General features: G+C 71.2%; 44 protein-coding genes and 2 pseudogenes. 22 read left to right on the forward strand and 24 right to left on the reverse strand.

Annotated features, from left to right (window positions below):
• The 3 genes from ACWCQK_RS36165 to ACWCQK_RS36175 all read left to right on the forward strand — a co-directional run.
• The coding region (locus tag ACWCQK_RS36165) for a transposase (protein WP_451162573.1) at positions 1-142 on the forward strand (142 nt) is incomplete at its 5' end.
• 114 nt (positions 143-256) lie between these two features.
• Positions 257-925 (forward strand): class I SAM-dependent DNA methyltransferase, encoded by a 669-nt coding sequence (locus ACWCQK_RS36170; protein WP_451162492.1) that lies wholly within the window; start codon positions 257-259, stop codon positions 923-925.
• 281 nt (positions 926-1,206) lie between these two features.
• Positions 1,207-2,004: a hypothetical protein gene (locus tag ACWCQK_RS36175; RefSeq protein WP_451162494.1), complete on the forward strand. Its 798-nt coding sequence runs from the start codon at positions 1,207-1,209 to the stop codon at positions 2,002-2,004.
• A gap of 153 nt (positions 2,005-2,157) precedes the next feature.
• Here the strand turns inward: ACWCQK_RS36175 and ACWCQK_RS36180 are convergent, their stop codons facing one another.
• Genes ACWCQK_RS36180 through asnB form a run of 3 tightly spaced genes read right to left on the reverse strand, consistent with a single transcriptional unit; the run spans position 2,158 to position 6,787 of the window.
• The gene (locus ACWCQK_RS36180; RefSeq protein WP_451162496.1) at positions 2,158-3,402 is read right to left on the reverse strand and encodes an MFS transporter; all 1,245 of its coding nucleotides are present in this window, start codon (positions 3,400-3,402) and stop codon (positions 2,158-2,160) included.
• Positions 3,399-4,622, reverse strand: coding sequence for a diiron oxygenase (locus ACWCQK_RS36185; protein ID WP_451162498.1), 1,224 nt, complete (start codon positions 4,620-4,622; stop codon positions 3,399-3,401). The genes ACWCQK_RS36180 and ACWCQK_RS36185 overlap by 4 nt, the downstream gene beginning before the upstream one ends.
• A complete protein-coding gene (gene asnB / locus ACWCQK_RS36190; RefSeq protein ID WP_451162500.1) occupies positions 4,619-6,787 on the reverse strand; it encodes an asparagine synthase (glutamine-hydrolyzing) in 2,169 nt (722 codons plus the stop codon). Before asnB ends, ACWCQK_RS36185 begins: the two co-directional genes overlap by 4 nt.
• 1,150 nt (positions 6,788-7,937) lie before the next feature.
• On the opposite strand from asnB, the gene ACWCQK_RS36195 reads away from it, so the two are divergent.
• Together ACWCQK_RS36195 and ACWCQK_RS36200 are read left to right on the forward strand one after the other, a co-directional pair.
• Positions 7,938-8,723 (forward strand): hypothetical protein, encoded by a 786-nt coding sequence (locus ACWCQK_RS36195; protein ID WP_451162502.1) that lies wholly within the window; start codon positions 7,938-7,940, stop codon positions 8,721-8,723.
• The gene (locus tag ACWCQK_RS36200) at positions 8,720-9,052 is read left to right on the forward strand and encodes a PqqD family protein (protein WP_451162504.1); all 333 of its coding nucleotides are present in this window, start codon (positions 8,720-8,722) and stop codon (positions 9,050-9,052) included. The genes ACWCQK_RS36195 and ACWCQK_RS36200 overlap by 4 nt, the downstream gene beginning before the upstream one ends.
• 179 nt (positions 9,053-9,231) lie before the next feature.
• Here the strand turns inward: ACWCQK_RS36200 and ACWCQK_RS36205 are convergent, their stop codons facing one another.
• Together ACWCQK_RS36205 and ACWCQK_RS36210 are read right to left on the reverse strand one after the other, a co-directional pair.
• The gene (locus ACWCQK_RS36205; RefSeq protein WP_451162506.1) at positions 9,232-9,894 is read right to left on the reverse strand and encodes a hypothetical protein; all 663 of its coding nucleotides are present in this window, start codon (positions 9,892-9,894) and stop codon (positions 9,232-9,234) included.
• Between the two features lie 249 nt (positions 9,895-10,143).
• Positions 10,144-11,040 (reverse strand): DUF4097 family beta strand repeat-containing protein, encoded by an 897-nt coding sequence (locus ACWCQK_RS36210; RefSeq protein WP_451162508.1) that lies wholly within the window; start codon positions 11,038-11,040, stop codon positions 10,144-10,146.
• 915 nt (positions 11,041-11,955) lie between these two features.
• Between ACWCQK_RS36210 and ACWCQK_RS36215 the strand changes: the two genes are divergently transcribed.
• Positions 11,956-12,756, forward strand: coding sequence for an AfsR/SARP family transcriptional regulator (locus ACWCQK_RS36215; protein WP_451162510.1), 801 nt, complete (start codon positions 11,956-11,958; stop codon positions 12,754-12,756).
• On the opposite strand, the gene ACWCQK_RS36220 is transcribed toward ACWCQK_RS36215, so the two are convergent.
• From ACWCQK_RS36220 to ACWCQK_RS36240, 5 genes are all read right to left on the reverse strand, one after another.
• Positions 12,746-14,287 carry a tryptophan halogenase family protein gene (locus tag ACWCQK_RS36220; RefSeq protein WP_451162512.1) on the reverse strand — a complete coding sequence of 514 codons (1,542 nt, stop codon included), beginning with the start codon at positions 14,285-14,287 and terminating at the stop codon, positions 12,746-12,748. The two genes, ACWCQK_RS36215 and ACWCQK_RS36220, sit on opposite strands and share 11 nt — an antisense overlap.
• Before the next feature lie 841 nt (positions 14,288-15,128).
• Positions 15,129-18,077 carry a BTAD domain-containing putative transcriptional regulator gene (locus tag ACWCQK_RS36225; RefSeq protein WP_451162514.1) on the reverse strand — a complete coding sequence of 983 codons (2,949 nt, stop codon included), beginning with the start codon at positions 18,075-18,077 and terminating at the stop codon, positions 15,129-15,131.
• Between the two features lie 435 nt (positions 18,078-18,512).
• Positions 18,513-18,686 (reverse strand): hypothetical protein, encoded by a 174-nt coding sequence (locus ACWCQK_RS36230; protein ID WP_451162516.1) that lies wholly within the window; start codon positions 18,684-18,686, stop codon positions 18,513-18,515.
• A gap of 708 nt (positions 18,687-19,394) precedes the next feature.
• Positions 19,395-20,171: a hypothetical protein gene (locus ACWCQK_RS36235; protein WP_451162518.1), complete on the reverse strand. Its 777-nt coding sequence runs from the start codon at positions 20,169-20,171 to the stop codon at positions 19,395-19,397.
• 217 nt (positions 20,172-20,388) lie between these two features.
• Complete coding sequence (locus ACWCQK_RS36240; protein ID WP_451162575.1) at positions 20,389-20,982, reverse strand: HD domain-containing protein; 594 nt, start codon at positions 20,980-20,982, stop codon at positions 20,389-20,391.
• Between the two features lie 472 nt (positions 20,983-21,454).
• Between ACWCQK_RS36240 and ACWCQK_RS36245 the strand changes: the two genes are divergently transcribed.
• Positions 21,455-21,592 (forward strand): hypothetical protein, encoded by a 138-nt coding sequence (locus ACWCQK_RS36245; RefSeq protein ID WP_451162520.1) that lies wholly within the window; start codon positions 21,455-21,457, stop codon positions 21,590-21,592.
• Between the two features lie 415 nt (positions 21,593-22,007).
• Here the strand turns inward: ACWCQK_RS36245 and ACWCQK_RS36250 are convergent, their stop codons facing one another.
• Positions 22,008-22,175, reverse strand: a complete 168-nt coding sequence (locus ACWCQK_RS36250) for a hypothetical protein (protein ID WP_451162522.1) — start codon at positions 22,173-22,175, stop codon at positions 22,008-22,010.
• A 369-nt stretch (positions 22,176-22,544) separates the two neighbouring features.
• Between ACWCQK_RS36250 and ACWCQK_RS36255 the strand changes: the two are divergent.
• The 3 genes and pseudogenes from ACWCQK_RS36255 to ACWCQK_RS36265 all read left to right on the forward strand — a co-directional run.
• Positions 22,545-22,829 (forward strand): annotated as a pseudogene (locus ACWCQK_RS36255) (transposase); the annotation flags it as partial.
• Positions 22,830-22,871: 42 nt separating this feature from the next.
• Positions 22,872-23,165, forward strand: a complete 294-nt coding sequence (locus tag ACWCQK_RS36260) for a hypothetical protein (RefSeq protein WP_451162524.1) — start codon at positions 22,872-22,874, stop codon at positions 23,163-23,165.
• A 676-nt stretch (positions 23,166-23,841) separates the two neighbouring features.
• Positions 23,842-24,321: a hypothetical protein gene (locus ACWCQK_RS36265; RefSeq protein WP_451162526.1), complete on the forward strand. Its 480-nt coding sequence runs from the start codon at positions 23,842-23,844 to the stop codon at positions 24,319-24,321.
• 43 nt (positions 24,322-24,364) lie between these two features.
• Here the strand turns inward: ACWCQK_RS36265 and ACWCQK_RS36270 are convergent, their stop codons facing one another.
• Complete coding sequence (locus ACWCQK_RS36270; protein WP_451162528.1) at positions 24,365-25,327, reverse strand: phosphotransferase; 963 nt, start codon at positions 25,325-25,327, stop codon at positions 24,365-24,367.
• Positions 25,328-25,975: 648 nt separating this feature from the next.
• On the opposite strand from ACWCQK_RS36270, the gene ACWCQK_RS36275 reads away from it, so the two are divergent.
• Positions 25,976-26,653, forward strand: a complete 678-nt coding sequence (locus tag ACWCQK_RS36275; protein WP_451162529.1) for a TMEM175 family protein — start codon at positions 25,976-25,978, stop codon at positions 26,651-26,653.
• Positions 26,654-26,938: 285 nt separating this feature from the next.
• Entirely contained in the window at positions 26,939-27,163 is a 225-nt protein-coding gene (locus tag ACWCQK_RS36280) for a hypothetical protein (protein ID WP_451162531.1), read from the forward strand.
• Between the two features lie 706 nt (positions 27,164-27,869).
• Here ACWCQK_RS36280 and ACWCQK_RS36285 read toward each other — a convergent pair.
• Positions 27,870-28,037 (reverse strand): hypothetical protein, encoded by a 168-nt coding sequence (locus tag ACWCQK_RS36285; RefSeq protein ID WP_451162533.1) that lies wholly within the window; start codon positions 28,035-28,037, stop codon positions 27,870-27,872.
• Positions 28,038-28,509: 472 nt separating this feature from the next.
• A complete protein-coding gene (locus ACWCQK_RS36290; protein ID WP_451162535.1) occupies positions 28,510-29,028 on the reverse strand; it encodes a winged helix-turn-helix transcriptional regulator in 519 nt (172 codons plus the stop codon).
• Between the two features lie 99 nt (positions 29,029-29,127).
• On the opposite strand from ACWCQK_RS36290, the gene ACWCQK_RS36295 reads away from it, so the two are divergent.
• The 3 genes from ACWCQK_RS36295 to ACWCQK_RS36305 all read left to right on the forward strand — a co-directional run bounded on the left by ACWCQK_RS36295 (position 29,128) and on the right by ACWCQK_RS36305 (position 31,345).
• Positions 29,128-29,913, forward strand: a complete 786-nt coding sequence (locus ACWCQK_RS36295; RefSeq protein WP_451162537.1) for an SDR family oxidoreductase — start codon at positions 29,128-29,130, stop codon at positions 29,911-29,913.
• A 25-nt stretch (positions 29,914-29,938) separates the two neighbouring features.
• The gene (locus tag ACWCQK_RS36300) at positions 29,939-30,298 is read left to right on the forward strand and encodes a nuclear transport factor 2 family protein (RefSeq protein ID WP_451162539.1); all 360 of its coding nucleotides are present in this window, start codon (positions 29,939-29,941) and stop codon (positions 30,296-30,298) included.
• A gap of 591 nt (positions 30,299-30,889) precedes the next feature.
• A complete protein-coding gene (locus ACWCQK_RS36305; protein ID WP_451162541.1) occupies positions 30,890-31,345 on the forward strand; it encodes a hypothetical protein in 456 nt (151 codons plus the stop codon).
• 158 nt (positions 31,346-31,503) lie between these two features.
• Here the strand turns inward: ACWCQK_RS36305 and ACWCQK_RS36310 are convergent, their stop codons facing one another.
• Both ACWCQK_RS36310 and ACWCQK_RS36315 read right to left on the reverse strand, forming a co-directional pair.
• Positions 31,504-31,896: a VOC family protein gene (locus ACWCQK_RS36310; RefSeq protein ID WP_451162543.1), complete on the reverse strand. Its 393-nt coding sequence runs from the start codon at positions 31,894-31,896 to the stop codon at positions 31,504-31,506.
• 125 nt (positions 31,897-32,021) lie between these two features.
• Positions 32,022-33,005, reverse strand: a complete 984-nt coding sequence (locus ACWCQK_RS36315) for an aldo/keto reductase (RefSeq protein WP_451162545.1) — start codon at positions 33,003-33,005, stop codon at positions 32,022-32,024.
• A gap of 122 nt (positions 33,006-33,127) precedes the next feature.
• On the opposite strand from ACWCQK_RS36315, the gene ACWCQK_RS36320 reads away from it, so the two are divergent.
• The 3 genes from ACWCQK_RS36320 to ACWCQK_RS36330 all read left to right on the forward strand — a co-directional run bounded on the left by ACWCQK_RS36320 (position 33,128) and on the right by ACWCQK_RS36330 (position 35,970).
• Positions 33,128-33,706, forward strand: a complete 579-nt coding sequence (locus ACWCQK_RS36320; protein WP_451162547.1) for a TetR/AcrR family transcriptional regulator — start codon at positions 33,128-33,130, stop codon at positions 33,704-33,706.
• A 627-nt stretch (positions 33,707-34,333) separates the two neighbouring features.
• Positions 34,334-34,657, forward strand: a complete 324-nt coding sequence (locus ACWCQK_RS36325) for a 2Fe-2S iron-sulfur cluster-binding protein (protein WP_451162549.1) — start codon at positions 34,334-34,336, stop codon at positions 34,655-34,657.
• A gap of 71 nt (positions 34,658-34,728) precedes the next feature.
• Positions 34,729-35,970, forward strand: coding sequence for an NAD(P)/FAD-dependent oxidoreductase (locus tag ACWCQK_RS36330; protein ID WP_451162551.1), 1,242 nt, complete (start codon positions 34,729-34,731; stop codon positions 35,968-35,970).
• A gap of 131 nt (positions 35,971-36,101) precedes the next feature.
• Here ACWCQK_RS36330 and ACWCQK_RS36335 read toward each other — a convergent pair whose 3' ends face one another.
• Positions 36,102-36,533, reverse strand: coding sequence for a DUF4259 domain-containing protein (locus ACWCQK_RS36335; protein ID WP_451162552.1), 432 nt, complete (start codon positions 36,531-36,533; stop codon positions 36,102-36,104).
• Between the two features lie 400 nt (positions 36,534-36,933).
• Here ACWCQK_RS36335 and ACWCQK_RS36340 point away from each other — a divergent pair, with 400 nt between their 5' ends.
• Positions 36,934-37,344, forward strand: a complete 411-nt coding sequence (locus ACWCQK_RS36340) for a DUF6193 family natural product biosynthesis protein (RefSeq protein WP_451162577.1) — start codon at positions 36,934-36,936, stop codon at positions 37,342-37,344.
• Between the two features lie 32 nt (positions 37,345-37,376).
• On the opposite strand, the gene ACWCQK_RS36345 is transcribed toward ACWCQK_RS36340, so the two are convergent.
• Both ACWCQK_RS36345 and ACWCQK_RS36350 read right to left on the reverse strand, forming a co-directional pair.
• Positions 37,377-38,099: a hypothetical protein gene (locus ACWCQK_RS36345; protein ID WP_451162554.1), complete on the reverse strand. Its 723-nt coding sequence runs from the start codon at positions 38,097-38,099 to the stop codon at positions 37,377-37,379.
• 200 nt (positions 38,100-38,299) lie between these two features.
• Complete coding sequence (locus ACWCQK_RS36350) at positions 38,300-38,830, reverse strand: hypothetical protein (protein ID WP_451162556.1); 531 nt, start codon at positions 38,828-38,830, stop codon at positions 38,300-38,302.
• A 290-nt stretch (positions 38,831-39,120) separates the two neighbouring features.
• On the opposite strand from ACWCQK_RS36350, the gene ACWCQK_RS36355 reads away from it, so the two are divergent.
• Positions 39,121-39,636: a hypothetical protein gene (locus ACWCQK_RS36355; protein WP_451162558.1), complete on the forward strand. Its 516-nt coding sequence runs from the start codon at positions 39,121-39,123 to the stop codon at positions 39,634-39,636.
• Positions 39,637-39,678: 42 nt separating this feature from the next.
• Here ACWCQK_RS36355 and ACWCQK_RS36360 read toward each other — a convergent pair whose 3' ends face one another.
• The 3 genes from ACWCQK_RS36360 to ACWCQK_RS36370 all read right to left on the reverse strand — a co-directional run bounded on the left by ACWCQK_RS36360 (position 39,679) and on the right by ACWCQK_RS36370 (position 42,317).
• Positions 39,679-40,146, reverse strand: coding sequence for a hypothetical protein (locus ACWCQK_RS36360; RefSeq protein ID WP_451162560.1), 468 nt, complete (start codon positions 40,144-40,146; stop codon positions 39,679-39,681).
• A gap of 87 nt (positions 40,147-40,233) precedes the next feature.
• Positions 40,234-41,297 (reverse strand): IS630 family transposase gene (locus ACWCQK_RS36365; protein WP_451162562.1). Its coding sequence is split into 2 segments (ribosomal slippage): positions 40,234-40,850 and positions 40,850-41,297, totalling 1,065 coding nucleotides; the frame shifts between segments, so codons are not numbered across the junction.
• 522 nt (positions 41,298-41,819) lie between these two features.
• Complete coding sequence (locus tag ACWCQK_RS36370) at positions 41,820-42,317, reverse strand: DUF1877 family protein (protein ID WP_451162564.1); 498 nt, start codon at positions 42,315-42,317, stop codon at positions 41,820-41,822.
• A 164-nt stretch (positions 42,318-42,481) separates the two neighbouring features.
• Here ACWCQK_RS36370 and ACWCQK_RS36375 point away from each other — a divergent pair, with 164 nt between their 5' ends.
• Positions 42,482-43,297: an IS5 family transposase gene (locus ACWCQK_RS36375; RefSeq protein ID WP_451162566.1), complete on the forward strand. Its 816-nt coding sequence runs from the start codon at positions 42,482-42,484 to the stop codon at positions 43,295-43,297.
• A 60-nt stretch (positions 43,298-43,357) separates the two neighbouring features.
• A pseudogene (locus ACWCQK_RS36380) lies at positions 43,358-43,568 on the forward strand (transposase); the annotation flags it as partial.
• 15 nt (positions 43,569-43,583) lie between these two features.
• Here the strand turns inward: ACWCQK_RS36380 and ACWCQK_RS36385 are convergent.
• The gene (locus ACWCQK_RS36385) at positions 43,584-44,558 is read right to left on the reverse strand and encodes a GNAT family N-acetyltransferase (RefSeq protein WP_451162568.1); all 975 of its coding nucleotides are present in this window, start codon (positions 44,556-44,558) and stop codon (positions 43,584-43,586) included.
• Between the two features lie 47 nt (positions 44,559-44,605).
• A complete protein-coding gene (locus ACWCQK_RS36390) occupies positions 44,606-45,115 on the reverse strand; it encodes a DUF6083 domain-containing protein (protein WP_451162571.1) in 510 nt (169 codons plus the stop codon).
• Positions 45,116-45,447 lie beyond the last annotated feature (332 nt).

Raw genomic sequence — 45,447 nt, forward strand, 5'->3', positions numbered from 1 at the left:
GCGAGCCGAGTACACCGGCCGGATCAACCGGACCGGCATGGGCTCGGTGTTCTGGTCCCGCTCCTACTTCGCGGGGTCCTGCGGCGGCGCACCACTGACCGTGATCCGCCAGTACATCGAAGGCCAGAAGCGGCCCCTCTGACCGTCACGACGAAGACGAAGAGAACTCCGCCACTGCGCGGCTCCGCGCCAAGGATGCTTTTCCCTCCCCGGCTGAAGCCGGGGATACCCACGCAAGATCAGGGATGGTTGGCCGATGCGCGCACACCGTACGGACCGGCCTGCCGATCTCGATGTGGTCCGTGAGTCCTATGACCAGGTGGCCGACAACTACGCCAACATGGTGGTGACGACGGGCATGGGTGACATCCGTCGCCAGCCCTGGCTCAAGGCGTCGATCGACGCGTTCGCCGACAGCGTGGGTGAGCTCGGGCCCGTCCTCGACGTCGGCTGCGGACCCGGCACGGTGACCGGCTACCTCGCCGAACGTGGACTCGACGTCTCCGGGGTCGATCTCTCTCCCCGCATGATCGAGAACGCCCGTCGTCTCCATCCGCGTTGCCGCTTCAGCGTCGCCTCCGCCACCGAGCTCGACCTGGGTGAAGCCTCGCTCGGCGGTGTGCTCGGGTGGTGGTCGCTGTTCAACCTCCCCCGCGATGTCCTTCCTCAGGTCCTCGCTCATTTCGCGCACGCCCTGAAGCCCGGCGGGTACTTCATCACCGGCACACACGTCGGCGACGAGGACGCGGTGCGCACCGAGGCCTACGGAGGTGTGCGGGTGCGCTGGACCACGCACAAGTGGCAGCCGGAGCAGCTCGTGGACCTGATCGAGCAGGCCGGGCTGCAGCCGGTGGCCGAACTCCGGCTCCCCGCGGATGAGTGGAGCGGACCGGGCGTCATCGTCATGGCCAAGCGCCCCGGCTGAGAAGCAGGGCGCCGAAGGCGGCACATGTCGCGTGCCGGGGCCCGTCGCTCTGCGCCTGCGGCGGGTTGCACCGGCTGCTCCCCCTCTCCCCCGGGCCGAGCCCGTCGCAGGCGGCGCGGCAGGGACGGAAGATCCGGGGTGTGCAGGTCTGTCCCGTACCTGAGAGAGGGGTGGGGAATTCCGAGGTTCTGGCCGCGATTCCGTGAACAACTCGGAAGGGATGCCTGCGGCTCCGTCGGCGGCCAGCCGGATCGAGATCGTGTACTGGTTGACTCTGCGTCGTGACCGAGATGATCGAAATACCAGATGCAGAGGGTGACTGGGAGCCCGCGACGGAGCTCCAAGCAAGTGGGCGCAATCCGGTGCGGCAGGCGTCTATGTTCCAGAGCGCAACCTGGCCGTTGAGCTCGCTGGCCCTGCTCTCAGTAGACCTGGAGGCGGTGGCGCGCCGGCTGAAGCTGACCCTTGAGACCTCGTGGGACGGGCACGGCAGTGTGCGGGCGGCGTTCTTCGTGCTGGACGGGACGGACTTCGTCGTCACCCACCACGAGGGGGACGCTCCGGGAACCCACGTGTGGACCCGCAAGGGTGGCCCTCTCGATCCGGCCGCCCGCGCGGGCGGTCTCCTCGCGGCTCTCGGCGTGGGGCCGGAGGCGGTCTCGTACTCCACCTGGGGGGCTGGCACCGACCTGTCGCACGTGCCCGCTGCCTGGGGGCGCGGCCGGGGCAAGCCGACACGGTCGCACCAGGACATCTGGACCAACTTCAAGAGGCGCCCGGGGATGTTCGTCGGCCGTGTCACTTTCGGGGCGGTGGTCGCGTTCCTCAATGGCTACGACATCGCCTCCGACAAAGCCCTGCTGGACGGGTTGAGGGACTGGCTCGCAGTCAAGCTGGGATACGGCTGGAACCTGGTGTATTGGGCCTTGGCCGAGAAGCTGATCTTTCCCGACGGCCGCCCCGAGGAGCCCTGGTCACCCGAGATTGAGCAGCACGCCGTGGCTGGCTTGATCGGCCTGATCGACGAGTACTTCAATACCCTCGCCAGTGGTCCGGAGGAACGCCCCGAGACGGTCTGATCGAGTGCCCTGGACTCATCCCCGGGTGAGGATCCTGATTCCTCGATCGAGCGGAGGACCACGTGCAGGTCATCCCGCAGGGAAACGATCCTGCATGCATACCGCTGACCTGGGATTTCACGGAACTCCGGTCAGAGCCAATTCCGAAGAGCCCTATGCGAGGTCGCGCAGGTCTCGGACGCGGCTGGTGAGCAGGACGGCCGGGGCGGTGAAGGCGCACGCGCACACCAGCCACAGGGCGGGGCGCAGTCCGGCGGTGGCGGCGACCAGTCCGCTGAGCGCGGCGCCGACCGGGGAGGCGCCCCAGGACACGAAGCGGACGGTGGCCATCACCCGTGCCAGCAGGTGCGGGGGTGACTGGGTCTGGCGGTGGGTGCGGGTGACGATGCTGCCGATGACGACGCCCGCGCCGAAGCCGGCGTTGCCGGCGGCGAAGAAGCAGGCGCTCGCCAGGTTCGTGGTCAGCGGCATGGCCAGGGCGAGGACGGCGCCGGCCAGTGAGGCGCCGAGCAGGGTGCGGGCGGTGCCGTGGCGGGCGGCGAGGCGGGCCGCGGCCAGGGAGCCGGCGAGCGCGCCGATCCCCTCGGCGGCGATGAGGACGCCGACCAGCAGCGGTGACAGGTGGGCCTCGCGCACCAGGTAGGTGGGGGTCAGGGCGATGAGGGCGCCGGCGACGAAGTTGGTGGCGGTCGCCCACCACATGCAGGGTGCCATGACGGGGTGGCGGGTTACGAACTGCCATCCCTCGCGGATCTGCCGGGTCATGCCCACGTGTTCGCCGGCGGGTTTCGGGGCCGTCGGCGGCAGGTCGGGCAGGGTGCGCAGGGTCAGGGCGGAGGCGAGGTAGCTGGCGGCGTCGGCGCACAGGGCGCCCACCGGTCCGGTCAGCTGGACCAGCAGGCCGCCGAGGGAGGGGCCGCCGGTCTGGGTGACGGCGAGGGTCGCCGACATCAGGCCGTTGCGGGCGGTGAGGTCTTTCTTGTCGATGACGGCGGGCAGGAAGGTGGCGTTGCCGACGTCGAAGACCACCGTTGCCAGGCCGACGCTCAGGGCGGCGGCGACGAGGTGGGTGTAGGTGAGGTGTCCCAGCCACCAGGCCAGTGGCAGGGAGGCGAGGGCGGTCATGCGGATGAGGTCGCAGGCGACCTGCAGGGCGCGCAGCCGGTGGCGCTGGACGATGACGCCGGCGGGCAGTCCGAGGATGAGCCATCCGGCCTGTCCGGCTGCGGCGAGCAGGGCGACCTGGGCGGCGGAGGCGTGCAGGACGCTCACCGCGACCAGTGGCAGGGCGACCAGGGTGACGGCGGAGCCGGCGCCGCTGACGGCGCTGGCCGCCCAGAACCGCCAGAACAGGGCGGATGCCGGCGGGGCTGCGGGCGGGGTGATCACATCGGTCATGTCCGTGGGCTCCTCGGTGCGTTCGTCTCCCGCGTGCCGGGCAGGTGCAGCAGGGCGCCCGTGCTGGAAGCGTCGGGGCCGGCCGGGGCGTCGGGGGCGGTGGTGGGGGTGGTGGGGGTGAGCAGGCCGGCCTGGAGGAAGGCGTGCCGGGTGCGGCTGTCGTCGAGGGCTCCGACTTCGGTGAAGTAGCGCACGGCGGGGGCCGCCGACTGTGCGATCGCGGCCTGCAGTTCGGGTGCGGGCCAGGATTCGGTGACGACCTGGACGATCTCGTCGTCGGACAGGCCGGCCGCGGCCAGGCGCAGCGCCGTCTGGGTGTGGTCGGGGGTGAGGAATGCCTCGATGATCGCGGGGATGTGGGGTCCGACGGCGCGCCGCTCGCGCGGGCTGAGTGCCGGCCACAGGTGTCTGAGGACGGAGCGGAAGTAGACGTGGTGGCGTCCCTCGTCCTCGGCGTGGTCGCGGATCAGGTCGCGTACGGGCTGCGGCAGGCGTTCGTCGCGCGGCAGGTCGGAGAGGATGCCGGAGATCAGGGTCTCGCTGACGATCGCGAAGACCAGGGCTTCAAGTCCCGCGACCTCGCACGGGAGCAGGGCGGCGATCTCGTCCAGGCGGCGGATGAACACCGGCAGGCCGGCCGCCGCGTGCGGCACCTGGGTGACGTGTTCGAGTTCCTGGACGAAGTCGTAGGAGAACTGGGCGTGCCACGCCTCGTCGGTGACGATCTTGAAGGCGTCGGCCTGCATCTGCCGTGGCAGCAGCAGGCCGGAGGTGCCGCGGGCGATCTTCGAGGCGACCGGGATGACGGCGAGGTTCTCCAGTTCGGTGGTGAAGTCGAGGTAGTCGTAGAGGCGGTGCAGCAGCAGGGTGCGCACGGCGGCCGTTCCGCGGGCGGCGACCAGGGGGTGGGTGACCACGGGGTACAGCTCGGGCGGGAAGTAGAGGCCGGCCGCCTCGCTCAGGTGGCGCCGCGGTTTGCGGCGTACGGCGGCCAGGTCGTCCCAGCGGCCGAAGCGGCTGGCGTAGGTGGCGGCCACGGGCCGGGCGGGTGCGGTGCCCGGCACCAGCCGGGCGCGGGCCAGCTGCTGGTAGGGGCCGGCCGCCTGTCCGGGCGGGGCGCCGGGGCGGGCTCCGGTGGCGGGCAGGGCGGGGGGCTGGGGGGCGGTGTCGGGGACGGCGAAGAGGTGGTGGGGGCTGCCGGCGGGCAGCGGGGTGCTCATGCCGCCCATCCGATGAGGTGCTGGGTGAGGAGTTCGTCGAGTTCGCCGCGGACGTCGTCCAGGCGGGTGCCGGCCGCGGTCAGCGCGCCGTGCAGCGACGGCGTGTCCGGGAGGTGGCGCAGCAGGCGCAGGATCGGTGTGCCGTCCTCGAATTCGTACTCGATCTGGCCTTCGCGCAGCAGGAACCAGGTGGTGCCGGTGTCGGTGAGCAGCATCGTGTTCTCGGCCAGGCGCAGGGCGCGGGCGGAATCGAGGGGGCGGTCCAGGGTGAACAGGGGTGCGGCGTGTGCGGCGGGGCCGGGGCGGGCGTTCAGGACGGTGCCGGGTGAGAGGTCTTCCAGCCGGGGCGGTTTCGCCGCCATCTCGGCGAGCAGGCCGAGGTTGACGGCCCGCAGCAGGATCTCGACCTGCGGGGAGTCGGTGTCGCCGTCGCCCAGGGCGTCGAGGCGGCGGTGGATGGCGCCGGCGTCGAGGAAGGTGTCCGCGCCGGGCGCCGACAGTGCGCGGTTCACGAGGTGGCGGTCGTCGGCGTGCAGCAGGCGGGCGAGCATGCGGTAGGCGTGGCGGGTGCCGGTGCCGTAGAAGAAGGGGCCTTTGGGGCGCTGGGCGATGCGGGCGGGCATGCGGGGGGCCATCGCCTCGCGCAGGATCCGCTTGTCCCACAGCAGGTGGGGGCGCAGCCGTTGCGGGATGCTCGCGCAGAGTTCGACCAGCCGGTGGTCGAGGAAGGGGACGCGGGCCTCGATGCCGCTGCCGGCGGCGGTGCGGTCCTCGTGCCAGACGTTGTACTGCTGCACCTTGCGGTATTCGGACTCCACATAGGAGCGGTAGAGGTCATGGCCGGCGCCGGCGCCGCTGTCGTGCAGGGCGGCCGGCGAGATGAGCGGTTCGTCGCCGTCGGAGAACCAGCGGGCCAGGGCGGGATCGTGTTCCAGGCGGGTGTGGTGGTCGAGGTAGGCGAGGCTGTCCAGGAAGGACTGCCAGTCGCCCTCGCCGAGCAGGTCGCGTGAGTAGCCGCCGTTGAACTCGTCGCTGGCGGCGCCCAGCAGCATGCCGCGCAGCTGCGGGCGCTCGCGGCGGGCGTAGCGGTGCAGTTCGTGTTTGTAGTAGGCCTCGGGTCCGCACAGCGGTGTCTCGGTCAGCCACAGCAGGCGCAGCCATTCCTGCGGCGTGGGTGTGTGTTCGCGCGGGAAGAGGACCTGGTGGTTGGGGACGCCGAACTCGCCGGCGATCCACTGGGCGTTCTCGGCGTCGCCGTTGGCGTGGGTGCCGCCGGTCAGGGCGGTGAAGGTGTGCAGGTGGTCCAGGCGGCCCGCGGCCAGCGCGAGGACGGCGCCGGAGTCGATGCCGCCGGAGAGGAACAGTCCCAGTTCGGTGTCGGCGGTGGCGCATTCGGCGACGGAGGCTTCCAGCAGTTCGCCGTAGCGGGCGGTCAGCGTCGCGGCGTCGCTGTGTTCGTCGCTCTCGGCGGGCAGCTGCCAGTAGGGGTGTTCGGTGGTGGCGCCGTCGCGCAGGTCGATGCGCATGACGGTGGCGGCGGGGACGCTGTCGATGTCCTCGAACCAGGTGCACATCCGCGGCGGTGCGAAGCGCGGTGAGGCCGGCAGCATCGCCACCGACAGCGAGCGCGCCCAGTCCAGGCCGCGGGGGGTGTCCGGGTCGGCGAACAGGCCCTTGATCTCCGACGACAGCACGATCCGCTGTGCGTCGCGGTGGTAGTAGAGGGGTTTGATGCCGAACCGGTCGCGGGCCAGGACCAGTTGCCGGCGGGCGCGGTCCCACAGGATGACGGCGAACATGCCGCGCACGTCGCGCAGGAAGTCCAGTCCGTGGCGCCGGTAGAGGTGCAGCAGCACCTCGCAGTCCGAGCCGGTGCGCATCCGGGTGCCCGAGGGCAGGCCGGCGGCGAGTTCCCGGTGGTTGTAGATCTCGCCGTTGGCGATGAGGACGAGGCTGCCGTCGTCGCTGACCAGTGGCTGGCGGCCGCTTTCCAGGCCGACCAGGGCGAGCCGGGTGAAGGCCATGCCGACGGGCCCGTCCCGCATCACCTCCCGGTCGTCGGGACCGCGGTGGTCCAGGATCTGCGCCATCTCATGGAGCACCGGGTCCGCCTGCGGGCCCGCGTCCTGCCCGTCGAGCCGTGCCACGCACGCAATGCCACACATAGAATCTCCTCAGCCAGCCGGCTCGTTCGCAAGACGTGGACAAAAAAGCAAATGCGGGTGGGCGATCCCCGTCGGAAGAGGACCGCCCACCCGCAGGGGGAATCAGGTGAGGGACTTCAGGACGGAGCCCTGCTTGACGTTCTTCGCCGACGGCTTCGTGTACTTCTTCATGGGATGTCTCCTTCGTTTGACGAAATGTCAGGCGTGTTTTCCGGGTGGATGGTGCGGGGGCCTGTGAGAAGGCCGGTCGTGGGGTCCGCGGTGAAATCCGGGACGGAATCCGAGGCGGGTTCCGGATCGGTGTCCGGGAGGAGTTTCCAAACGGTTTCCGGGACGGGTTTCGCAGCGGGTCCGGGAACGGGGTCGGGGCCGGGTGTCGGGGGCGGGTGTCGGGGCCGGCGGCCGGGGCTGTTGCCGGGCCGGGGGCCGGTTACGGGGGTGGCCGCGGGTGTCGCGGCGGGATCAGGGGTGTGGGATCCGGGACGGGTGGTGCCGGGGGCCCGGGGGTGCGGGTCGCGGGGTTCCGGCGGGCGCCGGGTGTGGGTGGGCCGGGCCGTCAGGGGTGTTCTGGGCGGGGTGCGGGCCGGGGTTCGCCGGCCGCGTCCCGCGGGTGTCCGGAGCCGGGTGACGGCTGTCGCGTCCGAGCCGTGCCCGGTCGGGCGAGGGGTGCGGTCACCTCGGGGTCTCCGGGTGCCGTCACCGCCTGCCGGTGCCGGGTGCCTGTGCCGGCCCCCGGACCAGCCGGGGGGCGCGGCAGCTCAGCACCGTCGCACGACGTGCGTCACGGTGGCGGATCAGGTGTTGCCCTTGAGGACGGCGGTCTGCTTGACGCTCTTCGCCGACGGCTTCGTGTACTTCTTCACGGGGAATCTCCTTCGTCTGGTGTTGCTTTCCGGTGAGCACCGGCTGTGATGAGAAAACTAGTGACCCGTCTTTTCGATCCGTTATCGATCGGGATTCGCCCGCCGCACCGCACAGTTGCCGCCCGGTGACGTGCACATACACGCCCGGCAGGCCGTCTTCATAAGGGGGGCGGGGGCGGGCGGAAGGTTCCGATCAGCGCGGGCGGCTGAGTACGATCGCCGCAATCCGCGCGCCCGGCGCCGCGAAAGGGACACCACACCCATGCCGAAACGGGAGAGGTCCGCCGATGCAGCAGGTCACCACCGACGAATGGCTCGAGCCCCTGCGTGAGCGGGAATTGATACCCGACGGCTGCCTGGCGGCACTGGTCGTCGGATCGTCCGCCCGGGGATGGAACAACACGCGCAGCGACCACGACGTGTACGTCATCACCTCCCGCGGGTGGGACACCCCCACCAGCCGGCCGATCCCGGTGCCGCTGGACCCGCCCGGCGTGTGCAGCGAGACCTTCCACCAGGACGGCCGGCGCTGGGAGGTGACGTACTGGCTGGACGGGCAGATCGAGCAGCTGCTGTCGAAGGTGTCCTGGGCGCAGTACGAACGCGCGCCGGCCGGGGAGGTGCTGACACCGCGCGAGGAGGTGTCGCTGGGGCGGATCGGCAACTGCCTGACCCTGCTGGGCGAGGACTGGATCACCGAGCGGCGCCGGCGCCTGGCGGACTCCGCCTTCCAGTCGCTGCTGGTGGTGCGGTCGCTGAACCTCGCCGACGACGCCGCCGAGGACGCGCTGGGCCAGCTGGAGTCCGGCAACACGCACAGCGCGACCCTCTCCGCGCGGCGTGCCTTCGGCCACGCGGTGGACGCGCTGCTGGAGAGCCACGGCGAGTTCGGCAGCCACATGCCCAAGTGGCGGCCCAACCGGCTGCGGATCGTGGCACCGCAGTTCCTGCCCTTCGAGCGGTACTGGGCGCTGGAGACCATGCGCGGCTACGACGACACCGACCCCAAGCCCTGGATCAGAGAGGTCCTCGCCCTGTGCCAGGACATCTGCCTGCGAGTGGAGACCCCGTGAACGACACCACCCCCGCCACCGCCCCCGACACAACCCCGGCTATGCCCCCCGCGATGGCCCCCGACGACGTGCCCCGCCGTGTGCTCGGCATCCGGGTCCGGCGCTCGGGTGAGGACGTGCTCCTCGGCTACGAGGACAGCGCCCTGCTCCTGGACGGCGCCGCGGCCCTCGTCTACACCGCCGCCGACGGCACCCGCAGCGTCGCGGATGTCGCACGGGTACTGGTGGACACCTACGGCATCGACCCGCGCGAAGCCCTCGACGACGTCACCGAGTTCCTCGCCGACCTCACCGCCCGCAAAGTCATCGAGTGGCATACGGCCGCATGAAGCCCGGCCCCGGGTGCCTGCGTTCCCGGCTCGGCCGCGCGGCGGACACCGTGCATCGCCCGCAGGCCGAGCCCCCGAACGGCTCCGGCCCGCCCACAGACGCCCGCGGCGTCACGCAACGGCCGCGGGCACGGCGTGACATGGCGTGGGGTGGGGCGGGGTGGGGTGGGGTTGCCGCTCTACGGCTCGGCGGTGCCGCCGGCAGCGTCGATCTCGTAGATGCGCTCCTGAAGCCGTTCACCGGCCCAGTCCAGCCCGACGCCCAGGTCGAACCAGCGCCGGTCCCTGCGGACTTCGGGCGGCGAGAGGTTCACCGCCGCCCAGGAGAACACCCCCGAAAGGACGGAACGCCCGTGCTGCGCGGTGCGCACGGACAACGCGAACGGCGCGGCGAGTGCCGCGCGGGTGACCAGCATGAGCTCTTCGTCGCCGGAATGCCGGCGCCCGCCCGTGAGGAACCGGGGCGTTTCGAGGATCTTCACCCACTCGACCACCGCGTCCGCCACCTGGGCGCGCAAGGACTCCTCGATGCCCTTGCGGACGGCGGCCGCGGGATCGTCGCCGAGCCAGCCGAGCCAGTGATCAGGACCGGTGAGCTTGCCGAAGTCGTCCTGGGGCACCCCGTGACGGGGATTCTCCTGGTACTCACCTGTCAGTTTCCCGCTGCTGTCCACCAGCCACGCGCCGCGGACCGCCTCGGGAGGTACGTAGCCGTTCGGGTCGCCGACATAGGCCGGGTCGATCTCGGCGACGCTGCCGCCGGGATTCGCGGCAGCCTCGGCCAGCAGCGCCGGCTCGTCCGGTATCCCCTTGCGCCGGCTTCGCGCGCCGAACAGCCCCACGTTCCCACCCCCACCGCCGGCCGCCCCGTCGACCGTGATGGTGCCACACCGCTCAGGACCGCCTGAGACAAAGGTGCGGCCGCGGCGGACGGGCGGCGCAATCCCGGGCGGGCAGGGCCGCTCCGCCTCCGGGCAACGGGGCGGCAATCCCCCCCCCCGGCCGATGGGGTGTGTCCGCCGCCCGTCCGCGGGCTCTGGCTGCCGCGGGGCCGCGCGGTGTGTCCCTTGCGCAGTGTGTCCCTTGCGGGTTCAGGAGCTCTGTTCGCCGCCGGTTTTCGGGGTTTCCTCGCCGGGGGCGAGGGCGGCGCGGCGGATGACGATGTCGCCGCTGTCGGTGCGGGCGTACACCTCGACGGCCGGCCCGCCGCAGTCGGCGCTCATGCCGCCGAGCAGTTCGAGGGAGCGGTAGACCGTTCCGCTGCGGGAGTCGAGGTCCAGGCGGGTGCCGGCGCCGCCGGTGATGGCGACGTCGAGGGCGCCGGAGACGGTCTCCAGCACCAGCGGCCCCTGCCGGGCCTCGTCGATACGGATGTCGCCCTGCGTGGTGCGCACGTCGAGCGCCCCGTGCGCACGCCCCACACGGACCTGTCCGCTGAGCGCCGACACGGACGTCTCGCCGCCGACCTCGCCGAGGTAGGTGGCGCCCCGGGTGCGGTGCAGGCGTACCGCGCCGTCGACGGCGGCGATCCGCACGTCGCCGCACTCGGCGACGGCGTCGAGGTCGCCGCGGACCCGCTCCACGGTGACGTTGCCCAGCAGCGAGTTCAGATACAGCGGTCCCGTCTCGGCGAAGCGCAGGTGACCGCAGGCGGTGGTGATCCGGCACTCCCCCAGCCGGCCCTCGCCGATGAAGTCCGCGGCCATGGCGTCGCCCTGCACCTCGGAGCCGGCCGGCAGCTCGATGTCGACGCGCACGTTCCCGCCGCCGGGCGGCAGGCCGGACGGGTTCGCCACGGACACGACCAGCTCGCCGTCGCGGTAGCCGACGACGACAGCGGCCGCGGTCACCACGTCACGGAAGTCCGCACGGTCACCCGGACGCACCCGCACATGGGTGTCGGTGCGCTCGCTCGCGGCGATCCGTACGGTGCCGACGCTCAGTTCGATGGTGGCGAGGATCGGGGCGGGTGTGTCGAAGACCGGCATGGTGATGCCTCAACGAGACGGCGCGCGGCCCGCAACGCAGGCAAAGGTGTGCCACGGAAGCGGGAACGGCAGCGCGAGATGGACGGGGAGAGGTGCCAAGGCGTGCGAAGGGGGGCGCAGGGGGCCTGTGCGGCCCGGCACGGACCGCGGACGCGTCCGCCGTACTGCCCGGACCGGACGCGGGCCGGGCGGGGCGGGAGGGGGGCCGGATAGGGGGTGCTGCTGGCCGCACGGGGGCGGGAAGGGGCAGGTGACGGTGGTGCGGGGGCTGTCTGTTCGCCGTTACGGTGACGACGCTAGCCGGGGCGCCCTATCGGTCCGTTATCGGATCGGTATCGCTCCCGGCGCATGCCGGAACCACCCGACGCCCGCACCTTCACGGCCCACCTCACCAGGCCTTTGATCCGTCCCGGGGCAGGCCCGGCGGCGGCGCGGGCGGGTGCGGCTGCGGGACGGGCGGCAGGGTGCGGGCGCGTACCGCGTGCGGGGTGCGGCACGGCCGCGACCCAGGGCAGTGCGGGGGCGCGGGGTGGGGTGCGGATGGGGTGAACGGGCTTCTGGCGCAGAGGTCCTGACGTCCTGCCGGCTGCCGGCTGCCGGCTGCCGGCTGCCGTTGGTGCGGCGCGGGGTGCGGCGTACGGTGCATGCGGCGCGGTACAGGGCAAAAATCCCGTAACCGCGCCTTTCCGCAGCACGCTCCGCGCTCTGCCCGTCGCGCGGTGTCCGGCGCCGGGCCGCCCCGGGGCGGCCGGCCCGCGCGGGCCCATGGGCTGGGGCGGGGTGGTGGTGCCGGCCCGGCTGGTGTGGCGTGCCGCAAGGGTGGGTGTGACGTCCCGTCGACGGGACAGCGGCCGGCCGCGGGCGGTGCCCGCGCGATCCTGCACATCTCGTCAAGGACGTCTGTGAGGTAGGTCGATGGAGTACCGCGTTCTGGGCCCCGTACAGGTACGTGAGGGCCAGGTGGAGCGGCCGCTGGACGGGGTGAAGCAGCGCACCGTGCTGGCGGCCCTGCTGATGGCGGAGGGCTCGTTCCTGGCCGACACCCGGCTGAGCTGGTTCCTGTGGGGGGAGCATCCGCCGGCGACGCTGACCGCGCAGCTGTACACGCATGTGTCGCGGCTGCGCCGGGTGCTCGGGCCGGGGGCGGTGCTGACCCGCCGTGCGCAGGGCTACGCGCTGGGCACCGGGGGCGCCCGGGTCGATCTGGTGCAGTTCCGGGAGCTGGCCGCGCAGGGCCAGACGGCGCTGGCCGGCGGGCACTACGGCGAGGCGGCCGGGGTGCTGCGGGAGGCGCTGGCGCTGTGGCGCGGGCCGGTGCTGGCGAACGTGTCGGAGCATCTGGCCCGCGCCGAGGGCCCGGCGCTGGAGGAGGCGCGGCTGTTCGTGCTGGCCGCGCGGGTGGAGGCGGATCTGGCGCTGGGCCGGCATCCGCGGCTGGTGCCGGCGCTGACCCGGCTGGTCGCCCGGCACCCTCTGCATGAACGTTTCCGCGCCCAGTTGATGACGGCGCTGTACCGGTGTGACCGGCGGGCGGAGGCGTTAGCCGTCTACGACCACGGGCGGCGGCTGCTCGTCGGTGAGCTCGGGCTGGAGCCGGGCGTTCTGCTGTGCGCGGTCCACCGTGCGGTCCTGGTGTCGGATCCCTGTCTGCACCGTCCCCTCGATCTGTGGCGGCACGGGGCGGACGGCGCCCCAGGGCCCGGGGTCAGGCACTGATCCGGCTGACGTAGTCGTACTGGGCGGGCAGGGCCTGCACCAGGGCGCGGGCCCGCTCCTTGACGGCTGCGAACTCGCGGCGTGCGGGCCGCTCGTCGGCCAGGGCCAGGGCGGCCGGCGGGTGCGGTGCGAGGGCGCCGGTGCCCAGCAGGATGGAGGTGTAGGCGTGCCGGGGCAGGCCCGCCGGATGCGGCGCGGCGCTGGCGGGGTGTTCGCGGCGGGGTGCGAGGTGGGCGGCCAGGGCTCGGGGCGGCTCGCAGGTCTGGGCGTCGCGCCAGAACTGGGTGTGACCGCGGGCCGCGCCCAGGTAGTGCAGGGTCAGAAAGTCGCGGGCGGCATCGAGTTCGCGGGCGGTGGCGGTGTTGTAGTCGTCCCGTCCGGCCGCCATCGCGTCACCGGCGGCGTCGCCCACGGTGTCACCTCTGGTGGCGGGGAGGTGGCGGACGAGGCGCTCGAGGGCGTGGTGGACGAAGGAGATCCCGGTGGCCTCCAGGGGTTCGACGCGGCCGGCGGCGGCGCCGACGGCGACGCAGTTGTGTTTCCACGCCTGCAGGCTGCGTCCGCAGGCCAGCGGGGTGTGCGTGGCGGGCACGCCGGCCGCTTCGGGGCCGGCCGCCTCGCGCAGGGTGTGTTCGGCTTCCTGCGGGGTGCAGTATTCGCGGGCGTAGACGTAGCCGGTGCCGATACGGCCGGCCAGCGGGATGCTCCAGGTCCAGCCGGCCGCCCGCGCGGTGACGGCGGTGTAGGGCGCGATGCCGTGCGCTTTCATGTCGGCGGGCACCCGCAGGGTGACCACGCTGTCGCCCGGCAGGCTGTCCTGGTAGGAGACGAAGGGCACTCTCAACGCCTGGCCGAGCAGCAGGGCCCTGGTGCCGGTGCAGTCGACGAACAGGTCGCCGGTGACGGCCTCGTGGCCGGCGGTGCGTACGTGGGCGATCCCTCCGCGCTCGTCCAGGGCCACGTCCACGACGTCGTCGGCGAGGTGGCGCACGCCCCGCTCGAGGGCGTAGCGGCTCAGGCGGCGGGCGAGGGCGCCCGCGTCGACGTGGTAGCCGTAGGGGGCGGCCGCCGTGGTGCCGGCGGGCGGGGGGCCGGTGAGGGGGTGCGGGCCGCGGCCGGCGTCGCACAGCCAGGCCGCGACGAAGCAGTCCCGGTCGAAGCGCCCGCTGGGCCCGATGCGCGGCCACCACTCGGTCAGCGGGAAGCCGCCGGCCTCCCGGGTCTGCTCGAACGGCAGGTAGAAGTGGTGGCGGGGGCGGCTGAAGTCCTGGAAACGGACGGCCAGTTTGTACGTGGCGTCACAGGCCGGCATCCAGTCGTCCTCCGCCAGCTGCAGGGTGTCGAAGAACTCCCCCAGATCACCCAGGCTCGCCTCGTCTCCCTCGCCGTCCTCGTGGCCGTCGGCCGTGCCGCCGGCCACCAGGGTGACCTCGACCCGGTCGCCGCGTACGGCTTTCAGATACGAGGCGGTCATCCATCCGGCGACGCCCCCGCCAACGATCACGATCCTTTCGGCGTGCTTCGCACTCACGTCAGCACCTCGGTTCCCGTGGTCACCTGTGAACCTGCCCGGTTTCTTTCAGGCTCGGCCGCCCACTGTGGCAGCCGGATCTATACGGCTTCTATATCCGGGCCCCCGCCCCCCTCCCGGCCGGCAGGAACGGTTCTGCGGCCCGCGCGCGCACCGGCGGGCACCGTCCTGGCAACAGGACAGCGGCCACTGTCACCGAGGCCGACCGGTGCTGCGGCGGGGGGAGTTACCGGGCGGCGGCGGGAGGGCGGGACGGGGGCCGGGAGACGGAGCCGGGAGACGGGCCGGTGGGGATCCGTCCGCGTGGCCGGCCCGGGCGCCGCGAGGGCGGGGAGGACGGGGCGGTGGAAGGCGAGGCCCGCAGGACGGCAGGGCGGCAGGGCGGCAGGCTCGCGCACGGACGGGAGGACGTGGGTGAGGGGACGGGCGGGGGCGGTTGCCGGCGTGCTGTCGCGGTCAACCGCCGTAGCGCCCCTCCCCCGACCTGCCTGCCTGCCTGCCTGCAGGGCAACCCGCCCGCACGCCCGCAGGGCGCTGAGGGCTGGGGGCGCTAAGGGCTGGGGGCGCCGAGGGCTGGGTACGGAGTGCGGGGTACTGGGTGCGGGGTGCGGGGCCGGACCGTGCGCGGCCCCGCCACCCGTCCGCCCCCACACCCTTCCACCCCGCCGCCTCACCGCCCCGTTGCTCCGCCGTCCGCCGGTCTTGCGGTGGTGTAGTGGCGGCCAGGACGGCCTTGCGCCGCCGTGCGGTGGTGCGGTCGTAAGGGGGGGCAGACGGGGGCCGGTTCTGCCGGGCCAAGGGCGTGAGGGTGAGGGTGGGGGTGTGGGGGTGGGGCGGGGGTTCAGCTGACGAGTGCGCCGAGTGCTTGTGCGGCGCGTAGTTCCCACACGGTTGCGCCGGCGGCGGCGAAGCGCTGCTGGGCGGTGTGCAGGACGGTGCGGGCGGTGTCGGTCTTGCCCAGGCGCTGGCTGACCTCGCCCAGGACCAGGCCGATGCGTCCGGCCACCAGCGGGCTGCGGCATTCCTCGGCGATCTCGAGTGCGTCGGTGAGGGTGGTCTCGGCGAGTTGGGCGTCGCCGCGGCTCAGGCGGGTCTCGCCGAGGCCGAGGAGGGTGTGGGCGAGGCCGACCATGTCGGTCTTCTCCTTGACGATGCGTACCGCGCGCAGGAACGCCTCCTCGGCGGCGGCGAGTTCGTCCAGGGCGAGGTGGACGCGGCCCAGGCGGTAGAGGGCCTGGGCGAGGTTGCGGGTGTCGGGTGCGCGTTCCTCCTCGAGGCGGACGGCTTCGCGGGCGCACTGCATGGCGGCGTCGAGGTGGCCGCGGTCGAGTTCGGCCTCGGCCATGTTGTGCAGGGTGTGGACCTCGCCGAAGAGGTCACCGGCCTCGCGGAAGAGGGCCAGGGCCTCGGTGAAGCGGGGCATCGCGGTGTCCGGGTCGCCGCGCATGCGGTCGCTCTGGCCCAGCGAGCGCAGGGCCATCGCGCGGCCGTGGTCCTCACCGGCCTCGGTGTAGAAGTAGAGGGCCTTGTCGAGGTAGGAGGCGGCGTTCTCCAGTCGGCTGTAGCTCAGTTCCAGGGTGCCCAGGCCGAAGTGCATGGCGCCCTGGCCGCACAGGTCACCGACGCTGTGGGCGGCTTCGGCGGCGGCCTGGCAGCAGGCCCGCCAGTCGTCGGTGTAGCTGCGGGTGCCGAAGAAGACCAGGGCGCTGACGGTCAGGTCCCAGGCGAGTTCGGCCTCGCCGAGGCGGGCGGCCTGCTGGACGGAGGCGACCAGGGCGAGGCGTTCGGCCTCGAACCATTCCAGCGGCACGGCGAGGAGTTCGTCGGTCAGGGCGGTGTCGATGCGCCGGCGCTGGACGGCGCTGTGCACCCAGGTGTCCTTGCCGGCGCCTTCGCGGCGGTCGGCTTCCTCGGCGATGGTCAGCAGGGTGCGCAGGTAGCGGGTGAGGGCGGCGAGCCGGTCGGGTTCGCTCTCCTCCTGGCGGGCGCGTTCGCGGGCGTAGAGGCGGACCAGGGTGTGGAAGCGGTAGCGCAGCTGGCCGGTGGCGTCGACGTTGACGACTTCGAGGAACTGGGCGTCGACGAGGTCCTCGATGAGGCGTTCGGCGTCCAGGACTTCCTTGTTCAGGACGGCGGCGCCGCTCCAGGCGGTGAAGTCGGGGACGTCCAGGAGTCCGAGGCGGCGCAGCAGCCGGGCGGCGTCGGCGGGCAGGTAGCGGTAGCTCAGCGCGAGGCTGGCGCGGACCTGGGACTCGCCCTGGCTGAGTTCGTCGAGCCGGCGGCGTTCGTCGCTGAGGCGGCCCACCAGGTAGCGCACGGTCCAGTGGGGTTTGGAGGCGAGGCGGGCGGCGGCGATGCGCAGGGCCAGCGGCAGCCGGTCGCACAGTCCGGCCAGGCGGCCGGCGTCGGTGCGGGCGGGCGCGATACGGCGTTCGCCGACGATCGCGGTGAGCAGGGCGACGGCTTCGTCCTCCGACAGCGGGCCCAGGTGCACGCGGGCGCGTGAGGGCCACGTCAACAGGTCTTCCATCTGGTCGCGGCTGGTGACCAGGACGCAGCAGCGGCCGCCGCCCGGCAGCAGCGGGCGGATCTGTGCGTGGGTGCGGGCGTTGTCCAGGACGACCAGGACGCGGCGGTCGGCGAGCAGGCTGCGGTAGAGGGCGGCGCGTTCCTCGAGTTCGTCGGGGATCTGCTCGCCGGGCACGCCGAGCGAGCGCAGGAAGCGGCTGAGGATCTCCTGCGGCGGGACGGGTTCGCCGTGTTCGTCGTAGCCCCACAGGTCGGCGAAGAGCTGGCCGTCGGGGAAGTGTCCGGCGGCGCTGAAGGCCCAGCGCATGGCCAGGCCGCTCTTGCCGATGCCGGCGGCGCCGGTGACCAGCCCGATGCCGCAGGAGCCGTCATGGTCCTCCAGCAGACTGTCCAGCGCGGCAAGTTCCTCACTGCGCCCGGTGAACGCGGGCACGTCGGGGGGCAGTTCGCAGGGCACGGCGGGCGCGGCGGCGGGGCGGCGGGCGGCGGGCGGGGCGGAGGCCAGGGAGGGGTCGTCGCGCAGGATCGCGTCGTGCAGTTCGTTCAGGTCCGGTCCCGGGTCGATGCCGAGTTCCTCGATGAACTGATCGCGTGCGTCGCGGTAGGTCTCCATCGCGTCCGCGCGCCGGCCCGAGCGGTACTGGGCGAGCATCAGATGGTGGCGGGTGCGTTCACGCAGCGGGTGCTCGCGGACCATCGCGGCCAGTTCCGGGATGAGTTCCTGGTGCCGGCCCAGTTCGAGGTGGACGAGGGTCAGATCGTCGTAGGCGTTGAGACGGTGCTCCTCCAGGCGGGCCGCCTCGTCCTCTATGGGCTGCGCGCCGACGCCCGCGAACGCCGGGCCGCGCCACAGCCGCTGCGCCTGGCCGTGCAGCTGGGCCGCGTCGGTCAATCGGCCCTCGGCGACCGCCTGTTCGGCCTGCTCGACGAGGTGGGTGAAGTCGGCGGAGTCGAAGCGGTGGCCCTCGGTGTTCAGGACGTATCCCGGGTGGGCGGTGACGATGACGTCGTCGCTGACGCCCGCGCTCTTGAAGAGTTTGCGCAGCGCCGCGACACAGATCGCGACCTGGGTGCGGGCGGTGGGCGGCGGATTGCTGTTCCAGACCGCGTCGACCATCGTGTCGACCGGCACGACCCGGCCGGGGGTGAGCGCCAGCAGGGCGAGGATGGTCCGCTGGCGGCCGCCGCCGAGCGCGACGCTCTCCTCCCCCGCGCTCACCGCGAGGGGCCCCAAGACCTTGAAGCTGAGTTGTCCGCCCACTTCGCCCTCCCCCTTGTTGAAGTCCCCGAATTCAGGACGACAACCAATGTAGGTCACCGGGCGGCATGTTCCAGCGGCTGTGTACTGGCGTGATGAGCATTGACCACCCGCCAGGAGCCCGCCGCCCGGGAAGGCGACAGCGTGACGGAAGTCCTATATCTGCGGGGGGTTTGAGTTCTCCGACACCCGGTGAAGCACGGGCCGGGCCGCGAAGTGCAGGCATTCACTGCACCGCGGACTTTACGGCCGCTCACGGGAAGGACCGGGCGGAGCCGGTACGGCCACCCCCAAGGCAGCAGGCGCACTGCCAGGAGCAGGTGCACTGGGGGAAGCAGGTGCACTGGCAGGAGCAGGTGTGCTGGTGGGAGCGGGTGCACCGGATACGTGCCACGGACCGGGCGCAGGCTTTCTTCTATAAACCTTTTCTTTTTCTTTCTACCAGCCGCCGCGGTCGTCCGGCGTCACCACGACGACCACACCGTCGTCGGCGGCGGTCACCGAGTGCGAGGAAACCTGCGCCGTCACCGGAACGACCACCGAGACGACCGCCGCCGCGGAAACCAGCGCGAGAGAGACCGACTTCACTACGGAACCCAGGTTCTTCGTCATTGTCTTCGTTTCCTGTCCGTGAGGAGCCCAGATCCCTCTGAGCTGCGCTTCCTTGCGTCTGACAGAAAACTTAAAGACCGGCCTTTTCAGCCCGTTATCGGATCTACTTCGCCTGACGGAGACAGCGATAACGAACCCCCGCCACGGCGATAACGAAGGCCTGCGACAGCGACAACACCCGCTCCCCAGGCGCCGTCCGCCCCCTCCCCCGCACGCACAGCGCGCCCGCACTGCGCGCGCACTGCGGGCGAGGGACGGGCCGGCCGGCGGCGTCCCCTCTGGTGCCCCGGGCCCCGCTGCGCAGTCACCGCCCGCTCGGCATCGCATCGCCGTCCCGTCGCCGTCAGGGCCGTACGACGCCGCATGCCGGCAGCAGCTGCTGCCGGTGTGCCCCCGCCCGGTCTGCGCCGCTGCGGGCTCGCGGGCCGCGGCGGGATCGGAAAGCCGCGGCCAAGGCGGGAGGGCCGGCGTGTGGCCGTGCCGCCGGGGCTGCCTGGGGTGTTCGCCCTGCCCGGGCTCCACCAGGACACCGCCCCGGTACATGCCCTGCGCCGGTCCACTGGTGTCTGGCTTCGTGCACTTCCAGGGGCAGCGTTCGTCCGTCGGTTTGAACAGCGATTGCGGATCTTGAGGCCCGTGGAGGTTCCTGTGAAGTGGCAGCGCCTGCGGCGCACGCTGTCCCGCCCGTCCTGACTGTGGGGCGTCGCGTCACTGCCCGGCACGCGACTGCGTGAGTCCGGCTCCGACCTTGGTCAGCATCTGGCCGAGGAGGTGGAGGGCTCGTGGCCGTGTCGGCACCGCGCGCGATGTTCCCGTCCAGTAGGCGTCGGTGAGCTTCTCTGTCACCGTGAGGATCCGGTCGTCGTCCTGGGCGGCCAGGACGAGGACGAACCGCACGTAATCGCCGATGTCGGTGCCCTGGGTGTGCCGGTGCGTGAAGGTCCGCAGGCGCGGCGTCAAGGCGGGCAGGGTGCGGTCCGTCGGGAAGACCACGGCGAGTCCGGCGAGGGCGAGGCGAACCGCGGGGCATTCGGCCGGCCAGCGTGCCAGCAGATCGGGGACGTGAGCGTGGACGGCGCTGCGCGCCCGGGCCTCGCTGTCGGGATCGGCGTGCTGCGGGGTGGCCGGCCAGCTTTCGGCGAGATGGCGTTCGCAGACCGTGGCAGCCCTGAACAGCAGGTCGACGGCCTGGAACCGGTGCCGGGCGGGAATGCGGTCGTCGACTGCGAGTGCGGCGACCAGGGCGAGGCCGTCAGCGGTGGCGGGCTGGCAGGTGTCCTGGTGGAGGATCTCGTTGTAGAAGTCGCCGAGGAAGCCGCGCTCGTCCCAGTAGGGGTCGGTCTCGGCGTCGAACAGCATCGCGGCCTGGGACGGTCTGGGGCCTGGCAGACGGTCGGCGATGACGTTGCGGAAGAGCTGCCGGACCGGCGGACCGGCAGCGTCCGCGTGGTGCCGGCTCTGCTCGGGTTCGGTGTGCGTGTCCACGGCCACCGCAGCCTACTGGAGGACCTCGGGCCGACGGCCCGACGCCTGGCTGGGGGCGGGCCGCCGGTGCAACTGACGGCCCTCGGCAAGGCGGTGTCCCCAACACCGCGTCAGGGTACTGACCGCGGCCTGCTTCCGTGTCCGTCAGGTGACCCGCAACCGGCACAGCCGGGGCCGCTCTTCCTGGACCTGTGAGGGTGCGGGCTGTCCTCTGGGGTCAGCCGTGGAGGGGGAACGACGCCTGGAACGCGAGGCGTTCGCCGGCGCCGTCGCCGATGCGGGAGAGGACGTCGTCGAGGGCGAGGAACTCCTCCCACACGGCCCGGCCGCCGGCTTCGGCCTGCCGGGCGACGACCAGATCCTCCAGGCCGGGCACGCGCTGGTTCTTCCAGATCTTGTCGGCGAGGCTCACCAGGAGGTCCTCCACACCGATCTGCGGCTGTGTCCAGGACGCGTGTGTCGCGGCGAAGCGGGCGAGTGCCGGGCTGACGCCACGGCCGAGCAGAAGGGCCTGTCCGGCCTGCTCGTGCGCCGCTCCGGGCCCGGAGAGCTCGCCGGTGTGCACGGTCTTTCCGATGTCGTGGGTCGCGGCCCCGAACAGCACCGCGTCGCGGTCGAAGTGCAGGGCCGGGCAGTGCTCCTGCATCCAGTCGGCCAGCTGGTGGGCGACGTCGTGGACGGCTCGCAGGTGGGCTGCCAGCCGCGGCGGACTGCCCAGCTCGACCAGAAGCTCCGCGACGCTGCCCGGCAGCGCGCGCAGGGGCGGATCGACGGTGCAGCCGATCGCCCTCGACAAGGCGGTGTCCCTCATCATCACCGCGTCAGGGTACTGACCGCGGCCCGCTTTCACGCCCGTCAGGCGATGGCTGTGCCGGCGTCGCACAGCAGGGTTTCCCCGGCGGTCCGGGAGGCACCTGCCACGTCCTGGCGGGGCCGAGGCCACGGGCCGCACAAAAGTGGGTGACCTGTGAGTGCTCGAGGCCGTCTCGGGGTGCACCGGCGGCCTGCACCGGGCTCACCCGTCCGAATCCCGCCTGCCGATGACCGGCCGCACACAGCACTGAAGGGATCACTCACGGCAGTTTCCCTTGCCGGGAGAGCCACATGCCCACCAAGATCATCACTTTCGCCGCAGCCGCGTTCCTGATGCCGCCGGCGCCGCGCTGCTGCCTGCGGCTTCAGCCCAAGCGGATCCCGCCGGGCCCACGGGGCAGGCCACGCAGAACGATTTCACCCACGGGGAAGTGGCCTGCGGCGGCCGTTACAACAGCGGGCACTTCGCCGTGAGCATCAGCTCCGCCGGCCGCGACGCGGCAGCCCACTGCGGTGAGCAGATGAACCGCACCGACCCTGCCGGCGGCGGGAGCCTTGTGGCGGCCGTCGTCGACGTGTGCGAGCACTGCGCGGCGGGTGACCTCTAACTGACCCCCGGCCTGTTCCGGAGCCTGTTCAACACGTCCGAGACCACCGTCCCCGTCAGCTGGACGTACCTCACCGGCCGGCGAGTTGCAGCGGTGGTGCAGTGGCGTGCTGAGCTTTGACCGCCCGGCAGATGCCGGCGGACAGGGAAGGGACGGCCCGAACAGCTCGAACGGGGCCTTCATTTACGGGGTGCGGGTTCTCGGACACCCGGTGACGCGCGGGCCGAGTCGCGAGCAGGGGGCAGTCACTGCGTCGCGGACGGTGCGGCTGCTCGCGGGAGGACCGGGTGGAGTGGGTGCGGCTGCCCTGAGGACAGCGGATGTGCTGATGGCAGCAGGTCTGCCGGGGCTGATGACTGGTGGCGGCGGGTGCGGGGCCGGCCGGTGGCGGCCTTCGGCGGCGCGCCGCTTGCTTCTACCAGCCGCCGCGGTCGTCGGGCGTCACGACGACCACACCGTCGGCGGCGGTCACCGAGTGGGAGGAGACCTGCGCCGTGACCGGGACGACCACAGAGAGGACCGCCGCGGCGGAAACCAGCGCGAGGGAGACCGACTTCACCGCGACACCCAGGTTCTTCGTCATTGTCTTCGTTTCCTGTCCGTGAGGAGCTCAGATCCCTCTGAGCTGCGCTTCCTTGCGTCTGACAGAAAACTTAAAGACCGGCCTTTTCGGCCCGTTATCGGATCTGCTTCGCCTGGCGGAGGCGGCGATAACACCCCACCCGGCAGGCGATGACAGCCCCCTGTCTTGGGGGCCGTCCGCCCCCCTCTCCCCCGCAGGCGCACCACGGACGCACAGCGGCCGTCCTACGCGCGAGGACCATTCCCGGCGGCCTTGCGTCGTCTGCTCCTGTGCCCCGGACCCCGCCTAGCAGCCCCCCGTTACCTTCTTCGTGGCCCGCATCCTGCTCGAGGTCGGCGACGGCAGCACCTTCCCGACCGCCGACCGCCGGCCGCCTATGCCGGTCTCGCCCCTGCCACCCGGAGTTCGGGCTCATCAATCCGCGGCGAACAGCCCTCCAGACGGGGAAACAAGCAGCTCAAACGCGCATTCTTCCTCTCCGCGTTCGCCGCCCTGGGCGACCCTGCCTCCCGCGCCTACTACGACAAGAAGATCGCCCGGGGCAAGCATCACACCCAGGCCCTGCCCTGCCTCACCAGACGCCGGGCCGACGTCCTCTTCGCGATGCTCCGGGACGGAACCCTCTACGAACCCCAACCCATCCGAGCGACTTGAGACCTGCTTGCCCTCCGCCCAAGCCCATGGTCGGCTACGGCCATGAGGGACGAGAATTCCGAGCACTTGGCACTCATCCGTCGCTGGCTCGCGGGCGAAACCGTCAACAACACCGTCGGCATCAAGATCGCCAGCGGCCCCTTCAACGGACGGACCAAAATCGTCGAGCTCGACCAGTCAGGACTGCCACCCGCAGGCTTCCGAGGTCGCCCCGGTCGAACACCAGGACCCTGGAACCCCGCCGCCAAACACACTTACCTGGCAGTTCGAGCCCCCGACACCTCTGCGGGCTGGATCTACGAATACGCGGGCGTCGACACAGCGGCGGATGGCTGACGCACGCTCCGCCGCCACCGGGGGCACCCCAACAGCTTGGCCAAAGAGATGGCTGCACCCCCCGGCACGGTCTACACCGCATTGTGGTCGGGGCCGGGACCGCGTTCGTATGCCGGCCTGGGCGGCCGGCGCGGCGTCACGAGGGAGAGGGCAAGGGGGGTGCGGGGGCGCGGCACGGTTGTACGAGGTGGCGGGCGCATGCCACTGCCGCGGGACTCCTGGCGCCGGGCCGGTGCTGCGGCCCGTGCCCGATGCCGGGCGGCGCCGAGGACAGCCGGATCGTGTCTGCAGGAACCGGCCGGACGGGACGGATGGCGGCCGCCGACCGACGGTGCAGGAGGATGTGCAGCACGTCCCCCTCACACGGTTCCAGGAAGGCACGCGGCACGGGGAGATACGGCTCCCGCCGCCCTGGCCCTGTTCTCCTGACCCGGCTGAAAGGCGGGAGGGGCCTTTGCGGCTGCGGGCCCTTACGGCACAGGGCGTGTCCGGGGCGGCCGGCCTGCCGCCCGCCTGCGCATCGCTGTCCTCGGCTGCGGTGCGGCCCCGTAGCGCCGGCCGTCATGGCTACAGTGATCTTGACTGTCGGGCCGGCGTTCACCGGCTACTTGGCGACCTATCTGAACGGGCTGCGTCTTGCGCAGCGGCAGGCCGGCTCACCCGTGTCAGCCAGCAGTTGAACGGCTTCCACGGGCCGCTGTTCGCTCTGCTGGAAGCCGACAGCCGGATCTACGACACCTTTTCGGCGACGTACGCCCGCCCCGACGGCCGCGGCCCTCTCCGCCACGACACGCCGCCCACCGAGCAGGAGCTCGCGCAGTGGCGCACCTGGGCCACCACCGTCTTCATCCCCGACATCCAGGCCATGCGGGACGTGGTGGTCACCAAGGCCGACCTCCTCATCGAAGAAGAGACGCCCCGGGCGCTGCTGCGGCTGGGCGCGCATGTCTCGGGCTACGAGATCACTGCCGCGCGGTGGGCCCAGGGCGAGTATGCAGAGCATCTGCCGCTCATACCGTTCCCCGGCCGGGAACTCGCGCACGACACCCGCGGCAGGTTCACCCGTCTCAAGAGCGAGCAGGCGCAGCTGCTGGGAAACCCCGTACTGCCGTCGCGAACAGGCGGGCACGGCGTGCCGGGACCGACGGCCGCCTGACCGCCCCGGTCGCCGCAGCCGGGGCACAAGGAGGGAGTGTGCGTCACACGCCTTTCAGGACACGATCGAGTGCTGCCCGGCCGAGGGGTCCCCAGTGCGGCTTGCCGCCGGGAAGGCCCCGGTCCCCGTTGTGGCCCATGAGCATCAAGAAGAGGCTCTTCAAGGCGGCCAGCCCGCGGGCGCGCCGGATCGCCGCCCGGTCCGCGTGCGCGTAGGTGTCGAAGAACCGTGCGGCGCTGCCCGCGGGCAGCAGCACCCAGGCGGCGGCGAGGTCCCACGCCGGGTCGCCGGCGGACAGGTCGCCGAAGTCGACGATGCCGCAGAGGGTTCCGTCCGAGACGACGACGTTCGCGGGGTGGAGGTCGCCGTGCACCCACACCGGCGGGCCCTGCCACGGGCGGGCCGCAACGGCCTCGTCCCAGACGGCCCGGACACCGGCCGCGACGTCGTCGGGGGCGACCAGCCGGAAGAAGTCCTCGAAGCCGTCCGCGCAGTCCCGGGGATGCGCGCCGCGGTCCATGGCGGCCGGCGCCTCGGCGGGCGCCGGCCGATGCAGCGCCCGCAGGAACCCCGCCAGTGTGTCGGCCGCGTGGGCGCCGCGGCTGATCACGCCGTGGTCCAGCGGCTCGCCGGGAACCCACGTCATCACGGTCCAGTGTCTGGGAAAACGCTTCGACGGTTCGCCGGACCGCACCGGGACCGGCACCGGCAGCGGCAGGCGCGGGGCCAGCACGGGCAGCCACCGCCGCTCCCTCAGCTGGAGTTCCGGGGTGGGGTCCATGCGCTGCATCCGCACGGCCAGTTCGTCCCCCAGGCGCCACATCTGGTTGCCCCATCCGCCCGCCACCTCGCGGATGGCCAGCCCCGCAAGGTCTGGATGCTGCTCCCGCAGCAGGTCACGGACCAGGCCCGCAGTGATCTCGATCTCGGTGCCGGTGCCGGTCTCGGTGCGGGTGCCGGTGTCGGTGCGGGTGCCGGTGCCGGTGCCGGTGTCGGTGTCGGTCATGCGACGTCACCGTAGCGAAGCGGCCGGCGCATGCGGCTCCCGGCCTCCGGGGCGTTTCGCCGTCACCGTGCCCCGGCCGCGCAGACGAACGGGCCGGCGGCCCGGCCGCGGTTCCAGCGCGGCTCCCCGCCCCGGCCCGACCGGCCGGGGCGGGCCGGGAGGGGGCCGGTGCGCACGTGTCCGTCCCGGCCGAACACGGTTTCCCGCACTCACGGAGGTGACGACCGCGCGTGCGCCTGCTGCGGCACCGCCGGTCCGGCAAAAGGCTTCATCGAGGACGCCGGCGAGAACTCGCGCGGGTAGACGCGGTGGACCGAGGGCGCGCTGGAGCGGGGCGTCCTCGGCGGCGCCGAACGCATGGGCCGGCCCCGCCGGCAGACAGAGGCGTTCCGCTGCCCCACGTGCGGGCCCGGGACCGTTCGCCACCGGCGCGGTGCGGCCGGCCCCCGCCGCGGCCGGGCGGCACGCGGTCCGGCGCGGCCGGCACACCCCGTACCGCGGGCCCCGCGTGCCTGGTGCGTCGCCGCCCACGGTGCGTGGTGCGTGCTGCCGCCGCGCCGCACCCGGAAGGCTGGATACCGGCGCCGACGCCTCGGTACACACCCGCGGCTGCTCGCGAAGCGGCATCCGGTGCTTGAGGCTGGGCCGATGACAGAGCCTGCCCAGGAACCAGAGCAGCCGGTGCCGTTCGGTGAGGAACGTGATCCCGCCCGGGTGGTCGCGTTCAGCGATGCCGTCATCGCGATCGCCGTGACGCTGCTCGTCCTGGAGATCCGCCCGCCGCACGACACCCGCCACCTGCTGCACGGCCTCGCCGCCCTGTGGCCTTCCTATCTGGCCTACGCCATCACCTTCATGCTGATCGGCCAGGTGTGGGCCAACCACCACATCATGTTCGACCACATCCGCAGCGCCGACCGGCTGGTGCTGTTCCTCAACACCGTGCTGCTGATGAACCTTGCGTTCCTGCCGTTCACCGCGTCCGTACTGGCCGACGCGTTCCGCGACGGACACGGACAGCGCACCGCGGTCGTCCTGTACGGCCTGTCGTTCGAGTTCACACCCGTGTTGTTCAACCTCATCTGGTGGCATGCCCGTCGTGACCGGCGGCTGCTGACGCCCACGATCAGCGCCGCCGGGGTGCGGGCCATCACCCGCCGGTTCCGCCTCGCACTCGTCTGGCTCGGTGCGGCGACCCTGCTCGGGGCGCTGCTGCCGGTCCTCGGGGTGGCCGTGATCTTCGCGTTCATCCCCTACTACTGGCTCCCCATCGCGGGCGAGATCGGCAGACCGAGGCGACGTCACCACCACAGGAACCGCGGCTGACCTACGAACCGGTGACGCGCTCGCGCACCGCACAGGCCGGCGACGCCACCCGGCCTGTGCGGCGAAGCAGGACAGCGGGCCCGCACACCCGGCCGCACGAGGGATCACAGCGGACGGGTGCCCGGCGGGAATCCTGCACCGCTTCGGCCTGGGCTGGACCGGACTGGACTGGACCGGGCCGGACTGGGCCGGACTGGGCCGGACTGGGCCGGACTGGGCCGGACTGGGCGGGAGTTGGTGCGCGCGCCTGCGTCCTGGCCGAACACGGTTTCCTACACTCACCGGATGAACACCTACACATGCACCCACTGCGGCACCACCGGTCTGGTGGAGGGCTTCATCGAGGACACCGGCGAGAACTCGCGCGGCTACGCGCGCTGGATCGAGGGCGCGCTGGAGCGGGGCATCCTCGGGGGCGCCAAGCGGATGGGCCGGCCCCGCCGGCAGATAGAGGCCTTCCGCTGCCCCAAGTGCGGGCGCCTGGAACTGTTCGCCACCGGCACGGTGTAGTAGCCGGCCCTCGCCACGGCGCCGGCAGGCGGCAGAACCGCCCGCGCTGCGGCGCCGGCAGGCGGCATCAGCCCGAGCGGATCCCGCCAGGCACACGGGGCAGGCCACGCAGAACGATGTCACCGGCGGGGAATCGGCCTGCGGTAGCCGCTACAGCGGTTGCGCAGTCCGCGGTGGGCATCAGCTCCGCCGGCCGGGACGCGGCAGCCCGCTGCGGTGAGCAGCTGAGCGTCACCGGCCCCGCCGGCGGCAGGACCCTTGCGTCCACCGTCGTCGACATGTGCGCGCCGTGCGGGACAGGAGACCCCGAACTGGGCCTCTGCCTGCTCCAGTTGCTCTTCGACACGGCCGTAACCAGCGTCGCCGTCAGCTGGGCGTACGTCACCGGGCGGGAGTGTTTCCGCAAGGAGTGCAGTGGCGTGATGAGCGTTGACCGCGCGGCAGGCGGCCGCTGTCGGGGAGGGAATGGCCTGACGGGGGCCCTTTTTGCGGGGGGGGGGTGAGTTCTCGGACGCCCGGTGAAGCGTGGGCCGCGTCGCGACGGGGCGGTAGCCACTGCGTCGTGAACTGTGCGGCTGCTTGCGGGAAGGACCGGGCGGAGTCGGTGCGGCTGCCCCGGGGGGCAGCGGGTGTGCTGGTGGGAGCGGGTACGCCGGATGCGTGTGCAGGGCCCGGCGGCGGTCCTGTTCAGACCGCTTCTCTTCTTCTACCAGCCGCCGCGGTCGTCCGGCGTCACGACGACCACACCGTCGGCGGCGGTCACCGAGTGGGAGGAAGCCTGCGCCGTGGCCGGGACGACCACCGAGAGGATCGCGGCGGCGGAAACCAGCGTGAGGGAGACCGACTTCACCGCGACACCCAGGTTCTTCGTCATTGTCTTCGTTTCCTGTCCGTGAGGAGCTCAGATCCCTCTGAGCTGCGCTTCCTTGCGTCTGACAGAAAACTTAAAGACCGGCGCTTTCGGCCCGTTATCGGATCTACTTCGCCCGACGCGGGCAGTGATAACGCTCCGCCCGCCCGGCGATAACAAGGGCCCGCGACAGCGATAACACCCCTGCCCCGGGCGGCCGTCCGCTCCGTCGGCACCCGCCGCGGGCGGGCCGTGCGGCCGGCCTGCCCGCGCCGCCTCCTGCGCCCCGGACCCCCGCCACACCATCACCACCCGCCCGTGACGGAGATTCCTGTAAACGGCCGGTGCCGCTCCTCGCCTGGCTTGATCCAGTTCTCAACGGCCGGGGAGGGCCGGCAGGTATCACGCCGGCGGCAAGCCGGTGCCGCGAGGCCGGTCAGGCGCGGCCCGTGCTCGCGGCCCCGCCCAAGGCTGTACGAGGCTCTTCCGGGCGGGCTTACGCCTCTTGCGCGGGAACGGCCGGCTGACCGGCGTAGCGGGTGCGCATGGCGTCGCCGGCTGCGGGGCCTGCGGTGAAGACGTAGGCGGCGCTGTCGTCGAGCCGGCGGCCGGTTTTGGCGTCGACGACGACGGGCTCGACTTCCTCGCCGGTGTGCGCGTCGACGAGGATCATGCTGCGCTCCGTCGGCGTGAGGCGGGAGTTGCCCCACGCGGCGAGGGCGACGATCACCGGGCGCAGGGAGCGCCCGAGTTCGGTCAGGACGTACTCGTGCCGCACGGGGCTGGTCCGGTAGGGCCGGCGCTCCAGCAGGCCGTCGGCGACCAGGGTCTTCAGCCGGGTGGTGAGCATGCTGGAGGAGATGCCCAGGCTCTCCTGGAACTGGTCGAAGCGGGTGTAGCCGTCGAAGGCGTCGTGGAGGATCAGCAGTGTCCACCACTCGCCGACGTGTTCCACCGTCGTGGACAGCGGGCACTCCCGGTCCTCCAGCCTGATGCGGCTCGCCACGGCGACCATCCCCTCAGTTACTGCTAATGTCGAAGTCAGTAGCTTCTATTTTAGCAGTAGAAGCGGGGGCGGCGCCTCGTATGCCCGCGCCCGGGAACGGAGCACCACGTGACCACATCCATCAGCGAATCCCTCGACGGCCGGCGCGCTCTGGTCACCGGCGGCACCAAGGGCACCGGAGCCGCGATCGCCCGGCGGCTCGCCGAGGCCGGCGCGAGCGTGCTGGTCACTGCCCGCAGCCGCCCCGACGACGTCGAGGAGAAGACGTTCATCACCGCCGACCTGTCCACCGCCCAGGGCGCCGCCCACGTCGCCTCCGAGGTGGACGCCCGCATGGGAGGCGTCGACATCCTGGTCAACACCCTCGGCGGCTCCGAGGCACCAGCAGGAGGATTCGCCGCGCTCGGCGAGGACGACTGGGCAAGGGAGCTGAACACGAACCTACTGGCCGCCGTCCGCCTGGACCGCGCACTCCTCCCGCACATGATCGCCGCGGGCAGGGGCACGGTCGTGCACGTCACCTCGATCCAGCGCCGCCTGCCGCTGTGGAACGCCACCCTGGCCTACGCCGCCGCCAAAGCAGCCCTGACCACCTACAGCAAGGGCCTGGCCAGCCAGGTCGCCCCGCACGGCGTCCGCGTCAACACCGTCTCGCCCGGCTTCGTCCAGACCACGGCCGCCGACCACCTCGTCACCCGGATCGCCCACGACGCCGGCATCAGCCAGGAAGCGGCACTGGGCCGGCTCATGGACTCCCTGGGAGGCATCCCGCTGGGCCGCCCCAGCCGGCCCGAGGAGGTCGCCGAGCTCGTCGCCTTCCTCGTCTGCGACCGCGCCTCGGCCATCGTCGGCGCCGAACACGTCATCGACGGCGGCACCACCCCCACCGTCTGAACCCGCCACCACCATCAGGAGCGTCATGCACGACAACCAGCCCCGGACCATCACCCCGCACGACCTGCCCGAGGTGATCACCCGCTACCTCACCGCGCACCGCGTCCACGACACCGCCACCGCGCTCACGACGTTCACCGACGACGCCACAGTCACCGACGACGGCAACACCTACCGGGGAAGCGCCGCGATCGAGCGGTGGCTGGACCGATCCGCCACCGAATTCACCTACACCATCCACCTCACGAACGCCCTGCAGACCGACACGGCCCACTACATCGCCACACACCACCTCGAAGGCAACTTCCCCGGCGCCACCATCGATCTCCACTACCGGTTCACACTGCGCGACGACCTCATCGAACACCTCACCATCGAACCCTGAACCCGCACCCACACCACCTGTTCCCGCCCACGAGAAAGACCCCACCGAGACTCCGCCCGTCCCCGTCCCCGTCCCCGTCCCCGTCCCCGTCCCCGTCCTCGTGCCCCCAGCCACCTGACCAAGAGCCGGCACTCAAGGCCGGCAACCCGCAGATCAGCACTTGCACGCCTGAGAAATCAAGGCGAGCAACTCCGGGACCGTCCTCAGCACAGGGTGAGGAGATAAGTTCAAAGATCCCCATCACCCGACACCCCGCCCCACCGCACCGCACCGCGGGGCGCGGCCGGACGGCGCCGCGTCACGGTGGACGGCGCGGGAGTGCGGGGGGGGCGGAGCCGGTGCCCGCAGAGGATCGTTGGCGCCCGCCGGGGGGTGCCCGCCGGGGGGCACGGCGGGCAGGGGGCTGGGTGTTCGACCGGGTGAACCTGCAGCGGATCGGTACGCACCGGCCGCCGGACCTTTCGCGGGTGACCGGTCCCCTGCTCACCGGCCGGGTCCGTTCCTGCGGCCTGCTGCGCAGGTGCGGCCGTGAGGGGCGTCCCCGGTCCGCCGGGCGCCGCGTCCGCCGCGTACGGGCGCACCGTAAAGGCCATGGACCTGTTCGGCTCGGCCGATCCGGCCGAGACCACCTGCCGGCGGCTGATGAACCGCCGGCTCACCGTGCAGGAGTCCCGCCGCCGCCCGGCCCGCGCGATCCGCCATGGCAAACGCGGGCAGGTCCGCCGGGCGTACCGCGAGGTCTGGGAGGACTGGCGTGCCGCCCCGGTCCGGTCCTCGACGCCGTTGTGCTGTGGAACGCCCGCCGCCCCCGGCGGGCCGTCGCGCAACGGCCCGCCGGGGACCGTGGGCCAAAACGTCAAGGGCGAGGGTGTCGCCCGCTTCTGCCCGCTCGGGGACCGGCACATCGACGTCGCGGGCCGCCGCCTGTCCGACATCAGGGCCGGCGGTCCCGGTCAGGGCCTGTGCCCTTTCCGGGACCCGGGCGCTGTCGAGGCCGACGCCGACGCCGACGACGGGGGTTGGCGTCGGCCGGTGTCTGTTGCCTGAACGGAAACGGTGTTCAGGCGCCGCCTGCGGGCGCCCGGACGCCGTCACGGGCCGGTCGTCGTCCGTCGTGCGCCGGTGCTGGCGCCGTCGCCGCGCAGCGGGGGCGGGGCGGGGGCGGGCCGTCGCCGTCCGCGCAGGCCTGCAGAAGGGCCTCCGGGTCAGGGCTGCCCGTGGTAGGTGAACTCCAGGCTGTATCCGTCGGGGTCGAGGACGTTGGCCGCGTAGTACCCGGGAGCGAAGTAGGGGCGCTGCCCGGGTGCGCCGTTGTCGGTCGCGCCCGCTGCCATGGCCGCCGCGTATGCCGCGTCGACGGCCTCTGGCGAGGGGGCGGTGAAGCCGACGTGCGCGGCGTGTCCCTGGCTGTCGCCCTCGCGCAGCCAGAACGTGAAGGCCGTGCCGCTGCCGAACCCCGCGAGGTCGCCGACCCACTGCGGGGCGGTGGAGCCGTCGAAGTCGAACACGTGGCGCATGCCCAGCGGCTTCAGCGCCTGGCTGTAGAACGCGACGGAGCGTTCCCGGTCGCGCACCGTCACAAAAACATGGTCGATCATGGTCATCTCTTTCCGGAGACCGGGGACGCCGCCTGCGCAGGCGTCCAGGACTGGTGGGACTGCTGTGCCCGGGCCGTGCGGGAGGCCGGGCCGTGGCGGGCCGGCCTGCCGAAAGGCCCCTGTACTCACCCGTTGAGGAGCTGCATCTGGTCGGGGGTGTAGCGGTCGCCGGCGACGATCCCGTGCGGGGCGGCCGCATCGATGGCGGCCATCTCCTGCGCGGTGACGGTCACGGCGGCAGCGGCGCTGTTCTCGTCCAGGTAGCGGCGGCGTTTGGTGCCGGGGATGGCGACCGCGCCCTGGTGCCGGACCCAGGCCAGGGCCAGCTGGGAGGGCGTGACCTGCTTGGCCGCGGCGATCCGGCGGACCTCGTCGACCACGGCCAGGTTGCGCGGGAAGTTCTCGCCCTGGAAGCGGGGGTCGATGCGGCGGTAGTCGTCGGCGGCGAAGCCGTCCGGGCCGGTGATCGCGCCGGAGAGGAAGCCGCGCCCCAGCGGCGCGTAGGCGACCAGGCCGATCCCGAGCTCGCCGACCGTGGCCATGACCCCGTCCTGCTCGATGCCGCGCTCGAAGAGCGAGTACTCGCTCTGGACCGCGCTCAGCGGGTGGACGCGGTGGGCGCGGCGGATGGTCTGCGGGGAGGCCTCGGACAGGCCGATGTGGCGGATCTTGCCGGCGCCCACCAGCTCGCCCAGGGCGCCGACGGTCTCCTCGATCGGCACCTGCGGGTCGACCCGGTGCAGGTAGCAGAGATCGATGTAGCCGGTGTCCAGGTGGCGCAGGGAGCGGTCCACGGCGCGGCGGATGTAGGCGGGGCGCCCGTTGAGGCCGGCCACCGCACCGTCGTCGCCGATCTCGATCCCGGTCTTGGTGGCGATCACGGCCTGCTCGCGGCGGCCGGCGAGCGCCTTGCCGAGGAGCTGCTCGTTGGTGAAGGGGCCGTAGATCTCGGCCGTGTCGAACAGGGTCACGCCCCGTTCCAGGGCGCGGCCGATGGTGGCCAGCGATTCGGTCTCGTCGGTGCCGCCGTAGAAGGCGCTCATCCCCATGAGGCCGAGTCCCTGGACGGAGACGGTCAGGCCCTGGCTGCCGAGCGTGCGGAGTTCCATCAATGGTCTTCCTTTGTGCCGAGGTCACCCCGAACCATGGCAACCAACTGGATGGTTTCTATGGTGGGGCACCCCTCCGCAGGTGTCAAACCAACTGGATGGTTACTTGCTAGAGTGGCCGTATGGCCCGAGACTCCGCCGCGACCAGGGCACGCCTCCTGGACGCCGCCACCGCCGAGTTCGCCGCGCACGGCCTGGCCGGCGCCCGGGTGGACCGCATCGCCGAGGCGGCCCACGCGAACAAGCAGCGGATCTACGCCTACTTCGGCAGCAAGGAGCAGCTGTTCGACGCGGTGATCGAGCAGGTGCTGGCCGTGGGCACCCAAACCGTGCCCTTCGACGCCGAAAACCTCCCCGACGTCGCGGGACAGATCTTCGACGACCTGGTCGCCCACCCCCACCTGATGCGGCTGCTCTTCTGGAAACTGCTGGAGCGCCCCGGCGCCACCGCCCAGGAGGCCGCCGCCCACACCGCGAAGACCAAAGCCGTCGCGGCGGCCCAGGCACAGGGCCACCTCGATCCGGAACTCGGCCCGCAGGACCTGGTGGCGTTCGTGCTGGCACTGACCCAGGCCTGGTTCGGCGCCGGCGGCGGCATGAGCCCGGCCGGCGACAGCGCCCCCTGGCCGGCGCAGCGGCTGGCCCGGCACCGCGCCGCCGTCGTCCACGCCGTACGGCAGATCACCACACCACGCGGATAGCACAGGCAGCCGCTCACTCAAGCAGGCCGCCCGGACCCGCGGACGCAGCGGCCCGCCGCACAAATGCAGACCGAGCCTCGGCCGCAGGACCGACCGTGCGCGAGCGGCCGGACGGCGCGTCAACTGCCGCGGCGCGGCAAGCCCCAGAGGACCTTCGTTTTCTGGAGATCCCTCCCAAAAGGGCTCCCGGCCCCCTCGAAGCCTTCACAAAGCCATTCGCACACCGAGGTCGCTCAAGAACCCCGGGCTGCCGGCTCGAACATCCCGGTCGGACCGCAACGGCAAAGACGGCCCGGCGAAACCCGCTGCCACTGGAGCGGACCACCGCATCGCCGGCGTCCCTGGCCTCGTCCGACATGACCCGGCCACCCGCCCGGGGCCACAGCGGCTGCGGCGGCTGCGGCCCGGCTGCTGCGGGAGAGAGCTGAGCCTTGTGCCGGCCGGCCCCGCGACGGGCGGCCCCGCGGCGGGCGGCCCGGCGGGGTGACATGGGCGTTAAACCGGTGTGCTTTCCCGGAAGTTAAAGCGGGCGGCGACGATGCGGTGCATCCCCCAGGGCCGGGTGTGCCCCGGGGGACGTGCGCACCCCCTTCTCTGTCCGAGCCCCCTCTTCCGAAGGGACATCCCATGCCTCTTGTCACCTACGTGGCCGCCGACGCGAGCGAGCGCACCCTCGACCTCGCGGTGGGCACCACCGTCATGCGCGGCGCGCTCCTCCACGACGTCGACGGCATCGACGGCCAGTGCGGCGGACACGTGCAGTGCGCCACCTGCCACGTCTACGTCGGCCCCGACTCCCCCGTCGCACCGGGCGCGGCAGGCGACGACGAGGACCAGATGCTGCAGTTCACGGCGGCCGCGCGCACCGCGGACAGCCGTCTGAGCTGCCAGATCGAGGTCACCGAGACCCTCGACGGGCTGCGCGTGCGTCTGCCGGAACAGCAGCTGTGACCGGCGGCCGCAACACCGGACACAAAACCGGACGCGAGACCGGGCGGGATGCCGGGCGGGATGCCGGGCGGGTGGTGATCGTGGGGGCCGGGCAGGCCGGCTTCCAGACCGCCGCGTTCCTGCGCGAGCGCGGCCACCGGGGGCCCCTCACCCTCATCGGCGACGAGAACGTCCCCGCCTACGAACGGCCGCCGCTGTCCAAGGCCTACCTGACCGGCGAAGCCGGCGAGGAGGAACTGTGGCTGCGGCCCGACACGTTCTACACCCGCCGTGCGATCGAGCGGGTCACCGGCACCGTGACGGGCATCGACCGGCCGGCGCGCCGGGTCAGTCTCGGGGACGGCCGCGTGTACGGCTACGACCATCTGGTCCTGGCGACGGGCGCCCTGGCCCGGACGCTGGACGTGCCCGGCGCCGCACTGGACGGCGTGCACCGGCTGCGCAGCCTCGCCGACGCCGCGGCGCTCCGAGCACACCTCGCCCGGGCCCGGCAGGTGGTCGTCGTCGGCGCCGGGTTCATCGGCCTGGAGTTCGCCGCGGCGGCCCGCCGGCACGGATGCCAGGTGACAGTCCTCGAAGCGCTCGGACGGCCGCTGGCCCGTACCGTCTCGGCACCGGTCGCCGCGCACGTCACCCGCCTGCACCAGGCACACGGCACCAGCCTGCTGACCGGCCGGCACGTCGTACGCCTGCACGACGACGCCGGCGGGCACGTCACAGCGGTCGAACTGGCCTGCGGCCGGCTGCTGCCCGCGGACCTGGTCCTGACCGGCGTGGGAACCCGCGCGTCCACGAAACCGGCCCAAGCGGCCGGACTGCGCGTCGAGGACGGCGGGATCGTCACCGACTCCTGGCTGCTGACCAGCGACCCACGGATCTCCGCCGTCGGCGACTGCGCGCTCTTCCCCCACCCGCGGGCCGGAACCCGCCTGCGCATCGAGTCGGTCCAGAACGCCACCGGCCACGCCCGCCTCGTCGCCGCCCGGCTCACCGGCACCCTGCGCACCTACGACGACCTGCCCTGGCTGTGGTCCACCCAGTTCTCCACCACCGTACAGATCGCCGGACTCGGCCACCGCCACGACGACACCCTCGTCCTGGGCGAAAACCCCGACGCGTTCTCCGTCCTGCTGTTCCGCAACGGAGCACTGACCGCCGTGGAATCCGTCAACCGCCCCGCCGACCACATGGCCGCCCGCCGCCTCCTGAGCGCCGCCATCCCGCTGGGACAACACGAAGCAGCCACCCCCGGCTTCACCCTCCCCACCCACCTCACCACCCGCACCAGCCACCCCCTGCCCGCCGCCGCATGACCACACAACCACCCACACCCCCGCCCACACGGCAGAAGCCATGCCGCACCCGGGCACAGCCCCCGGCCCGTGACTCTGTTCACGAGACGAGAACCAGTTGTGGCGCACGTTCTGCGACGGGTGACGTTGTGTCATTGCCCGGCATCGAACAGCGCGATGGACGGCGGAGGCGGGGCAAGGACCGTGCGCAGGCGGTTGAGGCCGGCCCGCCACTGCTTCCACTGTGCCGGGTCGACCCAGTTCGATGCCGGCCCGTCCTCGTCGCTGATGACGCGGGCAAGGGCCTCGTCCGCGAGCACCCGAAGACCACTGGAAAATACGGGCATCGGTTTCTCAGGGCCGAAGGGTGTGTCGATGGGGTCGCCGCCCGGACACTGGGCCGCGATCAGTGCCGCGGCGGCCACCGCCTCTTCTCCTTCGGTGAGCCAGCCGACAGCATCGACGGTGCGCGCAAGGACGCCACGGATCAGCGCCTCGCGTTCCCCGGGCCCGGCGTCGTCGAGAGCGCCGGCGAAGTCCGCGGCCGTGTCATTGCCGAAAGGGCCGGTGTCCCAAGTACCCATACTCATCTCCCCCTGTCGCCGGAATCCTCGCACCAGCCACCGACATCGCGATCACCGCGAGCAGCACGCGCTCACACGGAACAGCGAAGCCCGCCCGCCCCGACTTCCCGCGCTCGAGCATCCTGATCCGCCCGACATGCCCCCGGCCGCACCTGAGCCCCGCGGCAGGGCCAAACCGGCGGTGACAGCGCCGAGACCGCGACCGGTGCCGGCGACGAGAGCACGAAGACCGGGCAGGCCCTCCTCGCCGGACAGCATCGCGCCGGCCCGGAAAGACGCTCGCCCCGGCGCCCGGAGAGCACCGGTTTCAGGCAACGGCCGCGACACTATGACCGTGGACGCGAAGGACGAGACCCGCGATCAGCCGTCGCCCCTGCCCCCAAGACCCGTTCTGCCGGACATGGCCGCAGCACGCAGCCGCGGGCCGGCTGACGCTGCCGAGGCCCGTTGGCAGTCCCTACGACTGAGCTGGCAGTGGATGCACGCAATACATCAGGCCCGCACGCCCGGGCGCCCCTATCCGGGCATCGTCGCGCTGCTGGACGCCGCCGCCGCTCAGCCACGACTGCGGCGGCTGTATCCGTTCAACAGCCACTTCACCCTGCACTTCAGCAGCTCCACCAGCTACCCCTGGGTGTGTGCCGGATCCATCGAGCCCCTGCACAACGGCCGGTTCACGGTACGCCGACACACTCCGTACACCATGACCGGCCAAACCAGAACCGCCGAAGAAGCTGTGACCCTCCTGCTCGAACTCCTGCCCACCAGCCCCGAACCCCACATCACCACCTCCGCCGACGAACACATGTGACGGCGTGCGGCCATTGAGGCATGGCAACGAGTTCAGTGCTCGCGTCGGCCGCACTCAGCTGGGTAGAGGACAGAACCCCTGAGGACATCGGAGAGTCCTTGCCCAAGGTGGAAGCACGCGGCGCCCGAGACGTCGGTCGTCAACGCGTCGATCCACATGGCGGTTGCCGCAGGCCGCTCGGAACGTGGGCTGTGCAGCTCGGCCTCGACCGGTGTTGCGAAGGGTGTTCCTTCGAGTGCGGCAAGGGCGATCAGAGTGCCGTCAGGCCGGAGTTCCGTCTCCTCGATGATCATCCGCCAGTGAAGCTCTGCCTCTGCCAGGAGTTGCTTGCCGACTTTCCCGTGGACGAGAAGAGCGCTGCGGCGGCCGCGGATGAGACGCGCTATGGCGCAGCAGAGCGGGACGTCGGTGCCGTAGGGGGTGTCCACCCGGTGGTGGCCGGCGGTCGGGAAGTAGCCCAGCGCGTCTGCCAGGAGCCCAAGGGCTGCCTCCTTGATGCGCGACCGCCGGCCATGCTCGACGAGATCCAGCAGGACCGGGGTGGCAGCGTAGGCCGCCGGAAACACCATGGCAGCGTGGCTGCAGACGAATCCCCCGCCGGAAAGCAGAGACGCGGCGTCGCCCGTCTCGTTGGCCGTGGTGGACACCGTCAGCAGTCGTAGTGCGTGAGCAACCCGTTCCGGATCGTCGCACTGATGCCACGTCGGGTTGGGTATCGTCGACCAGTCCACGGCGTCAATGAAGTCAAGGGACACCCTCGCATTCTGCCGGACTGAAGCCCTGAGCTTGGGAAACTGCGGGCACTTGGATCAATTCGGGCGTTGAACTGGGCGAACGGCCAGGATGCGGCGTGGCCGGTGGCGCTGCGGGCACCGAGGTTCCCCGCTGTTCCCCGCTCTGTCCGGTGCGCTTGTTGTGCGAAGCTGCTGCACGCGGCTGCCAGATCCGAAGCTGTTCAGATGTACACGTGCCATTCCTCCATCGGGATCGTCCCCTCCCCAACATCCCAGACCATGTCCGCCCATTCCCGGGCCACGAAGACAGGCCGGCTCAGAACGACGTCACCAACGCGCTGGCCGCGCAGAACGACTCCAAGAGCATCCGTGCCGAGGTCGCCGAACTGTGAGTACCTGATGGCTTCGTCCAGCCCTTGGGCACTCATGTGGTCGCTGAACTCCTCCTCCAGCTTGGAGGGGACTTGCCCCACCAAGCACAGATGACCCAACGTGATCTGTGGACCATGGCGCGCGCCGACAGCGACACAGGCGAGCCGTCCTGCCTCTGAAAAGTACGTGACCAATGGCCACCCGAAAAACATGGGACTGCTGAACTTGATCCAGTCACCCGCTCTTTCGACCATCGGGACGGCGTCCAGCGTGGCTGCAACTTGATCAACGACTTGGTCGCGACCCATTCCAAACCGCAGCGGTCCCACGCTGACAAGAGGCACGAACGGCCACCGCTGCCTGTCAGTCTCCACCAGCAACGCACGCTCCCTCTGACGACAGGGCCCCGACCCGTGCGGTGCCCGTTGCCGGCACCCTACCCAGCACTCCTCCAGGCCTTTGGACCTGCACGCTTTCCAACTGTGGTGGTGGCCCCTCAGCCTTTCTGCGGGGCGTTCACCTGCGTTCATGGACGGCTGACGGCCGGAATGTGTGCGCGGGCGGGTCTTCCCTGAACGAGCCTGAACGCTGCTGAATGAGACGGAAACCGAGACGGAGCCCGTGCATGACTCGGGTGACGGTTGGCTGCGGTCGGCGCTAGCGTGCGGCGGTGATCAGCAATGAGGGAGTACGCCTGGGCGCGGACGCTGCACGTCGCCTGGCACAGACAGGCCTCTACGAGTTCGAGCCGGGGCTAACGAACGCCGAGTTCGAGCGCATCGAGCGCGAGTACGGCTTCGAGTTCGCGGACGATCACCGAGCCTTCCTTGCGGCCGGTCTCCCGGTCAACGTCCCTCCCGAGGACGGACAGACCTGGGCCCGGCCCTGGCCGGAGTGGAGGGGCGGCGATCTGGACAGTTTGCGTCGACAGCTCGACTGGCCGGTTGAGGGTGTTCTGCTCGATGTTGCGCACAACGCGTTCTGGTACGAGGGATGGGGTGAGCGTCCAGCCGACGGAACGGCGGCACTGGCTACGGCGCGGCACAGTCTGGCGGAAGCGCCGGTGCTGGTGCCTGTCTACGCGCACCGATACCTGCCTGCCGGCCAGGGAAGCTTCGGGCATCCGGTGCTCTCGATGTGGCAGACCGACATCATCTATTACGGCCTGGACCTGGCCGACTACTGAACTTGAACTCGTGATGTCGGGTTTCTCGCGGGTTGACGTGCGTCAGATGTGGGCCCTGACTTGCTGCACTGGATGTCCGAGTGCGTCCCCGATGGCGGTCAGTTCCTCGTCGCTGAACCATGCGCGCTCTGGGTTCCAGATGGCGATCTCGAATCGGGCAAAGCCACAGGGCCAGTCGTACTCCAGCACGTCCAGCGAGGTCGCGGCGCCGCAGCAGGGGACCACCACGGCGAGGGTCGCGAAGCCGTCGTCGCAGTGAGCTTTGAGTACGTCAGCCCACCACTCGGTGTCGATCGACGCGCCGCATTGGGGGCAGCCGATCTTCTGCAGATTCTGGCCACAGTCGACGACGGTGAGTGCGTCGTGCCAGGTTACGTCAATCTCGCCGTCGGCGCCGTCGGGGAGCCCGGGGGCCAGGTCCTCCACGAGCGACGCAGCACGCTCAGCCGCGGCCGGCTCAGGCTGCCAGTGCGGATCGGTCGGAATGACAGAGAGGACATCGTCACTCACGGGCTCACTCGATTCGTCAGGCGAAACCTCATCCAGGCGACGCGATCTTACCGAACGTGCATTCGGGTGACAGGTTCCCCAGGCAGATCACGCCTCGAAGGCCAGGCCGGTGCCGGCGAGACAGCCGTCGAGCAGCTGGGGCCGGTACTGAATCATCTTGAGCTTGCGCTTCACGGTCCGGGTGAACTGCCCCAGGTCGGCGGCTGCGAGGTTGCCCAGCTCGTGCCTGACCATGGACCACACGCCTTCCTGCGGGTTCAGGTCCGGGGCGTAGGCAGGCAGCTGGAACACCGTGAGCCAGTCGGTGTTGGCTGCGAAGAACTCACGCAGGTCTGCGGTCGGGTGAATACGGACGTTGTCCCAGACCAGCACGATCGGACCACCGAGTTGGATCCGGGCGCGGACCAGCAGGGCACGAAAGCCTCGGGGGCCGAAACCCTTCGGCTGGTCCTTGCGCCCGCGGTATTCGCGGACCGCGTAGATCAGCCGCGATCGTTCGCCGGCCTTGTAGCAGGTCATGCCCACCATGGACACCCGTCCCGAGCCCCGGCCTCTGACTCGCACCACCGGCATCCGGCCGATCCGGCCCCAAGTCCTCGCGCGCGGCGGCGTCAGCGACTGGCCGGCCTCGTCCTCGAAGACGATCCAGCCATCGCAGGCCGCCGCGGCGCTCTTACCCGCGGCCAGACCTCCTTCTTCCACAGCTCCACCGCGTCGTCATCGCGCTCAATCGCGCGACGCGCGGGCCGCTGCCAGGACCAGTCGTGCCGCTTGAGCAGACGCCATGTGCCCTCCACCGTGTACGAGATGCGGAAGAGCCGACCAATCAGCTTCTTGACCCGCGCCAAGGTCCACCGCTGGTCAGCCCAGCCGTGTGCGAGCGGTCCACGCTCCAACTCCCGCTCCAGCCCGGCGACCTGGGCATCGCTCAGTCTCGGACGGCCGGGCGACCCCTTCGAGGCGACACCAGCCGCCCCGCCCTCACGCCACTGCCGCCGCCACCGTTCCACCGATCGTTCAGACACCCGAAGAGCATCAGCGATGGCCCTGTTCCTGTCCCCGGCTTCGAACCGAGCCACCGCATCCAGCCGTACCCGCTCCCGGGCTGCCCTCTTGGCGTCGGTCAAGCCGCCGCCCTGCGCGTACCTCACAGTGACAGCAGTACAGCGCAGCGAGCTCAACGCTCAGCCGAACGACCCGACATCACCCAATCAAGTTCAGTACATGCACCAGGAGTTCGACAAGGCGCGGGGCGAGGTCGACGAGACCTGGAACCCACGAGCGACGGCTCTCTTCTGGCGGGACCTTCTCTAACCATTCGGAGAGCTGAGGCATGCGTCGGGCGCCCTCAACTTGGGTTTCTTGGTGGCTGCTGCTGTGCTGACCTGCGGCGGGGCGGTGTCGGGGTCCTGATCGCACTCATGGCCACTCCCCACTGATACCCGTGGTTCCTCGCAGGATCTGGCACGCGAAAGGCACGACCCATTCGCCTGGAAGAACCCTGGGCGCATGGCGTGGCGACGGCCCGGTGCCGCTTCAGCCGGTTGATGCCGCACTCGATGGCGTGCCGGGCCTTGTAGTCCTCCCGATACGACAAACGTGCTGTCCGCTACGAAGCGACATTGCTGGTCGCCGCCATCCACGAATGGCTGTGACCGGCACGCCACCACGTCTCAAGCCCACACCGCCCTGACCACGGCGTGGCCCGCTGCAGCCGCCCGCCCGTAGAACCCTTGGAGGCCCCTGTGATAGTCGAGGAACTCCTGCCTGACCTGCGCCTCGTCCCAGCCGGCCCAGACGAGCTTGGCACCGGCGACGTTCCACAGCTCGTCGAAGGAGACACGTGCGAGGAAGCCTGCGGCCTGTGACACCCCAGGCGGCTCCAGAATCCACAGGGGCGGGTTGGAGGGGTCGGCATCGGCGCTGTGTGCCACGGGCCGCCCGCCGTAAATCGGCAGCCCCCAAGAGTCGTCGGCATCCGCATCGAGGACATCGGCAGCAGCGTAGAGGTCATTGACGGAGCCCCAGACCCTGTCGATCGACTCGGCGATGCCCGCTGCGTACTCGTCGGGGTGGTTCTCCCAAGCCTCCCACATGAACGCTGCAAGCCAGGTGTGGTCGTCCCGGATCTCGGATTCCGCGACGGCGCGCATGTGCATGTGGATGCTCACGGCGACGAGTCCTCCCCGTTCGGCGGCCCGCCTGCCGGGCCAAACGGAGAGAACCTACTCGACGGCACTGACAGCGCGATGCCCGTCTCTTAGGGTCCTTGCAGAATGATCCTTTTGTGGCACGGTGGAGATGTATGTGGTCCCGTGTCTTGTGGGGTGTGACGATGGCGCGGCGCAAGCCGTGGGAGGTCAGCGACGAGTTGTGGGCGGTGATCGAGCCGCTGTTGCCGAAGCATGAACGGCGCTTCCGGCACCCGGGGCGCAAGCGGATCGATGACCGCAAGACCCTGCAGGGTGTGCTGTTCGTCCTCTACACCGGCATCCAGTGGGAGTACCTGCCGCAGGAGTTGGGGTTCGGTTCCGGGCCTACCTGCTGGCGCCGGCTGGCTGAATGGCAGGAGGTCGGAGTGTGGAGGGAACTTCAGCGGGTGCTGCTGGACCGGTTGCGGGCGGCCGACCGCCTCGACTTTTCCCGCGCCACCATCGACGCCTCCCACGTGCAGGCCAAGCGGGGCCGAAGCAGCCCAAAAGTCGGTCCGAGCCCGGTTGACCGCGCACGGCCGGGCTCGAAGCATCATGTGCTGACCGAGGCGCACGGCATCCCCCTGCGGGTGTCCCTGACCGGCGGTCACCGCAACGACGTCACCCAGCTCCTGCCCCTGGTCGACAGCATTGGGACGGTGCGGGGCAAGCGGGGCCGGCCCCGGCGCAAGCCCCGCACGTTGTATGCCGACCGCGGCTACGACCACGACATCTATCGCCGCCGCCTGCGCGAGCGCGGCATCACACCGAAGATCGCCCGACGTGGCCAGCCGCACGGCTCGGGACTGGGCAAGGTCAGGTGGGTCGCCGAGTCCGCCATCGCCTGGCTCCACGGCCCCCGCCGCTTACGAATCCGCTGGGAAGTACGCGACGACATGCACGACGCCTTCCTCCAGCTCGCACACTGCATGACCCTCGCCCGCGGACATCCAGCTTGAAAGCACCCCTAAAGCAATAGGGTGCAGGCCTCATAGGGGGTGGGATGGCTTCCCTCACGCCGCCGGGGTGTTGCCCACGGCTCCGGACTGGGCAAGGTCCGCTGGGTCGTCGAACGCGCCTTCGCCTGGCTGCACCAGTTCAAAACGCCTCCGCATCCGCTACGAGCGGCGCGCTGATCTCCACCAGGGTCTGCTCGAACTCGCCTGCAGTCTCGTTTGCCTCCGCCGCTTGCGAATCTCGCGGGAACGGCGGCGCACACCTTCTATCTGATCGACCGAATTGCGTTCACGCGTTGAGGGTGTAGCGGACTTCGGTGCGGGCGACGGTGAATCCAGCCCGCTCGTACAGACTGTTTCCGCCGGTCGGGCTGTCGGCGTCTACTTCGATGCTCGCTCGGTCGAAGCCGTCGTCCTGTGCGGAGCGCAGCACCTGGTGGATGAGTGCGCTGGCGACGCCTCGCTTGCGGTATGCGCGACGGGTCGCGAGGGTCATGACGTGCGCGTCACGGACGCCGGTCGCCTCGGTGTCCGCGTCCCAGGAAAAGGTCAGCAGCATGCCGACAGCGGTGCCGCTATCCGCATCGCGCAGCAGGAAGCTGAGGCCAGGACAGAAAGCCGGCCAGCCAAGCAACGCGCGCCACTGCTCCTCCGACGTCGGGACCCCGGCCCAGCGGTCGAGGAAGGCCTCGTTCCTGACGGCGAAGAACTCGGCGTCGTTGTCGGCAGAATAGCCCTCGAAGACGAGGCCGTCGGGCGTCGGCACGTCGACGACGGCGGCTCCCAGCGGATGCCGCAAGTGCGAGTACCAGCGCACGGGCGTCATGCCTGCGGCCTGGTAGCAGGCGAGCGCGCTGTCGTTGCGCGCGTTGTTCTGGACATCGACGGCAAGCGGCAGGCCGGGGTGATGGATCGCATGCAGCGCCTTCGCACTCGCGATCCCGGCGGACAGCAGCTCTGCACCGAGTCCTCGGCGCCGATAGTCAGGGTGCACGCCTCCGCTAACAATCACCCGGTGCACCCCTTCGGCGAGCGGCCTGTGCGCGGCGGAGGAGTAGCCGACCATGGTGTCGCCGTCGAAGACGCCGACCGTGCCGCGGTCGAGGTCGAGCAGAGGGGCGTTAATCTGGTCGGCAGCATCATCCTCGGAGTAGTACTCACCGAAAGTGTCGACTGCCTCGATTGCGTTGAGCAGCTCGGCCAGCGCGGCGGCGTCGGTCGGGGCGATCGGACGGCGGGTGAGACTTGCGAGGTCAACGGTCATGGGCCGACCCTAGGCATCACCGGATCATGATGTCATTCCGGTTTCTGTCACCGCCGCCTGCGCATCTCATTCTGAAACGATCCCTTTAACGCCGGGATGCCCGACGGACGCCCTCCGACACCCGAGCGCCGCGTGTCGTCGAGATCGAGCACTGCGGACAGGTACACATTCGGCCGTACGGCCCCGATATCCGCGGCGATGAGGGCTCGGCCCGGGAACCTCGTCAAACGCCACCTGAAGGCTTCTGGGACGTCTTTGGCGGGCAGCTCCACCATGGCAAGACAGACCCATCGGCCGTAGTTGGTGAGGTAGACGCGAACCAATGCCCCGCATTCGGTGCACACCGGTGGCTCGATCCATGTCACGTCGTCGGGGCCTGGATCCGGTCCGGGTGCGGCTGTGGCCCCATCGGCTTCGGCCATCGCGTCGGCGCAGGTGTTCCAGCACCTCTCGCAGTAGCTCGCCATGAAGCCGAACCGGCCGCGCTCACGCACGGCATGGCTGGTCTCCCCGCAGCGATGGCACGCCAACTGGTTACGATCCCGAATCGCCACCATACGTTCGAGTGTGAGCGAATCTGACTAGATCCCAGTAGGTCGCGATTTGGCCTCATTCGACGATCAGGGTCACAGGTGGTCATCCGCGTGCGGGGATGGGCTCGTCCCGAGCCGGCGCCCTGAGGTGTCACCCCTCGAAGGGAACTGGGCTCGCCGGCCTCTGAGTCGATCTACGGGGAACTGAACGGCCCCGTTCCGGCGGACCGATTCCACTACCGCTCAGCGACGCTGTGACCTCGGGTCTGCTGCACGATCGGGTGACATCTGAACTGGCTTGCCCTGTGGGGCGGGTGGGAAGGATGTCGCTGTGCCCAAGCCTTATCCCGAAGAGT

It is taken from the genome of Streptomyces sp. NPDC002306, from assembly GCF_053593435.1.

Bases quoted from the DNA above. Each gene is read 5' to 3' on its own strand.
- ACWCQK_RS36340 (WP_451162577.1), top strand. From the start codon at position 36,934: ATGGCCGCAGCACGCAGCCGCGGGCCGGCTGACGCTGCCGAGGCCCGT.
- ACWCQK_RS36185 (WP_451162498.1), bottom strand. From the start codon at position 4,622: ATGAGCACCCCGCTGCCCGCCGGCAGCCCCCACCACCTCTTCGCCGTC.
- ACWCQK_RS36315 (WP_451162545.1), bottom strand. From the start codon at position 33,005: ATGGAACTCCGCACGCTCGGCAGCCAGGGCCTGACCGTCTCCGTCCAG.
- ACWCQK_RS36310 (WP_451162543.1), bottom strand. From the start codon at position 31,896: ATGATCGACCATGTTTTTGTGACGGTGCGCGACCGGGAACGCTCCGTC.
- ACWCQK_RS36170 (WP_451162492.1), top strand. From the start codon at position 257: ATGCGCGCACACCGTACGGACCGGCCTGCCGATCTCGATGTGGTCCGT.
- ACWCQK_RS36325 (WP_451162549.1), top strand. From the start codon at position 34,334: ATGCCTCTTGTCACCTACGTGGCCGCCGACGCGAGCGAGCGCACCCTC.
- ACWCQK_RS36290 (WP_451162535.1), bottom strand. From the start codon at position 29,028: ATGGTCGCCGTGGCGAGCCGCATCAGGCTGGAGGACCGGGAGTGCCCG.
- ACWCQK_RS36390 (WP_451162571.1), bottom strand. From the start codon at position 45,115: ATGGTGGCGATTCGGGATCGTAACCAGTTGGCGTGCCATCGCTGCGGG.
- ACWCQK_RS36275 (WP_451162529.1), top strand. From the start codon at position 25,976: ATGACAGAGCCTGCCCAGGAACCAGAGCAGCCGGTGCCGTTCGGTGAG.
- ACWCQK_RS36375 (WP_451162566.1), top strand. From the start codon at position 42,482: ATGGCGCGGCGCAAGCCGTGGGAGGTCAGCGACGAGTTGTGGGCGGTG.
- ACWCQK_RS36250 (WP_451162522.1), bottom strand. From the start codon at position 22,175: ATGACGAAGAACCTGGGTGTCGCGGTGAAGTCGGTCTCCCTCGCGCTG.
- ACWCQK_RS36180 (WP_451162496.1), bottom strand. From the start codon at position 3,402: ATGACCGATGTGATCACCCCGCCCGCAGCCCCGCCGGCATCCGCCCTG.
- ACWCQK_RS36285 (WP_451162533.1), bottom strand. From the start codon at position 28,037: ATGACGAAGAACCTGGGTGTCGCGGTGAAGTCGGTCTCCCTCACGCTG.
- ACWCQK_RS36335 (WP_451162552.1), bottom strand. From the start codon at position 36,533: ATGGGTACTTGGGACACCGGCCCTTTCGGCAATGACACGGCCGCGGAC.
- ACWCQK_RS36215 (WP_451162510.1), top strand. From the start codon at position 11,956: ATGGAGTACCGCGTTCTGGGCCCCGTACAGGTACGTGAGGGCCAGGTG.
- ACWCQK_RS36195 (WP_451162502.1), top strand. From the start codon at position 7,938: ATGCAGCAGGTCACCACCGACGAATGGCTCGAGCCCCTGCGTGAGCGG.
- ACWCQK_RS36210 (WP_451162508.1), bottom strand. From the start codon at position 11,040: ATGCCGGTCTTCGACACACCCGCCCCGATCCTCGCCACCATCGAACTG.
- ACWCQK_RS36385 (WP_451162568.1), bottom strand. From the start codon at position 44,558: ATGACCGTTGACCTCGCAAGTCTCACCCGCCGTCCGATCGCCCCGACC.
- ACWCQK_RS36280 (WP_451162531.1), top strand. From the start codon at position 26,939: ATGAACACCTACACATGCACCCACTGCGGCACCACCGGTCTGGTGGAG.
- ACWCQK_RS36240 (WP_451162575.1), bottom strand. From the start codon at position 20,982: ATGAGGGACACCGCCTTGTCGAGGGCGATCGGCTGCACCGTCGATCCG.
- ACWCQK_RS36260 (WP_451162524.1), top strand. From the start codon at position 22,872: ATGAGGGACGAGAATTCCGAGCACTTGGCACTCATCCGTCGCTGGCTC.
- ACWCQK_RS36305 (WP_451162541.1), top strand. From the start codon at position 30,890: ATGGACCTGTTCGGCTCGGCCGATCCGGCCGAGACCACCTGCCGGCGG.
- ACWCQK_RS36320 (WP_451162547.1), top strand. From the start codon at position 33,128: ATGGCCCGAGACTCCGCCGCGACCAGGGCACGCCTCCTGGACGCCGCC.
- ACWCQK_RS36300 (WP_451162539.1), top strand. From the start codon at position 29,939: ATGCACGACAACCAGCCCCGGACCATCACCCCGCACGACCTGCCCGAG.
- ACWCQK_RS36270 (WP_451162528.1), bottom strand. From the start codon at position 25,327: ATGACCGACACCGACACCGGCACCGGCACCGGCACCCGCACCGACACC.
- ACWCQK_RS36230 (WP_451162516.1), bottom strand. From the start codon at position 18,686: ATGACGAAGAACCTGGGTTCCGTAGTGAAGTCGGTCTCTCTCGCGCTG.
- asnB (WP_451162500.1), bottom strand. From the start codon at position 6,787: ATGTGTGGCATTGCGTGCGTGGCACGGCTCGACGGGCAGGACGCGGGC.